The 54,789-nt window shown below is 41.8% G+C and carries 49 protein-coding genes, 1 tRNA gene and 1 pseudogene; 30 read left to right on the plus strand and 21 right to left on the minus strand.

Annotation, left to right across the window (positions count from 1 at the left end; translation table 11 throughout):
• Positions 1–275: 275 nt before the first annotated feature.
• Positions 276–437, minus strand: a complete 162-nt coding sequence (locus tag ACEW80_RS28580) for a hypothetical protein (RefSeq protein WP_373529844.1) — start codon at positions 435–437, stop codon at positions 276–278.
• Between the two features lie 63 nt (positions 438–500).
• Positions 501–1,343, minus strand: coding sequence for a D-alanyl-D-alanine carboxypeptidase family protein (locus tag ACEW80_RS28585; RefSeq protein WP_373529845.1), 843 nt, complete (start codon positions 1,341–1,343; stop codon positions 501–503).
• 498 nt (positions 1,344–1,841) lie between these two features.
• Here ACEW80_RS28585 and mnmG point away from each other — a divergent pair, with 498 nt between their 5' ends.
• From mnmG to ACEW80_RS28600, 3 genes are read left to right on the plus strand one after another with little or no spacing between them, the layout of a single operon-like run.
• A complete protein-coding gene (mnmG, locus tag ACEW80_RS28590; RefSeq protein WP_373529846.1) occupies positions 1,842–3,764 on the plus strand; it encodes a tRNA uridine-5-carboxymethylaminomethyl(34) synthesis enzyme MnmG in 1,923 nt (640 codons plus the stop codon).
• A 54-nt stretch (positions 3,765–3,818) separates the two neighbouring features.
• The gene (locus ACEW80_RS28595) at positions 3,819–4,007 is read left to right on the plus strand and encodes a hypothetical protein (protein WP_373529847.1); all 189 of its coding nucleotides are present in this window, start codon (positions 3,819–3,821) and stop codon (positions 4,005–4,007) included.
• A complete protein-coding gene (locus tag ACEW80_RS28600; protein ID WP_373529848.1) occupies positions 4,001–5,371 on the plus strand; it encodes a hypothetical protein in 1,371 nt (456 codons plus the stop codon). The genes ACEW80_RS28595 and ACEW80_RS28600 overlap by 7 nt, the downstream gene beginning before the upstream one ends.
• A gap of 386 nt (positions 5,372–5,757) precedes the next feature.
• Here ACEW80_RS28600 and ACEW80_RS28605 read toward each other — a convergent pair.
• Positions 5,758–5,901, minus strand: a pseudogene (locus ACEW80_RS28605) (transposase); the annotation flags it as partial.
• A 604-nt stretch (positions 5,902–6,505) separates the two neighbouring features.
• Between ACEW80_RS28605 and ACEW80_RS28610 the strand changes: the two are divergent.
• The 9 genes from ACEW80_RS28610 to ACEW80_RS28650 all read left to right on the plus strand — a co-directional run bounded on the left by ACEW80_RS28610 (position 6,506) and on the right by ACEW80_RS28650 (position 16,335).
• The gene (locus ACEW80_RS28610) at positions 6,506–7,072 is read left to right on the plus strand and encodes a ferric reductase-like transmembrane domain-containing protein (protein WP_373529849.1); all 567 of its coding nucleotides are present in this window, start codon (positions 6,506–6,508) and stop codon (positions 7,070–7,072) included.
• A 44-nt stretch (positions 7,073–7,116) separates the two neighbouring features.
• Positions 7,117–8,220 carry a WD40 repeat domain-containing protein gene (locus ACEW80_RS28615; protein WP_373529850.1) on the plus strand — a complete coding sequence of 368 codons (1,104 nt, stop codon included), beginning with the start codon at positions 7,117–7,119 and terminating at the stop codon, positions 8,218–8,220.
• Between the two features lie 365 nt (positions 8,221–8,585).
• Positions 8,586–10,553 (plus strand): spondin domain-containing protein, encoded by a 1,968-nt coding sequence (locus tag ACEW80_RS28620; protein ID WP_373529851.1) that lies wholly within the window; start codon positions 8,586–8,588, stop codon positions 10,551–10,553.
• A gap of 427 nt (positions 10,554–10,980) precedes the next feature.
• A complete protein-coding gene (locus ACEW80_RS28625; RefSeq protein WP_373529852.1) occupies positions 10,981–12,006 on the plus strand; it encodes an iron-containing redox enzyme family protein in 1,026 nt (341 codons plus the stop codon).
• A 200-nt stretch (positions 12,007–12,206) separates the two neighbouring features.
• Positions 12,207–12,602, plus strand: a complete 396-nt coding sequence (locus tag ACEW80_RS28630) for a 4-oxalocrotonate tautomerase family protein (RefSeq protein ID WP_373529853.1) — start codon at positions 12,207–12,209, stop codon at positions 12,600–12,602.
• 14 nt (positions 12,603–12,616) lie between these two features.
• Positions 12,617–13,174, plus strand: a complete 558-nt coding sequence (locus ACEW80_RS28635) for a cupin domain-containing protein (protein WP_373529854.1) — start codon at positions 12,617–12,619, stop codon at positions 13,172–13,174.
• 273 nt (positions 13,175–13,447) lie between these two features.
• Positions 13,448–15,073 carry an AMP-binding protein gene (locus ACEW80_RS28640; protein ID WP_373529855.1) on the plus strand — a complete coding sequence of 542 codons (1,626 nt, stop codon included), beginning with the start codon at positions 13,448–13,450 and terminating at the stop codon, positions 15,071–15,073.
• A gap of 54 nt (positions 15,074–15,127) precedes the next feature.
• Positions 15,128–15,703, plus strand: coding sequence for a TetR/AcrR family transcriptional regulator (locus tag ACEW80_RS28645; protein ID WP_373529856.1), 576 nt, complete (start codon positions 15,128–15,130; stop codon positions 15,701–15,703).
• Between the two features lie 71 nt (positions 15,704–15,774).
• Positions 15,775–16,335 carry an HPP family protein gene (locus tag ACEW80_RS28650; protein WP_373529857.1) on the plus strand — a complete coding sequence of 187 codons (561 nt, stop codon included), beginning with the start codon at positions 15,775–15,777 and terminating at the stop codon, positions 16,333–16,335.
• Positions 16,336–16,677: 342 nt separating this feature from the next.
• Here the strand turns inward: ACEW80_RS28650 and ACEW80_RS28655 are convergent, their stop codons facing one another.
• Entirely contained in the window at positions 16,678–18,243 is a 1,566-nt protein-coding gene (locus ACEW80_RS28655; protein ID WP_373529858.1) for a glucosaminidase domain-containing protein, read from the minus strand.
• 112 nt (positions 18,244–18,355) lie between these two features.
• Complete coding sequence (locus ACEW80_RS28660; protein WP_373529859.1) at positions 18,356–19,120, minus strand: N-acetylmuramoyl-L-alanine amidase; 765 nt, start codon at positions 19,118–19,120, stop codon at positions 18,356–18,358.
• Between the two features lie 195 nt (positions 19,121–19,315).
• Here ACEW80_RS28660 and ACEW80_RS28665 point away from each other — a divergent pair, with 195 nt between their 5' ends.
• Positions 19,316–19,606, plus strand: a complete 291-nt coding sequence (locus ACEW80_RS28665) for a hypothetical protein (protein WP_373529860.1) — start codon at positions 19,316–19,318, stop codon at positions 19,604–19,606.
• A gap of 19 nt (positions 19,607–19,625) precedes the next feature.
• Here the strand turns inward: ACEW80_RS28665 and ACEW80_RS28670 are convergent, their stop codons facing one another.
• Positions 19,626–20,567, minus strand: coding sequence for a DNA polymerase III subunit delta' (locus ACEW80_RS28670; RefSeq protein ID WP_373529891.1), 942 nt, complete (start codon positions 20,565–20,567; stop codon positions 19,626–19,628).
• A 310-nt stretch (positions 20,568–20,877) separates the two neighbouring features.
• Between ACEW80_RS28670 and ACEW80_RS28675 the strand changes: the two genes are divergently transcribed.
• Together ACEW80_RS28675 and ACEW80_RS28680 are read left to right on the plus strand one after the other, a co-directional pair.
• Positions 20,878–21,471 (plus strand): DUF411 domain-containing protein, encoded by a 594-nt coding sequence (locus ACEW80_RS28675; protein ID WP_373529861.1) that lies wholly within the window; start codon positions 20,878–20,880, stop codon positions 21,469–21,471.
• A 72-nt stretch (positions 21,472–21,543) separates the two neighbouring features.
• Entirely contained in the window at positions 21,544–22,128 is a 585-nt protein-coding gene (locus ACEW80_RS28680; protein WP_373529862.1) for a Uma2 family endonuclease, read from the plus strand.
• Between the two features lie 712 nt (positions 22,129–22,840).
• Here ACEW80_RS28680 and ACEW80_RS28685 read toward each other — a convergent pair.
• The 3 genes from ACEW80_RS28685 to ACEW80_RS28695 form a co-directional block, all read right to left on the minus strand.
• Positions 22,841–23,236, minus strand: coding sequence for a hypothetical protein (locus ACEW80_RS28685; protein WP_373529863.1), 396 nt, complete (start codon positions 23,234–23,236; stop codon positions 22,841–22,843).
• Positions 23,237–23,484: 248 nt separating this feature from the next.
• Positions 23,485–24,393, minus strand: a complete 909-nt coding sequence (locus ACEW80_RS28690; protein WP_373529864.1) for an alpha/beta fold hydrolase — start codon at positions 24,391–24,393, stop codon at positions 23,485–23,487.
• A gap of 63 nt (positions 24,394–24,456) precedes the next feature.
• Positions 24,457–24,966 (minus strand): HugZ family protein, encoded by a 510-nt coding sequence (locus tag ACEW80_RS28695; RefSeq protein WP_373529865.1) that lies wholly within the window; start codon positions 24,964–24,966, stop codon positions 24,457–24,459.
• Positions 24,967–25,101: 135 nt separating this feature from the next.
• Here ACEW80_RS28695 and ACEW80_RS28700 point away from each other — a divergent pair, with 135 nt between their 5' ends.
• Positions 25,102–26,586, plus strand: coding sequence for a CIA30 family protein (locus ACEW80_RS28700; protein ID WP_373529866.1), 1,485 nt, complete (start codon positions 25,102–25,104; stop codon positions 26,584–26,586).
• Positions 26,587–26,664: 78 nt separating this feature from the next.
• Complete coding sequence (locus ACEW80_RS28705; RefSeq protein WP_373529867.1) at positions 26,665–27,012, plus strand: hypothetical protein; 348 nt, start codon at positions 26,665–26,667, stop codon at positions 27,010–27,012.
• Between the two features lie 274 nt (positions 27,013–27,286).
• Here the strand turns inward: ACEW80_RS28705 and ACEW80_RS28710 are convergent, their stop codons facing one another.
• The 5 genes from ACEW80_RS28710 to ACEW80_RS28730 form a co-directional block, all read right to left on the minus strand.
• Positions 27,287–28,744, minus strand: coding sequence for an alpha-amylase (locus tag ACEW80_RS28710; RefSeq protein WP_373529868.1), 1,458 nt, complete (start codon positions 28,742–28,744; stop codon positions 27,287–27,289).
• Between the two features lie 271 nt (positions 28,745–29,015).
• The gene (locus tag ACEW80_RS28715) at positions 29,016–30,059 is read right to left on the minus strand and encodes a cyanophycinase (RefSeq protein WP_373529869.1); all 1,044 of its coding nucleotides are present in this window, start codon (positions 30,057–30,059) and stop codon (positions 29,016–29,018) included.
• Positions 30,060–30,200: 141 nt separating this feature from the next.
• The gene (locus ACEW80_RS28720; protein WP_373529870.1) at positions 30,201–31,016 is read right to left on the minus strand and encodes a DUF1838 domain-containing protein; all 816 of its coding nucleotides are present in this window, start codon (positions 31,014–31,016) and stop codon (positions 30,201–30,203) included.
• A gap of 451 nt (positions 31,017–31,467) precedes the next feature.
• The gene (locus ACEW80_RS28725; RefSeq protein ID WP_373529871.1) at positions 31,468–32,520 is read right to left on the minus strand and encodes a glycerate kinase; all 1,053 of its coding nucleotides are present in this window, start codon (positions 32,518–32,520) and stop codon (positions 31,468–31,470) included.
• A 15-nt stretch (positions 32,521–32,535) separates the two neighbouring features.
• A complete protein-coding gene (locus ACEW80_RS28730; RefSeq protein ID WP_373529872.1) occupies positions 32,536–32,868 on the minus strand; it encodes a DUF565 domain-containing protein in 333 nt (110 codons plus the stop codon).
• Positions 32,869–33,439: 571 nt separating this feature from the next.
• On the opposite strand from ACEW80_RS28730, the gene ACEW80_RS28735 reads away from it, so the two are divergent.
• Positions 33,440–34,066, plus strand: a complete 627-nt coding sequence (locus tag ACEW80_RS28735; RefSeq protein WP_373529873.1) for a hypothetical protein — start codon at positions 33,440–33,442, stop codon at positions 34,064–34,066.
• A 170-nt stretch (positions 34,067–34,236) separates the two neighbouring features.
• Complete coding sequence (locus ACEW80_RS28740; protein ID WP_373529874.1) at positions 34,237–36,132, plus strand: ArnT family glycosyltransferase; 1,896 nt, start codon at positions 34,237–34,239, stop codon at positions 36,130–36,132.
• A gap of 60 nt (positions 36,133–36,192) precedes the next feature.
• Here the strand turns inward: ACEW80_RS28740 and ACEW80_RS28745 are convergent, their stop codons facing one another.
• The gene (locus ACEW80_RS28745) at positions 36,193–39,450 is read right to left on the minus strand and encodes an ATP-binding protein (protein WP_373529892.1); all 3,258 of its coding nucleotides are present in this window, start codon (positions 39,448–39,450) and stop codon (positions 36,193–36,195) included.
• An 836-nt stretch (positions 39,451–40,286) separates the two neighbouring features.
• Here ACEW80_RS28745 and ACEW80_RS28750 point away from each other — a divergent pair.
• The 5 genes from ACEW80_RS28750 to ACEW80_RS28770 all read left to right on the plus strand — a co-directional run bounded on the left by ACEW80_RS28750 (position 40,287) and on the right by ACEW80_RS28770 (position 45,529).
• Positions 40,287–40,868 (plus strand): KaiA family protein, encoded by a 582-nt coding sequence (locus tag ACEW80_RS28750; protein WP_373529875.1) that lies wholly within the window; start codon positions 40,287–40,289, stop codon positions 40,866–40,868.
• A 107-nt stretch (positions 40,869–40,975) separates the two neighbouring features.
• Positions 40,976–41,290, plus strand: a complete 315-nt coding sequence (gene kaiB, locus ACEW80_RS28755; protein ID WP_373529876.1) for a circadian clock protein KaiB — start codon at positions 40,976–40,978, stop codon at positions 41,288–41,290.
• 65 nt (positions 41,291–41,355) lie between these two features.
• Positions 41,356–42,918 carry a circadian clock protein KaiC gene (kaiC, locus tag ACEW80_RS28760; protein ID WP_373529877.1) on the plus strand — a complete coding sequence of 521 codons (1,563 nt, stop codon included), beginning with the start codon at positions 41,356–41,358 and terminating at the stop codon, positions 42,916–42,918.
• A gap of 103 nt (positions 42,919–43,021) precedes the next feature.
• Positions 43,022–45,211, plus strand: coding sequence for a TolC family protein (locus ACEW80_RS28765; RefSeq protein ID WP_373529878.1), 2,190 nt, complete (start codon positions 43,022–43,024; stop codon positions 45,209–45,211).
• Positions 45,212–45,394: 183 nt separating this feature from the next.
• Entirely contained in the window at positions 45,395–45,529 is a 135-nt protein-coding gene (locus ACEW80_RS28770) for a hypothetical protein (protein WP_373529879.1), read from the plus strand.
• Here ACEW80_RS28770 and ACEW80_RS28775 read toward each other — a convergent pair.
• On the minus strand, positions 45,518–45,721 hold the full coding sequence (locus ACEW80_RS28775) for a DNA-binding protein (protein ID WP_373529880.1): 204 nt from the start codon (positions 45,719–45,721) through the stop codon (positions 45,518–45,520). The two genes, ACEW80_RS28770 and ACEW80_RS28775, sit on opposite strands and share 12 nt — an antisense overlap.
• Positions 45,722–45,900: 179 nt before the next feature.
• On the opposite strand from ACEW80_RS28775, the gene ACEW80_RS28780 reads away from it, so the two are divergent.
• The 3 genes from ACEW80_RS28780 (at position 45,901) to ACEW80_RS28790 (ending at position 48,070) form a co-directional block, all read left to right on the plus strand.
• Positions 45,901–46,278, plus strand: coding sequence for a hypothetical protein (locus ACEW80_RS28780; RefSeq protein ID WP_373529881.1), 378 nt, complete (start codon positions 45,901–45,903; stop codon positions 46,276–46,278).
• Positions 46,279–46,480: 202 nt separating this feature from the next.
• Positions 46,481–46,987 carry a hypothetical protein gene (locus tag ACEW80_RS28785; protein ID WP_373529882.1) on the plus strand — a complete coding sequence of 169 codons (507 nt, stop codon included), beginning with the start codon at positions 46,481–46,483 and terminating at the stop codon, positions 46,985–46,987.
• A 303-nt stretch (positions 46,988–47,290) separates the two neighbouring features.
• Entirely contained in the window at positions 47,291–48,070 is a 780-nt protein-coding gene (locus ACEW80_RS28790) for a photosystem II S4 domain protein (protein ID WP_373529883.1), read from the plus strand.
• 289 nt (positions 48,071–48,359) lie between these two features.
• Here ACEW80_RS28790 and ACEW80_RS28795 read toward each other — a convergent pair whose 3' ends face one another.
• The 5 genes from ACEW80_RS28795 to ACEW80_RS28815 form a co-directional block, all read right to left on the minus strand.
• Positions 48,360–49,136: an SDR family NAD(P)-dependent oxidoreductase gene (locus tag ACEW80_RS28795; RefSeq protein ID WP_373529884.1), complete on the minus strand. Its 777-nt coding sequence runs from the start codon at positions 49,134–49,136 to the stop codon at positions 48,360–48,362.
• A gap of 218 nt (positions 49,137–49,354) precedes the next feature.
• A complete protein-coding gene (locus ACEW80_RS28800; RefSeq protein ID WP_373529885.1) occupies positions 49,355–49,912 on the minus strand; it encodes a hypothetical protein in 558 nt (185 codons plus the stop codon).
• Between the two features lie 491 nt (positions 49,913–50,403).
• Positions 50,404–51,009, minus strand: coding sequence for an exopolysaccharide biosynthesis protein (locus ACEW80_RS28805; protein WP_373529886.1), 606 nt, complete (start codon positions 51,007–51,009; stop codon positions 50,404–50,406).
• Between the two features lie 55 nt (positions 51,010–51,064).
• Positions 51,065–51,949 (minus strand): lipid kinase, encoded by an 885-nt coding sequence (locus tag ACEW80_RS28810; protein WP_373529887.1) that lies wholly within the window; start codon positions 51,947–51,949, stop codon positions 51,065–51,067.
• Positions 51,950–52,256: 307 nt separating this feature from the next.
• Entirely contained in the window at positions 52,257–52,547 is a 291-nt protein-coding gene (locus ACEW80_RS28815; RefSeq protein ID WP_373529888.1) for a hypothetical protein, read from the minus strand.
• A 143-nt stretch (positions 52,548–52,690) separates the two neighbouring features.
• Between ACEW80_RS28815 and ACEW80_RS28820 the strand changes: the two genes are divergently transcribed.
• From ACEW80_RS28820 to ACEW80_RS28830, 3 genes are all read left to right on the plus strand, one after another.
• Positions 52,691–53,896 (plus strand): murein hydrolase activator EnvC, encoded by a 1,206-nt coding sequence (locus ACEW80_RS28820; protein ID WP_373529889.1) that lies wholly within the window; start codon positions 52,691–52,693, stop codon positions 53,894–53,896.
• Between the two features lie 67 nt (positions 53,897–53,963).
• Positions 53,964–54,036: transfer RNA gene (locus tag ACEW80_RS28825), tRNA-Arg, on the plus strand.
• Positions 54,037–54,333: 297 nt separating this feature from the next.
• Positions 54,334–54,633, plus strand: a complete 300-nt coding sequence (locus ACEW80_RS28830; RefSeq protein ID WP_373529890.1) for a hypothetical protein — start codon at positions 54,334–54,336, stop codon at positions 54,631–54,633.
• Positions 54,634–54,789 lie beyond the last annotated feature (156 nt).

Raw genomic sequence — 54,789 nt, forward strand, 5'->3', positions numbered from 1 at the left:
GGAGATCATCGTCAATCACCCTAATCTCAAACAACTCAATCCTACCCGCGATGCTACACGCGCTGAGGTAGCAGTGATGGTATATCAAGCTTTGGTAGATGCTGGCCGTGTAGCGGCGATTAACTCGCCTTATATTGTAAGCGTTATTCCGTGACTCGTGCGTAAGTGTAAGTCCTGATTGATTTGGAATGGGTGGTTTATTTACGCCGTGCTGTACTAGCTATATTAATAGTATTACCAGGTTCTTTAGCAAAGCGATGTCTGACGACAAGCCGCTACGCATCTACGCTTACCCATTTTCGCAAGATTAAAGCTAAGTTCTCATTGAGTTTGCTTAAGTTATGTTGCAGAATTGGATATACTTCCTGATTTTGATAAGTTGCTTTTAATAAATAAATCAGGAAGGTTTGCTCCTGGTTATCAGCTTCATTTGGCATAGCTAAATCCCTGACAATGCACCTTTTAGCTTAGTGTTCCCACTTTTGCATGACATCTAACATTTAAAGTGGTGTAATCCAATAAGTAATGCCGCGAACGACTTTATTTTTAAAACCAAATAGAGGTAAATTCTCTTCAGATAAACCGACATAAGTCCAATGTGGGACATCGTTTTCTACAGTTTGAAACCAACCATTTTGATTGAGAGCTTGTCTTTGTTTTTGGTTTGATATGCGTAAATCAATTGCTAATCCCCAGAGATGTTGTGAAGTTCCAGGAGGTGCAACTACACCGAGAATTTTTGTTTCTTTACCCTGTTTAACTTTTGCCAAAATTTGATTGTTAGCATATTTTTGCCAAAATTTTAAACTCGTGCTAAAAGTGCGAGTACAATCACCAAAACCATAACCAGATTTGAGCGGAATATGTTGCTGGGTTCGCGCTTTATTTAAAGCATCAGCCGCCGATTTTTGTAAATAACAGTCGTTAGTATTATCAACACGACCCATTATTAGAGTAGCTTGAAAAGCTTGGGTTTCTTGTTCATTAGCAAAGATATCTTTTTGCGGTAGTTTAATCCCTACATCTTGATTTACAAACACTGCACCGTATGTCCGCAGCAAAATATATTCATAAGTACCAAGCTGGGGAACTGTGGTTAAATTTCTAGCGATCGCAGACAAAAAACGTTGTTGATCATTTAATTCTGGATTGGGAGTAAATGGTTGTGATGTTGCCTTTTTAGAGGTATCTATACAGGGCAATGAATCATTAATCAAGCATACGTTTAATGGTTGGGCAGTTCTAGCTATTTTATTGTGGGTAATCTCATTACTAGCTACTAATGTAAAAATCATCAAGATAATAATAGTAATAAATTTCGTCTTTTTCAAAACTTGTTTCATTAATCAATTGAATTAAATAGATAATTTAGGTCTAATTGTATTGCAAAAATTTATAAAATGTTGAAAACTAGGTAAGTGATAGTTTTTGTCTCGAATTCTTGTCAATAATTCTTCTAGGTAATATGGCTTCAGTACCTCACCAGGATTTTTTTTAGAATACTTAATATTTTTGGCTCTAAATAATTCTTTATAGATTTAAGTATTTGCGTTTTCCCAACACCGGATATACCAACTAAAAGATTTAGTTCAGAAAAATATATCGGCTCAAACTGCCACTCGAATTCATGGTCATAATACGTTATTTTGTTGATTTTCATATTTTCACCTAAAGAAAAGAAATGAGAACCAATAAGAAAGCGACAAATTTAATTATAACTGACCTTAATTAGTCTTTTATTTATAGTAATTTTGATAGTTTTCTTATCAGAAAGTTACATCCAGTTAACCACTAGAACAGTTAAAATTGAAAAGAACTCTAAGCTTGTCGATCCTGTAAGTATGACCATGCACAATTCCGTTGAATTCCAAGACGCTTTTGATGTCATAGTCGTCGGTGCAGGTCACTCCGGTTGCGAAGCAGCTCTCGCCTCTGCACGCCTCGGTTGTCGCACCCTGTTATTGACGCTCAACTTGGATAGAATCGCTTGGCAACCTTGTAACCCAGCAGTGGGTGGCCCGGCCAAATCTCAGTTGACTAATGAAGTAGATGCACTAGGCGGAGAAATTGGTAAAGTAGCAGACCGCACATACCTGCAAAAACGTATCCTCAACTCTTCACGAGGTCCTGCTGTTTGGGCATTACGCGCCCAGACAGATAAGCGCGAATATGCAGCGGTGATGAAGAATATTGTCGAGAATCAAGAAAACTTGACAATCCGCGAAAGTATGGTGGTAGATTTGGTGCTGGGTGCTAATGATGAAGTTATTGGCGTTGAAACTTATTTTGGTGTAGGGTTTCAATGTAAAGCAGTTATCTTGACAACTGGCACCTTTTTGGGTGGCAAAATTTGGGTAGGTAACAAATCAATGCCAGCCGGACGTGCTGGAGAATTTGCGGCTGAAGGATTGACACAAACCCTAAATCGGCTGGGATTTGAAACCGGAAGGCTCAAAACTGGAACCCCAGCACGGGTAGACAAGCGATCGGTGGATTATAGTAAAATGCTAATCCAGCCAGGGGATGAAGATGTGCGCTGGTTTAGCTTTGACCCGGATGTGTGGGTAGAACGGGAACAGATGCCTTGTTACATTACGCGCACAACCGCCGAAACCCATCGCTTGATTCAGGATAATTTGCACCTTTCGCCAGTTTATGGCGGTTGGGTGGAAGCCAAAGGGCCGCGTTATTGTCCCAGTATTGAAGATAAAATCGTGCGCTTTGCCGATAAGGAAAGCCACCAAATCTTTATTGAACCTGAAGGACGGGATATACCTGAACTTTATATCCAAGGGTTTTCCACAGGATTGCCAGAAAATTTGCAACTGCAAATGTTGCGGACTCTCCCCGGTTTGGAAAAATGTGTGATGCTCCGTCCGGCGTATGCTGTGGAATATGACTATTTACCTGCAACTCATTGTTACCCTACACTGATGACCAAAAAAATTGCAGGGCTGTTTTGTGCTGGACAGATTAACGGCACAACAGGTTATGAAGAAGCCGCAGCGCAAGGGCTTGTGGCGGGAATTAATGCAGCTCGATTTGTTCGCTCTCAAGAGATGATTGTCTTCGCCCGCGAGCAAAGTTACATTGGGACGTTACTTGATGACTTGTGTACAAAAGACCTACGGGAACCTTACCGAATGCTTACCAGTAGGTCTGAGTATCGGTTAATATTGCGTTCTGACAATGCTGACCAACGCCTGACACCCTTGGGACGAGAAATTGGTTTAATTGACGATCGCCGCTGGAATTTATTTACCCAAAAGCAAGAAAATATTACCACAGAAAAACAAAGATTGCAAGCTACACGAGTCAAAGAACATGATGAAATTGGCATAGCGATCGCATCTGATACCCAGCAAATAATTAAAGGCTCAATTACTCTCAACAACTTACTGCGGCGTCCAGGATTTCATTATGTTGACCTCGACAGGTTCGGATTGGGAAACCCCAACCTCAACCGCGCCGAGAAAGAAGGCGCAGAAATTGACATCAAGTATTCTGGCTATCTCGCTAGGCAACAAAATCAGATTGAGCAAATCGCCCGCCAAGCGCACCGTCAATTACCTACGGATTTGGATTACACAAGAATTGATACTCTATCCATTGAGGCACGGGAAAAGCTGACTCACGTCAAACCACTCACTCTTGGTCAAGCTGCACGTATTGGTGGTGTAAACCCAGCAGATATTAACGCTTTATTATTATATCTAGAATTGCGTAGAGCCAAGAGCCAGTCACAGTTTCCAGCGTTAGCTTAACACCAACTTCATAAAGATTGAGTATAGTAGTAGGCAGGGAAATTGGTATGATAGATGACATTAGTATTATTACTGACATCATCAACAATTCCTAGATTAAAGTTGAGTTTAATACCAACGCTCAAGCAACTCGTCTCAATCAGACGGGGGATTGGATGTTTTATTAGTAATCCTGATTTACAGGTAGTAGGGGCGGCGTTTCCCCGTCGTCTTAGCAGCAACAACCTAGAACGTCTATGTTAAAAAAAGCTAGCACCCGTCTCATAATACCGGAACTATCAGAAGACTTGATCGCCAACGAGCCTTGGTCGATAGAAAGCTATGCTGATGGACTAATGGATGAACTCTTTGCCGATATCGACTACATTCTGAATGTTAGCGGTAATCTGGCTTTTCAAACCATTAGGCACAGTAGTCAGAACAAATCGAGCCAGCCTGTTGCCAAGGTTTCTTCCAAAGTTCAGAGCAGCCCAACCACGCCAATTGCTCCAAAACACGTGCCTCTGCAAACAGCTATGGTACCGGAAATTATCTTACCAAACGCGCCCAACCGCCCAGCAGAGTCAGTTGTTCCAGATAACCACAAACGATTGAGTACGGTTGTGTTTGACACCGCCACCGTTAAACCAGTTAGTAGAAAGCGCCAGAAAACCAATAGTGCTTTGGGTAAACTGCTGCTTGTGGGAACAACTTTAGGCGTTGCGATCGCTGGTATCATCTACCTATTACAGTCTGGAGTCATACATCTTTTAAATACCAGATTAACCGAGTCATCTCTTCTAGTGCCCCAGTCACAGTTACCGACAAAACCAAAAATTGAGGCAGAGTTGGTTGACTATATGCTGGCAGCACTGGTAGTTATAGATAAGCAAGCAGCAAAAAGCAATCAAAAGTCTTTCAGAACTGGATTATCCAGTCAGGCAAATACTAACCAAACAGCTATTGCTAACGAGCAACTAATTGGTAAATTACCACCACTTCCAGTTTTAGCTGCTAGCAATACACCACCAGCCCCTAGCCGTTCTGGAAGCTTTGTCGAGCGCATATACGTCCCTGTTTATCAAGCGCCGTCGCCAATGCGCTACGCGCTCCCGGCCATTCCCGGTACTCCCACACTTCTACCACAAGTTGCTAGGGCGTTTCAGGGATATCAACCTAATATTGTGAAAACTGCCCTGAATAAAGTGCAACAAGCCGCCAAGCCTGTAACTGTTAATATGTTGGCTGCGGCTGTACGAGCAGAACTCAAACCTGTGGCTGCGAGAACTGCACCGATTACCGTGCGGCGAAGACCTAACCCTCTGCCTGCATTACCAGTAGTTCCATTACGTGCAGCCCTCGCACCAGACTCAGAACCAACTATTACTCAGCATCAAGTATATTTGCCAACTGCGATCGCAGATACTCCTGCTAGCACCTTAGAGGGGTTACTAGAGTTGGGCAACAAATCTGCCGCTTTGTTTAAAATTGAGGGCGTAACTCGCCGCATCAATATAGGTGAAAATATTGGCTCAAGCGGTTGGACATTAGTAGATGTTAGTAATGGCGAAGCTGTTATCCGGCGTAACGGCGAAGTGCGATCGATTTACGCAGGACAGAAGTTGTAAAAGTTCTGATGATTATGATCCAAAATCTTCTTTTACCTCCTTCCCAGTCTCCGGCTGGGAATGCCTCTCATTAAGGCTCCGCCTCCCTGACTCGCAGCAGAGCCGCAGTGAGCAGCATTTCCAACCTCTGGCTGGAAACGAGGTTTGAGAAGTAACCGTACAGAATTAATTACACAAATTAATTAATATAATACTCTCCACTTTCAACTAAATTAATAGAGCGAATTTATCACCAAAGCCGACATCATCAGGTACGTCAACGATTGCATTGCCTGTAGACCCTGTAATCGACAGCCTATAACGATTTGACACCTGATAAGCATAACTGTTTGACCAAAATTAATTAGTATTAACTTTCATCCTTGTAAACCTTGCTACGATGTCCGTAAAGGATTGTCAGTCACAATATCACGGGCTAACCACAACTCCCAAGTCATCAGAGGCATTAAGTCACTCCACCTTTCACATTGCTTGGGGGTACTGAGTTTTGAAACAGTCCAGTGCAGCCGTTGGTTTAAAAAACGATACCAGTAGACATCTCCGAAAAATAATGCATGACCCCTCTCCAAACCTCTCCCCGAAACGGAGAGAGGCTTTAATTCCCCCTTCCCTACAAGGGAATGGGGGTAGGGGGGTTAGGTGTGCGCGTAAATTTAAGGTTTCTAAATCTTTTCCGGAGATGTCTAGTGGTCAAGTGTAAAGCGACGCTAGTATTGTCGCCAGACTTGTTCTACGGGTGGCATCTCTTCTCCTACCCAAGCCAACCACAAAGGTTTTAACTCTTTCAACTTACCTTGTGCATCGAGACGCTTTTAGTAGCAGTAATTCTAAACTTTGAGCGCCTTTTTCAAATCATGCCCTGATTAGGATCTATCAGCAAACTGAACTTTTTTAAGTTTGATTGTGAAAATCAAACTCATGCATAAACTAAGTTTATTTTGCTGACAATTACTAAGGCACAGGAGATAAAAATTAAACTTACTTGCAAAAAATCAATTTTTGACACACTAAGTTTCAAAAAAATTGCATAAAAACTAAATTAGTGACTGATAGGTTAATAAGATTATGTTCGGAAGTGGTGACAGACTTACATAATTACAAAGTAAATCTTTAGACAATTAACATAAATTAATCATGCTCACAATAGATGAACCATCTTTAGCTAATGTTCTCGGGTTGATGGCATTAGTTAGCTATTCTATAACATTAATTCCCACAATTATGAGAATTGTTTTTCCCAAAACTAAAGGGACTGGTATTCCTAAATTGCTGCTGAAACACCGCCGCATTATCGGTATTATCTCTTTCTTTTTAGCTTTAGCTCACGGATTACTGATGATCCAAAAGAGAAACTTTGATTTTTTTGATCTGAAGACATTTGAGATTTATATCCAAGGAATAACCACTTTGATAATTTTTACACTTCTCGCTATAACTTCTAACAATTGGAGTGTAAAAAAGCTGAAGAAGAACTGGAAACAATTACATAAACTTACTTACTTAGCTATGTTTGTTTTGACCTGGCATATCTGGGATAAAATGTCTGGACATTGGACGTATTTAACTCCTATTAGTATTTTAATTCTTATGGTAATCATCGCTTTATTTGCGAAGAGACTTAGGATTGAACACCAGGGTAAGCAACAAATATCTGAACCGAAGCTAACTCCAGCAAAGTTACCAACTAAAATCACTAAATAACGTCACTATTTGTCAAATATATTGCGTAATTGGAAAGACTATTAATGCTGTCAAAACCAATTTATCGGAAACTTACAACAGCCTTGTTAATTAGTACTACAGCCGCTGTGGGGATCAGCTTGTCTAGATTACAATCGCCATTCAAGATGTTTACACCTGCTGTTAAATCTTTATCTCTCCCAATTATTCAACCCGATCGGACTCTCAAAGACAATTCAGCCTGGATTTATGCGATCGCCATTAGTCCAGATGGCAAGACTCTAGTCAATGGCAGCTATGATGGCACGATTAAGATTTGGAATCTGCATACTGGCAAATTACTCCACACCCTCAAAGGTCATACTGATGCGGTGACATCCCTCGCCATCAGTGTTGATGGCCGTATCCTTGCTAGTGGGAGCTGGGATAACCGGATTAAGCTGTGGAATCTGGAGACGAATACTCTAATAAGTACTCTTGATGGACATAAGGACGATGTAGGGGCTATTGCTATAAGTGCCAACGGTAAATTACTTGCCAGTGGTAGTGCCGACAACACGATTAAGCTCTGGAATCTGAACACTGGCAAACAACTCTTTACGCTCCAGGATGCAGACTGGGTGAGGTCTATTGCTTTTAGTCCCGATAATCAGACCTTAGCCAGTGGTAGTACAGATGGCTCCATAAGGATTTGGCAGTTAGATACTCGCAGTCCTACGCTCCTGCACACCATAATCGGGCATTCTCAAGCCGTGTGGTCTGTTGCTTTCAGTCCAGATGGACAGACCCTGGCTAGTGGTAGTGTCGATAAAACAATCAAACTGTGGCATCTGAGCGATCGCAAAGTGTTACAGACACTAACGGGGCATTCTGGAGCCGTGTGGTCTGTTGCTTTCAATCCGAACGGTCAAACTTTAGCCAGTGGTAGTAATGACAGAACAATCAAGCTGTGGCATTTAGCTACTGGTCAACTCATCGGTAACTTTGTGGGGCACACCAACCCTGTGTGGTCTGTTGCTTTCAGTCCAGATGGGCAGACTCTAGCTAGTGGTAGTGGTGACCAAACTATCAAACTATGGACTGTAAAGAGTGACACAACTTCTCAAACTCAAAAATTAAAGAATAGGCTTTCAAAGACCGAATACAGACATCTGGAGAAAATACAATGATGAAATATAGCCAACAATATTTAACTTCAAATCTTACATCCAGTCTTGGCAAATGGACTTTGCAGTTAAACGGACGAAGCCCGCCACTGTAAATTAAAAAGGAAAATAATCGACTTTCTGACTTATTTATAGAGGCAGATTTAGTCGAGAGCATCTCAGCTTCGCAAAAATATTTCAGAAAAAATACGAAAAGCATCAATCTCAGTTTGTAGATCAGTATATATCCACAAAAGTGAGATACACCCGATTTAGTCTGTACGACTGTGATTCTAACCGCCTAAGTAGATAAGGTTCAAACTTTCAATTTAATTGAAGTTAACTTTACCGACAATAGGGCAAAAACAAACAAAATCCAAAGGAGTTTTATGTCAGATCAAGTCATCAATTGGAACAATGTATATTTACAAGCAATCCGTCTAAACGGCGGTGCCCCCGGACCGATCGCCCGTACAGGTGCCATGTTACATGCTGCAATATATGATGCAGTCAATTCCATTGAGAAGACACACAAACCATATTTAGAAATCATTCCGGCAAATCCAGGAGCTGACAAAGAAGCGGCAGCAGTTTATGCTGCATATACTGTCTTAACCAGCGACATTGTTTATCCTAATGCTAATTTTCCCAAGTCCAAGGATAAAAACAATAGCTTCTTCGATGCAGAACGCAAAAAAGCCATTGAAGAACTTGAAGCAAGTGGTGTATCGCTACAGAGCATCGGAGATGGTAAAGAACTTGGAATAGCAGCAGCTCAAGCAATCATTCAAAATCGACAAGCAGACGGGTATAACGACAACACGCCTTATACTCCTGGAAATCAGCCTGGAGATTGGCGTCCAACCGGTTCTGGCGCTCCAGTTACTCCGAATTGGGGCAAAGTGAAACCTTTCTCAAAGACGGAAATAGAGCGCTTCCGTCCGACTCGACCAGCCGGCTTCAAGACCAAGCAGGCTCTGCTCGCCAGCGTCGAATATGCTGCTCAAGTCAATGAAGTAAAACGGCTTGGTTTTGCTAACTCTAGCGATCGCACCCAAGAACAAACCGATATTGCTCTTTTCTGGGCAAACGATCTTGATGGAACATATAAGCCACCCGGACAACTGTACGCCATAACCCAGATTGTCTCTAAATTGAGGGGTCTGAGCTTTTCCCAGAATGCACGACTGTTTGCTCTGGTGGGTTTAGCTTTAGGTGATGCAGGAATTTTGGCGTGGGATGCGAAATACGACACCGATTTAGACTTGTGGAGACCTGAAAGTGCAATTCAATTAGCAGATACAGACGGAAACCCTGGAACGATCGCCGACCCCACCTGGAGACCTCTGTCGCCCAATCTTGATGGCACTCGTTTTTCGCCTCCGTTCCCAGCCTATGTCTCTGGTCACGCAACTTTCGGAGCCATCCATGCCGGCATCCTACGCAACTTCTTTGGCACGGACAATGTTACCTTCACTGCAACATCAGAAGATCCAGCTGCCAGGGGTAATAATGGCATTCGGATCACACGTACATTCAATAGCTTCTCCTCAGCAGCTTTGGAAAATGGCCGCAGCCGTATTTATCTTGGTGTTCATTATCAATGGGATGCAGATGCCGCTTATGTCTCTGGCACAAAATTGGCAGATTTCGTGTCTGAAAACTTCCTAACGCCAACATCATCTGCGGTATCTGTGACGTTGAAAGTCAGTATTCAAAACCTAGCACCAGACAAGGGTACGTTCCTGACTCCCCTTTGGGTTGGCTTACACAATGGCAAATTTGAGATTTACGATAAAGGCAAATCCCTGGCGAACCCAAAATTGGAGTCTTTAGTGGAGGATGGCTTAACTGAACCCTTTTCTAAGTTTTTCTCTGAGAGTGGATCTGGTGTTGTCCAAGGGACAATATTCGGTGGTCCCGCTCGTCCCATTGCTCCAATTGCCCCTGGTCAAACTGCCTCAGTAACGTTGACGGTTGATAAGAGCAGTATTTCCACTAGCCAGTATTTCAGCTACGCTACTATGGTTATCCCTAGTAATGATGCCTTCATTGCCAACGATAACCCGCTTCAGTACAAAATCTTTGACGAATGTGGTAATTTTATCCCTACTAGCTTTGTAGTTACTGGCGCTGAGGTAAACGATGCTGGTACTGAAGTCAACGATGAAAATCCCACAAATACTGCTTTCTTCGGTCAGATGACTCCTAACACTGGCGTCCCTGAAAAAGGTGTGGTTCTTAAACACCCAGGCTTTATACCAAAAGGGCCGATTCTGAGCGATCCTAGATTCGTGAATGCTGATTTTACGGCTACAGGCTATAAAATAGCACGCATTACGATTGAGAAAGCCTAAGAGTCATCTGAATACAAGATAAAAGACTAGGAAAGGTTGACACAAAAGGGTTTTATAAGATTTAGTTCAACTCTTATAAAACCCTAGTGAAACTTTGAAATGCTCTTGTGCCTAAACATATAAAGAAAGTAGCGAGCCTGACATTAACCACCACATAACGTCTGAAGAGCTTGCTACGAAAGGCTTATAAAAATTAAATTGCTATTTAATCCGATATTGGCATTGAGCCGAGATGTCTGCACATTCGGAAATTAAAGCTTTAATAATTTGCTAATTGTTGATACGTAACACCGTTATCGGCAAGGAAAAATTCAGCCTTTTCAGCCCCTATTTCTGTTTTAGTTTTGATGTCGGCTCACTAACAGTTTGATAACCATAGTTCCTAAAAAATAGGAATTCACATAGATTTTACCAAGGAAGAAAGAGAATGTTGAAATTGAATTACTCTGAAAGATTATCAGTCAAATCAGACTTAGTACAGACCAATTCCTGGGAAGTGCTTAAGCAATATTTTAAGCAGTATGTATACCCCATCGAGCAAGTCGAAAATTTGGCACATGAAGCTTTTCAAAAGAAAGGAGGTCTGGCTTGGCGAAAAATTCAGTTCCTTTTATTTGACATGAACTTGCGCTTGATGCGAGAGGGGTTTGGGTTAGCAACTCCCCGCTTCCTCAGAGAATGGGAACTTCGCCACCTGATTGAGCAAGTTGAGCAGCAATACTTACCCCAGGAACAACTCCCTCGTGAACTCGATCGCTTTGAAGTTTTTATGCCGTGGCTAAAAGAGCGAATTAGCGAGCATCGAGTCAACCACCATCCACTATTTGACCTGTTCGATCGCGATGATTTGAGCCATGAAGAAGTTCGCTATTTCCTTGCCAATTACCGAGTCAATATGCAACGTTTTCACCTGCACGTTGCCGCTTTTAGCCTGATTGTGCCCTTTGAAATGCGCGAAGAACTCTATCACAATCTCCATGATGAGTTTGGCCAGGGAGATTTCGCCCAGGCTCACCCCAATTTATTTGAACCCCTAATGGATTACTTCGGCGGAGCGCGGGAAGAGGATATTAACCCAGAGACTTGCAACCTGCTCAATACCAAGATTAACCTCTGCTGGTTTGCCGATGGACTTCATTACGGCATTGGCGGAATGGGAGCTTTGGAATTGGCAATTCCCCTCCAACAGCGCCGAGTTTTAGCACATCTGCGCCGTCGCGGTTTGAGTGAAGATATGGTGAAATTCTTTGTCGTTCACTGCGAACTTGATGAAGATCACGGGGAGGGGTGGTTTGCTGCGGGAAGACCCTACATACACACTTCTGAAGACTTGCAAAAGGTGTTCTCTAGTGCGATGCGGATGCTCGAAGCCAGAGCCGGAGTTTATGACGGCGTTCTCAAGGGCATTTTAGAAGGCCGCAACCAAGCCAACAAAGGACTTTCCGTCGCTTGAACGTATGGCACGCTTGAAAAGCAGGGGAAGTAAAGATAAATTTTCAGTATTTTTTACTACTGTAATATTTCTTTCTCTCCTCCTGCTTACTTCAACAAATAACTAAACTTTGTGCCATCCCGATCAAAGCCGAAGTCTATGTCTGCCATTACGATTTAAGCATTAGTGGCAGTAACAACTAACAACAAGGAATAGAAGCTATGCCGCTCATAACACTCAGAGCTAATAAGATATCTTCTGAGAAGGTTAGAAACACCCTTGCTGAAAGTTTATCTCTGATAACCGAGAACATTCTCAGGAAAAATAAACAAGTAATTGTTGTTCGTTTTGAAGCCGTCGAGCAGCAAGTGCAATGGTATGTAGGCGGTGCTGTTAAAAGTGATGATGAAGCAATTTTTGAGTTGAGCATTATTGTCACAAAAGGAACAAATACCGACGAAGAAAAGGCCGAGTGGATAGCACAAGCCTGGAAAATCGTTACAGAGGCTCTTGGCAGTGCGCCCCACCCCAACTATATTTCGATCCAAGAAATAGATGGAAAAAGCTGGGGTTACAACGGTCTTAGCCAAGAACAAAGAAAGATTCAATCAACGTAAATATTGAGAAGCAAATGTCAAACAAAGATCAAATGTCAAAAACACTTCTAGCGGGATACAACGGCAAAAACAAAAGTGACGATCCAATTAAGAGAAATGGCCAATTGATGAGCAATGGACAAGTAAAGTTCGAGCCATTCCCATACAATTCCATCAACGACAGGGTAATTAAGTTCCAGGGTATGGAAAATGTTTCCTTGCCAGATGATCTTGAGTTTATACCTTATCAACCAGAGGTGAGAAAAGGTGTTGGGATTCACACAATCTTTAGTCTGGTAGAGCAAGACCCGCAAGGCCCTGATGCCGCAATTCTTAAATATGAGCCAGGCGCATTTATTGCCTTGCATGAACATATAGGGTATGAAATGGTCGTGGTGTTAACCGGGGATTATATAGAGAATGGTGTTACGTTCTTGCCCGGATCATTAATACTTCGTTCACCAGGCACCTTTCATACAATGGCTTCCATCAATGGCTGCACCATTTTGGCTACGCGTTATATCAAGGTCAAGCAGCGGCCTGATTTGTGGAACGAGTTTGCCTCAGGTAACGGAGATATTAATCCTGTTTAAGGATAACTCTGATTTTGTGGTCAATGAAGAGGCAGAGGAGTATGTAGAGACATTGCAATGCAACGTCTCTACATACCATAACATCCTATTAGCTTAACCGAACCGTATTGGGAGAAAGGCGAGGTTTCACATGAGTCTTCGTACCATTCACCCATAAATAAATGTCACCTTTTCTTCATTACATTCGGCTTGAAACCATTTTTCTTTCTTTTGCATTTTAACTTTTTACTTTTACGTTGTTTGGCTATATCAGTTCGTATTAAAAGAGAACCTATGCATTCCTACGTACCCTTGAGTCCAACCACTTTCTTAGAGCGCAGTGGTCAGGCATTTCCTAACCGAAGCGCGATCGTCTACCCTGATGGAATAATGACTTACGCCGAGCTATTGCACCGCTCTCGCTGTTTGGCACAAGTGCTGAAGCGACTCCAGGTGGGGTATGGAGATCGGGTTGCTCTCCTAACAGAGAACAACCGACAGACAATCGAAGCCCACTTCAGCATTCCAGCTATCGGTGCCGCGATCGTCATGCTTAATCCTTGGCTGGCGGCGCAAGATATCGTATCCCTGCTGGACTATTGCGAGGCTAAAGTCTTGATTGTGGATGCTTCCTTCAGCGAGAAAATTCTCCTTAACCCTCTCTTTGCCTTATCCCACTTGCAACAAGTAATCGTTATCGATGGTGCAGCCAACCCAATCTATTCTGGATTTCTCGACTACGAAACTTGTCTAGCGGGTGAAAATGGGGATTTTAGGCTGGATCAAACTGTTATCAGCGAACTTGATACCCTCGCTATCAACTTTACGAGCGGTACTACTGGTCATCCAAAAGGGGTAATTTGCAATCACCGGGGTGCTTACCTGAATGCACTGGGGCAGGCGCTGATGATTGGACTCAACCGAGCCTCTAAATATCTGTGGCTGCTCCCCATGTTTCATGTTAATGGGTGGGGGCATATGTGGGTAAATGTTGCCGTGGGAGCCACTCAAGTTATCCTGCCAAGTCACCAAATCCGAGATAGCTCTGCGGTGTGTCAGGCAGTCTCCCAATATCAAATTACCCATCTCTCTGGTGCGCCTCGCCTTGTGCGATCGCTCGCATCAGCCCCTGGCGACAAAGAAGCATTTCGGGGGCTGACGATTACCACAGGGGGAGCTGCTCCTGCTCCCACTTTGATCCAGCAATTAGATGAGATGGGGGTCAAGCTTATCCACCAATATGGGTTAAATGAAACCTTCGGACCTTACACCGTCTGTGAGGAGCAAGAAGACTGGCAGGCATTGCCCCCTTCAAACCGTGCCCTCAAGCGCGCCCGTCAAGGAGTGGCAACTATACATGCTGGAACGGGATTGCGAGTGGTGGATGTCTCAAAGCAAGATGTTCCTTGGGACGGTTCTACTTTGGGGGAAGTGATTGTGGCGGGTAATACAGTAGCACCAGGTTACTACAAAAATCCAGAAGCTACCGAAAAAGCCTTTCGAGATGGATGGTTCCATACCGGCGACGTGGCAATTATCCATCCAGATGGCTATCTGGAGATTCGAGACCGCCTGAAGGATTTAATTTACGTAGAAACAGACTATGGTTGGGAGAATATTTCTTCCATTGAGATTGAAAATGTACTATGTCGGCACGAACAGGTAAAAGAGGCCGCGGTCATCGGTATCTCACCCGAAGAGCTAGGAAAAAACCGTACTCTGTTGGTAGCTTTCGTCGAAGCAGTGGACTCCCAAGCCCTCACCAAAGAAGATTTGCAGCATTTTTGTGAGTCTCAACTTGCTTCTTACAAGCAGCCCCAAGTATTTTTCTTCACCGACTTGCCCAAGACGGCGACGGGCAAGGTTCGCAAGGACTTGTTAGTAAAGGAGGCGCTTGGGCGCTGCGAACTGAAAATTTAAAAATATTCAGATCAGTACTAGACAGACTTGTCTGTCTAAAGTATTCTTAATCTTATGACCTCACAAAATTTATCTGGTGACTCTAGTACAAAAATCTTACAAACAGCATCTAGGCTGTTTTACGAGCAAGGCTACCATGTTACTGGTATCAATCAAGTGATTGCCGAAGCAGGGGTAGCCAAAGCAAGTTTCTATCACCATTTTTCCTCCAAAGAAGAGTTGTGTATAGCATACTTGCACAAGCGTCATGAAGATTGGTTTTCTTGGTTGCAGCTTCTTGTTGAACAGAATGAAAATGACCAAGAACGTTTGTTGAGTCTGTTTACTTTTCTAGAACGGTGGTTGCCTAATAGCAACTTTAGAGGCTGTGCTTTCTTAAACATCGCCTCTGAATTTCCTTCACCCGACAGTAAAATTCGGCTCTTAGTTGTAGACCACAAAAATGCTTTGCAAGATTATATTAGGCAACTTGTTGACAGATTGAATATTTCACCCAAGAAAAAGAACACAGCAATGCTTGCCGATTTAATCTATCTTCTATTTGAAGGAGCAATTATTAAGAGTCAAATTTATCGGTCAACAGGATCTATTGAAGCTGCACGAGAAGCAGTGAGGCAGTTAATTAATTAACCATTTATTTTTTTGACTGTGTTAGACAGAGCAGTCTGTACAAAGTAGCTAATAATTTGAGGTAAATCTGTATGGTAAGGCAATCAAATAGCGATATTGGTAGCAGCAGAAAAGCAGCGTCTTGGATAAATTTCTTTGAGAAGCTAAAAGGAGATAATACTAAACTGCCTCCTAAGCATTCGGCTAGAGCAATAATACTTGCTTGGTTAGGAGGATTTGTGGCAATCAGTGCAGTTGCACTTCTCTCCAATACATTTTCTGTAGCACTTGTACTAGGCTCTTTTGGAGCATCCTGTGTTTTGATTTTTGGGTTTCCAGACGCGCCCTTTTCACAACCGCGAAACATTCTTGGAGGTCATTTTTTGAGTTCCTTGATTGGTTTGATATGTCTGACGCTTTTTGGCGCAACCTGGTGGTCAGTTGGTATAGCTGTTGGTACTGCCATTTCTGTGATGATGCTTACCCGAACAACTCACCCACCAGCAGGCTCCAATCCAGTTATTATTTACCTGACAAAACCAGTATGGAGTTTTCTGCTGTTTCCCACTCTTTTTGGGGCAATAATTTTAATCTTAGTTGCGCTTCTCTATAATAATTTTACCCGCGAAAGTAGATACCCGAAATATTGGTGAAGCAAATTGGGCATCCTGTCAATAACCGTGTAATTCCCTACAAGATGCTCTGAAAGCCCTTATGCTGTATGGGTGTGATCATCTTCGGTTGTTCATTTCAGCCCTACTATTACTCTTTCAGCAAAGCCACTAGTTTTGATCACAACCCCTTTCTGCCAATAGTGACTAGTTGCAAAGGTGCGGAATACACGAACAACCTCTGATTCCTGTCGCATTCTCCAAATCAGCCCAACTGTGCGAACGAGATTTAAGTATAATTCGCTAAACGTACACTTCGCATAATTACTTATCAACCTACATTCCGCGTCAATCTAAATGATCAGTATTCAACCGGACTCGATATTAGCTTCTTATCGGTGGGTTAATTTCAAAGTGAATATGATTATCGTGACCACTCAGAGAAACACAAAGTTTCTCTCTAATTAGCTGTTGATCGTTGAAAAAGACTGCCCTTACCAGCTTTTGCTTACGAATGGACTTGAGAATAGCTCGTGTAGCATCTTGATCATATTCAGAACTCGACCAAAGGATGCCACCAAAATTTCCATTTTTTTTGGTTAAGTAAACATCGCACATCATGCCAGTTTCATGTCCATGATGGTCGGGAGTATCGCCTCCATGAGGAAGGCTAACATCGTTAATTGCGAACGGAGCAGCTGTAGGGTGAGTATTACGATAACTGTTTTGATAATCTTGGGCAATTTCTTTAATAACATCAGCTAACCAGTGTGTTCCAAAATCATGATTATCTTGGGTGTCTTCCAGTTCACCGTTAACGAAACCATTATTAGGATCGCTTTTTGGCATCAACTCCCACCGTGGTGCGTTAGCTGCTTGCAACCATCGATGAGTTATTCCACTAATATCAACTCGCCCATCACCATTAAGAGTACTGCGACCAGCAATAATTGATTGAAATAATTTGATCGCGTCAGATAGTCCTCTGTCTCTTTCTGCACTATTAGGATCACCTACCCATTTATAGCCTAGTTCATGCAATCGAGCTTTAATTGCCTTAACATCATTAGCTTTATTTACTCCGCCAATTCCCACACTACCACTGAGTTTAATGACTTTTGCTCCTGGTAAACTTGATGCTGTAGGTTGTGGAGTGTTTTCATTGTCCTTGTTATCGAAAGGAACAACGACTTTAATGTTGATCTCTAAAGTTTGATCATTGACAGCAATTGTCATTTTGCGATCGCCTTTTTGTTTAAAGACGAAATCAAATTGCCACCTGCCATCCTCTTTGATTGGTACACTTGGGGCTGGGAATTTGTCATCAATCATCACCGACAAAATTTTTCCACTATCAGCTAAAGGTGCTACGCCTTCAACTCTGAAACTTTGCCCTACTTCTACTTCTTGAGGCGCACGAATTAGTTGAAGTTGTTCTACTAATGTGGGAATGACAACTCCTTCTGCATTAGCTAACAAGTTCTGAGCATCTGGAAGCAAGTTTACAACTTTACTAACATAGTTAGGATCAGTTGAATAACCTTTAGCTTTGAGAAAGCCAAGGAAGTTTTCTGGCGTATTGGTATGTTCTTCTAAGCCTTTATAGGGAGAGCGAGTTAAAAACTTCCAATAACCAATAATAAAAGCATCAATATCTAAGAATTTACAAAATTCAACTTCTTCTGGTTCAGAAGGAACTTTTATTTTCAAAGGCTCGGCAAACCCCTTCATATCAGGATCTCGCCATTTTAAGCCAGCAAAATTATTAGCACTGACAGCAAGAACACTTTTGCCTCTAGCAGATTCTAGTAACCATTGAGCGAGGTTAACTTCTTTTAAAACTTGCCGATTTATATCAGAAATTTTGTCAGATTCAATGCCAACTTGCGTAAAAATTACTGTTAAATCTTTACGAAGATAATTGTTGACTAAATCATCTAGTAATGGCATAGCTTTATCCTATTAAAAAGTCTTTGAATAGTAATTTGAAAATTGATTGAGATTACCGATTCTCTAAGAAATCGGTAATCTGGTTATTCAGAAATGATTTATATAGAATTAGTTAAGGTTTTTCTATAACTTTGCTGTGTCCAGCATAAACAAAATGTTCATTTCTGTTTCCTTTACTTTTATCAGGCCACTTAACCCAATAATGGTTTTCCTCAAAACGGACATCTAAAACTGGGTACTTTCCTGGTTCAATATCAAATAGAGAATTTTTTGGTAACTCTGATGCCTGTTCTGTAGAAGGTTTTAAAAGAGTTTTTGTTGTAATTTCCAAAATGTAACTTTTATCAGGTTTAGTTTCATCTTCGTCTGACTCACCAATTAATCCATCTTTAATCGCTTCGGCCATTTTTTCGGCATCAAAGCGATCCATATCTACTTTGGCATCACAAAAGCAGCACTCAATTAAAATAGCTGGCATTTGTGTATTCTTCAGAACAAAGAAACCTGTGTTTTTAACTCCTCTATCTTTGAACCCAAGTTTAATAATCTCTTTCAGAACTGATTTAGCTATACCTTTTGATGTATTACTAATGGCAAAAATTTCTGTGCCACTAGCTATAGCATTGAATTTATTAAAGTGAATCGAGACAAAGACATTAACGTTATTAGCATTCGCTTTATTGGTTCGCTGTCTCAGAGAATCGTTTACATTGCTAGCACTTGTAGGAGTGCAATCAACAACAGTATGACCTGCTGCTTTGAGTTTTTGTATTAACTTTGTACCAACTGCTTTCGTTAAAGTATCTTCTTGTTGAATGCCTGTTGCTCCTACATCGTGAGGTGGGCAATTGTGTCCGATATCAATACCAAACTTCATAGGTTGATGTCCTTTTTATAGTTTGAGAGGTATGCATTAACTTACTACACTGTATTCATTATTAACCCAAATGCGATCGCTCCGTAGGTGAGAAAAAGTGAGTATTTACTGTAAAAAATTGTAACGTTTTACATAAAAATCTTGTTAGAAGGAGAAATATCGTAAGTTCAATGTATAAATGAAGCAGGCTGACCCATGACGGCACAAGAGGCGCTGAATCTAGTCGATACTCTTTTAGACTCTACCTTTGGGCAAAGGCTTAATGACGTTCAATCTGTGGTATTGCTAGAAAGTTGGCTGGGACGCACCTATGCAGAAATTGCGGTGCAGATAAGTTATGAACACGACTACATTAAACAAGTCGGTTGCCAGTTGTGGCGATCGCTTTCTCAGGTAGTTGGTGAAGAGGTCTGTAAAAAAAATATCCAATCTGTTTTGCGTCGCTACCAGCAGTCTCAAAGCATTAGAGAATCAAGCCCTTTTTAAATGTTAGACAACCACAGTTTTATTTTTGGCATAGAGATAAAAGTAGGCATTCCCAAACTAGCCGTGGTTGAGCGTAAGCAAGTAAGTATTTACGAGTTTGTTCTAGCTGATTAATGATACTAGATTGATGCCACTGCTGCCAGTAGAACTGCTGAAGATAATCAACTAACCATAGTTGTGCTTCTGTATCTAAATCCTGATCAATTTTTTTGGCTAACTCCAAAGCTTTGCGGTAAGAAGCAGGGGCTTTTTTCAAGTCTTCGAGTAACTCAGGGGGAATAGTTTGTAATTGCTCGTAAGATGCGATCGCACTTCCGGCACTGCCAGATGCTATATTCAATACTGCCTGATTTTGCAAAATTTCTTGATGACCCGTTTGTGTGAGTACAACAGCCAAAGATTCTGCATCTAAACGATAAAAAGGAATACGTTGACAGCGTGACACCAAAGTTGGCAATACAGACTCAGGCATAGGTGCAATTAAAATTAACGTCGCCTGTCCCGGTTCTTCCAAAGTTTTAAGTAAAGCATTGGCTGCGGCTTCTGCCATTGTTTGAGCTTCCTCCAGCACTACCACATTCCTCGGCGCTTCCAAAGGCGGACGACTCAAAAACTCGGTAATTTCCCGAATTTGCTCTAGCCGAATTACAGGTGGTGCTTTCCGCTTAACTCCTTTCTCGGCTGCTTCTGCTGCTGTTAATCGTTGTCCTTGATGTTGGTACGTTGGTTGCACCCACAACAAAGCTGGGTGGTTTCCTTGGCGTAAACGGTTTTGTAAAGACGCATTGACTCCTATTTCACTAGAAAATAGCAATTCTACAAAGCACCTTGCTGCTAAACTCCTTCCTACACCATCTGGCCCGACAAATAGATACGCTGGAGCCACCCGGTTTTGTCTGACAGCCTGAGTGAGTAATTCTATGGCTTGCTGTTGTCCTACAAGTGGTGCAAATAAGTTAATAGTCTAATACCTTCGCCAACAAAAGAGTTATAAATATCCGTATATTATAGATACTAGCACCGTTACAATGCCTAACTACCGCAAATCAGCGCTACGACGATAAAGCCAAATGAACTCAAGTTCATATTTATTGTAATTGGGCGATCGCACATAACAAAGTTGCGATTTTTGCATTTCTCACGACCCCAAATTAACAGTAGAGTTAATAGTAGCTTTAATGAGCGATGCCTACGGCGGGCTGCGCCTGCGCTTGTAGTTATGAAAACTGGTCAGGAATCGATTTTGCTTTATAGGAATTAGGAAGTCTCAGATGTCGCACAAACAATTTATTTATTGCTGGCAAAAATGGTTATCTCCCATATTGGTACCTGCTGCTGTGAAAGTAGTAGTAACGATTTGTCTAACAGCAGGAATGTTGGGCATCTTAGGAAGCGTTGCTCCTGTGAGTAATGCTCAAGCTCTTTTTCCGACTTTTGTTGCAGCCAATGCTCAACTGAGCAGTATCACTAGATTTAAACCAACAGCGCTAAATGCCACTGTATATCACAGTCCCGAATGTAATTGTTGTGGCGGGTGGATTGACCATTTAAAGGCACAGGGTTTTCAAATTACAGATTTTTCTACGCCTGACATTGAAACAATCAAACAAAAGTTCAACGTGCCAGATAACTTGTCATCTTGCCATACAGCAATTGTTAATGGATACGTCATCGAAGGACACGTCCCAGCAAACGACATCAAACGTCTGCTTCAAGAAAAGCCAAATGTTATTGGTTTATCTGTTCCTAATATGCCTGTAGGCACTCCTGGCATGGAGATGGGGAATCAAAAAGACCCGTTTACTGTGTTTTCCTTTAATCGCAAGGACTCAGTTATGGTATTCAATAAGTACCCGTCTTCTTAATCCTGAAATCATTTATCTGATACAATTATCAGATGTCCAAAGTGACGAGTAGCAGAGGGATTTGTCAAGACGATGACTACTACCACAACCGTCAAGAAACTCTCCCCTGAAGAGTACCTTGCTTATGATGATGGCACAGATACTAAGTACGAACTTGTAGATGGAGAGTTAGTTGAAATGCCACCGGAAACGGATAGAAATAACTTAATTTCTCTCTATCTACTGTCGGAATTTATCAAGTTTATCCCAATTCAACTCATTCGCCACAAAGATACAGAATTGGTAGTGATGGGCAACCGGACTCGTGTGCGACTGCCAGATTTAATGATATTGACGCAGGAGTTATTAACGGTTCTAGCGGGTAAACGAGCTACGATCGCCCCAGATATGCCTTCTCCAATAATGGTGGTTGAAGTTGTCTCTCCTGGAAAGGTAAACCAGGATAGAGACTACCGCTATAAGCGTTCTGAATATGCCGCACGGGGTATTCCTGAATATTGGATTGTTGATGCTGATCAAGCCAAAGTAACCTTGCTAACTCTGGTGGATGGGCTGTATGAAGAAGCTATATTTCAGGGAACAGACTTGATTACATCAATGACTTTTCCAACGCTGAATTTGACCGCAGTTCAAATATTGGCAGCCGGACAGGTTTAATGTCTGCCTTTGCCTGCTTTTAGAAACGTTGAATAGTGGTAAATATCGCAGTTCTACCTTTTCTTAAGGCGAATTTTTCTTCAAAATTAAACCTTCTTTTATCCGCAGCGATCGCCTCGAACTAAAAGTTTTTACTTATTATTTGGTAACAAGCACACGAAGATAGTATAATGATAAACTGTAGCACGTTATCCAAATATTGAAAGAGTTCGTTGGTTAACTATAGCGTTTCCTAAGCAACTGAGGTACACCAAAATCTTGTTTACCAAGCTTAGTAGCGTTGACAACGTACCTCACTAGATCGGGAACCGCTATACCAGGGCTATTTCATTCTCATCTAGCCCGCCTCAGAATGAATTCTGAGTCTAATAGCGAAAGTCGTCTAAAGACGACTGAAAAAAGATTATAGTCCGTTTTAACGGACTTTAGCTATTAGCCTGGAACTTTAGTTCTAGGCGGTTTATGCCTAGAATGAAATAGCCCTGGGTTAACTACCAGCATCACTATTATTAATCATTGGTTGACAAAAGTCTTCATACCGTTTGTGTATGAAGCTACATATAAGTAGCCTGCGTGGTGTGTCGAACGCAACGAAAGCACACCATGCAGGGCTTTATTCAGGTAGCCCCACGATTTAGTCAGAGGGCATTAATGTCCAACTTCACCTAGAATTGGTATCAGTATTCGTTACCAATGAAGTATTACAAAGGATTTAGCGTTTAACTTTGTTAGAGATGTCTTCGCCTGCCTGTACCGCACTGTCGCCTACATCGTTAGCAGTTTTCTTAGCACCCTCTACGTACCCAGATCCAAATTCTTTAAAGGCTTCTGCCGACTCTTCCCCAATTTTCTGAAGTCGTTTACCAGGCGCACCTTCCGTTTCACGAGCTTCTTTATTCCACTCCCCTATTGTTCTAGGTCTTTGAGAATCATCTTGCTCTATCTGATCACGAACTCTTTCCTTTAGGGCTTTGTTATTCTGCCCAGGAGCAACATTTGTCGTAAGCACGACAAAACCAACTAGGACAACAGCTAAAAAAGATTTTACCTGAAGTCCTTTAAGCAGGGAGCTGATATAACTAACAGTTCTAGAAATTAAATTTGTCATGCCAATTAGCTTGCTTTTTTGAGTACAAATAAAGATTAACTATAAAAAAATAATTATCCTTCTAACAAAAGGCATATCTCAGTTATGAAAAAGTAAGGCTTTTTAAATCCTGGGGAAGAGGTGACTTGTTAGATGAATAAATATTTGTAATTCGTCTATAGGTACAAGCAACGAGCAATAAGTCCAAAAGTTTTAACCTAAGGAGAAGCAAAATCCATATCTAGCATCCACCGTTCATTGCACTACTTCTAAAGATACCGCCGTAATAAACCAATGATAACTTCTGGTATTTCCAAATGAGGTAATGTTCCTGCATCTGCGAGCGCATAAAAATTTTGAATTGCGCCTAGATTTAAATTTCCCAAGCGTCGCCCTAGTTTGATACTAGTAAATTGTGCCTTCTCTCCCCAAAATATGACAGTGGGAATTGTCAGTTGCCGAATATATAAACTCAGATCAAAATACAGATCGCCCCGCAAAAATGCCAAAGCGGCAAACTTGGCATTAGGCTGTTGTGCAGAAGTTAAATAAGCCTCCACCATCTCTGGGGATACTCGCTCAGACTTGGCAAACAGAAAACTTTGTAAAAAGTTTCGGACTGCAATTTCATTTTCAGCACCAAGGATATAAATTAAATGGTCTAACAGAGGTATATTGATCACCGAAAGCGGAAGTCTGCGTCCAACACCCTGCCCAAAATCATCAAATCCAGAGGGACACACCAAAAACAGCGCTTTGAATAAATTCGGTTGAACAATAGCTAGACGGATAGCAAAAGCAGCTGTTAGGGATGAGGCTACCACCGTAACAGGCTGGCGACAAGTTTTGATGATAAACTCAGCGATCGTGCTGAGATAATCCCTAATTTTATAATCCCGGACTGGATGAGCCGATTCTCCCCAACCGATTAAATCGGGGGCTAAAATCTGGTAATTAGAGGCAAAAGCCGGGTAAACTTTAGACCATTCATATGCAGACGCTCCACCACCAAAGTTGTGAAGAAACAGTAATGGGGGTAAATCTTCAGTATCAGCGATGGCTCCGCCAACGCCAGGGGCGAACGCCCAAGGTGCACTAGTTTGGGTATAGTAAACCATTGCCCCCAAGGATGTGTGGATAACTTTATGTCCAAAGCCAGGAGGTTGAAACTTAAGCATAAAATTAATAAAGTTTAGTTTAAGTTGAAATAAAAATCTGAAACTCTTTTGAATTTTGAAGTGTTAAACTTGCTTTTGTTCACTATCTCCTGTGATCTGAACAAGTTGATGGAGGTTATCGCCACTAATTTGATAAGCTGCGCCAAAACCAACTACAAAACGACCTTCACTAGGAGTTAGCTGGAAAATCCGAAAATCAGACAAGCCGCGCAAAACCTCTATAATTTGACCAAACTGCTGTTGAAATTGTTCAACAATTTGATTCCACTTGTCTGTTTCACGCTCTATCAAAGTTGCCGTACAATCAAAACTCAAACGGCGACGGGCAAAAATTAAGTTACTCTTGCCCTCATCCTCGATAAACAACACACTAACATGAGGATTGGCATAGAGATTTTTGGTATGAGTCGAAAGACCACTCACGTAAATATAGATATTTTTGGAATCATCCATCACAATGGGAGCATAACTAGCATTAGGTATTGCCAATGCGCTCACGGTGCTAATGATTACACTCTGAAATCCTTCAGGAAACTTTTCGTACTCAGCTTGAATGTTTTCAAGTTGGCTCATAAGTAAATTACCGTTTAGTTAGGAACACATAATTAAGTATCCTAACGTGATTGAGCATTATTCAAGTTATGAGTACCGGAGGATTTTGAGAAACAAACATTAGGCTAGACTTAAGAAAGTTATGAGGACGCAAGTATGACTGACAAAAATCGTTCTCAATGGGACTTAGGCAGGTTTATCGAAACCCTGACTTACTTTGAAGTGATTCCTTTCCTTAACTGGGTACAGCAGTTAATTCAAGGTCGTCCTAAGGATAATCAAGATAGACCCAATGGAGGAAGAAACGTGGGCGTAATACTAGTAGCAGGCGCAACAGGTGGTGTAGGTAAACGAGTGGTGCAGCGATCGCTAAAACATGGTTATAATGTTCGGGCGCTAGTACGTGATATTGATAAAGCCCGGTCAATTCTTGGTAACGATGTTGACTTAGTAGTTGCAGATATTACTCAACCAGAAACTTTAACTCCTCTAGTGATGGCTGATATCCAAGCTCTAATTTGTTGTACAGCAGTGCGCGTGCAACCAGTAGAGGGAGACACAGCAGATAGAGCCAAATACTATCAAGGTGTTAAATTTTACCAACCCGAAATTGTCGGCGATACCCCAGAAAATGTCGAATATCAAGGTGTCAAAAACTTAGTCCAAGCGGCAGCAAAATATCTACCCCAAGCAAACGAAAAACTGATATTTGATTTCACAAAGCCATCAGCAGAATTAAAGACTATCTGGGGTGCGGTGGATGATGTTGTCATGGGTGGCGTGAGTGCAAGTAATATGCAATTAGTGGAAGATACAGCTTTGTTTGCTGGTAATGTCTCCACCGCTAATTCTGGCGGATTTGCTTCTGTTAGAACTAAGAATTTTGATCCACCCTTCAACTTATCAGGTTATGAAGGTGTAAAATTGCGGATTAAAGGCGACGGTCAACGTTATAAAATCTTTCTGCGGACAGAGGATAAATGGGATGGCGTTGGTTATGGTCATTCTTTCGACACTGTTGCTAACACTTGGATAGATATTCATGTACCTTTTGCAGATTTGATTCCCGTATTTCGGGCAAAAACTGTCAAAGATGCACCGCCAATTGAGCAGAGTAAAATTTGTTCATTCCAATTAATGTTGAGCAAATTTGAATATGATAACGCTTTAAATCCTAAATTTTTACCTGGTAATTTTACTTTACAAGTGGAATCAATTAAGGCTTATGGCGGTACACCTTTACCACAATTCATCCTCATTAGTTCAGCAGGCGTGACTCGTCCCGGACGCCCCGGCATTAATTTAGATGAAGAACCCCCTGCGGTGAGATTAAATGACCAATTGGGAGGAATTTTGACTTGGAAGTTGAAGGGAGAAGATAGTTTAAGAGAAAGCGGAATTCCTTATATAATCATTAGACCTTGTGCTTTAACTGAAGAACCAGGGGGTAAGGAATTAATATTCGAGCAAGGCGATAATATTAAGGGCAAAATTAGCCGTGATGATGTGGCAGAACTTTGTGTACAAGGGTTAGAAATAGAAAAAATGTGTAACATGACGTTTGAGGTTAAACAGGGAGAAAATATTGTCAATTCTATAAATTTGCAGAGTTTGTTTTCTAATTTACAACCAGATAAATGAAATCTCCCGGACTTTTATTCTGTAAATATACCAGCAAAACCTACTTACATAAGCTGTTGTCAGAGTTTATCTATTGACATGAAAAAAATCAAGGTGCTAGTAATCGCTGGGGTTTTAGTAACAATTATATGGGGCGGCTTATTTTCCAAAACTGCCTCATCGCAGCAAGCGGAGTCTCGCATCAACAACCTAGAAGCGGACTTTAATCGTGTTGAATTGCGGTTAAATCAGATAGAGTCTCAACTAGGTAAAAACCGTCAATCTCCATCCTCAAGAACAACACTTACCCCACGACAGTCAAATAATTCTAGGCAAAACTTATCACAACCAGATCGGATGTTTGATCGTCTTGCAACTTTGGTAGTTGAATTGAAGCAACAAGTTAACAAATTAGAGGAGCGAGTTTCCAAAATAGAATCGCGTTGAATATTTCAATTGCGTCTATCAGCCATTAATATTATAACAGCGATCGCTATGATAATATTGTGATATCAACTAATATTTACTTAACAATATAATCAATATTTTAACTCTTACCTAATAAGTAAATTAATCCTGGAAGCTTTAGGAGTTGGTTTAGAAACATTGGTAGGTATTTCATATCCTCCAGAGCCTCGACAATGCTTGCTAGATACTAGATAAAGGTTAAACGTTATGTAAAATATACATAACGTTAAAAATTATTGGTTTCCTATTCAAACTATTTTTGTAGCCAGACGGATATTGAACCACCTGGACAGGGGAAATTTCCCCATCCGTCGTTATTTGTGTGAATAATATCGTTTATATGTCCCGTGGCATCGTAAAATGCCTGATTGGGTCGGAACACATTCATCCACTTGCTCCCTGGTGCACTATTGGTCAACACTACAGCCATTGCACCCGGATGTTCCCGATTACCCAAGCGCGTCCAACCGATAGTGTTAGCATGATCAAAGTAATCATGCTGGTCGCCAAAACCGTATTCTCTACGCGCCTTCAAGAACTTGTCAATCAAGAAACGGTGAGAGTAAAGGGTAGCATCACGTCCTTTATCGTGATATTCTGCCCCGTAATAATCTGCATAGAAAACGCAAGGATAGCCTTCTCGGCGCAGTAAAATTAGTGCATAGGCTATGGGCTTGAACCAAGGTTCAACGGGCGACTCTAGGGATTGGCAAGGTTGGGTATCATGGTTTTCGACAAAGGTAACAGCTAGGGCAGGTTGTTCTTTAACTAAGGTTTTATCAAAAATCGATCGCAGATCGAAACTACTGCCCTGGCGACTAGCTTGGTGAAACTTGAAATGTAAAGGCACATCAAATAACGACAAACGCCCATCACTAGAGGCAATATAACCGTGTAAGGCATTGATATCTTGAGACCAGTACTCCCCAACGCTAAACAGTTCCCGCCCACCAAAATGAACTTGTAGGTGGTTTAACCAATCGCGGAAAAAAGTGGAGCGGATATGTTTAACAGCGTCAATGCGAAAGCCATCTACCCCTGTGGTGTCAATAAACCAACGCCCCCAATACCTCAACTCACCTTGCACCAGGTCATTACCCGTATCCAGATCGTTGGCCATTAAATAATCGTAGTTGCCGTGTTCGTGGCTAACTTCCGTCTCAAAATTTTTATCCTTAAGGCGGTAGAGCTTGTCTGCCCTTTGGGTATCGGCGTTGTATGACAATGAATCAAAGCACCACCAATACCATTTCATACTGGAGTATTTATCTCCACGACCAGAAAAATTGAACTTTGTATAAGCTCCAATTTCGTACCAATCGCTGACTGCACGGTTACGGTCATTCCAATCCATTTCCTGAGCCGAGATGCGTTCTATTTCATCCCCACCATCTTTGTGGTTGAAAACTACATCGGCATAGATTTGAATACCTGCACGCTGTGCCGTTTTAATCGCTGTCAGATATTGTTCGCGTGTTCCATATTTTGTCCGAACAGTATTTTTTTGATCGAACTCACCCAAATCAAACAAATCGTAGACTGCGTATCCAACATCCCATGCTCCACCACTGGCTTTATAAGCTGGCGGCAGCCATAATGCAGTGAAGCCTGCATTAGCTAGCTCATTGGCTGTTTTATCCAGCTTGTCCCATAATGTACCATCATTGGAGATGTACCAATGGTAATACTGCATTATTACGCCGTTTGTCATGCGATCGCCTTTGTAGAATCTTTAGTTTTACAGATTTCTATCAAAAATCTCTGATGTTAGGATATGTGCTTTGATCACACTTCCTAACTTCAATCTAGTCAAGGTGATATTAATACACTGCGACACACTTACGAAACAAATGTCTTTGGAGTGTTTGCAGTTACAAAAGCGATGTTACCACTTTTAAAGAAGTCAACAGCAGCACGAAGAGAAAGTTAAAACTTGACCTTTTAAGCCTCGGAAGGTCAAGTTTTAACTTTTTATTCCCCACTCAATAGGGATTTGAATCAATCCGTCCCCTTTTGACACTCCTGAGATAGTATCCAGAAGTTGGTCTGTTTTTCAGGTTGAAGGTGTCACCACTGCGAACTTTCCAAATTTTGTAATTGGAAAAGGTCAAAGGCGATCGCGGTTCGCATACTTCCGGCAGATGATTGCCAAGTACAAAGTATACTGCACCCCTACCCAAAACTTTCACCAAACCGTTTTTATCTATAAGAACTGATGTACTTTCACTAACTGCTATGCCTAAAACACTGCTAGATACACCATCCTTAATTTGACGGGCAATGAAAGTCATAATCCGACCCATTCTTTCTCGCCTGTCGAAGTGCGTATCTACGATGGTGCCCTTCAAATTGCTCCAGTTAAAAAAGTTGTAAGTAAAAGTAATGTCTCGGTAGGGATCTTCAAGTGCATCTCTAGTTTCGATGCCTTTTTCGGAAGAAGCGCAAGCATCGTAGACATAATCACTTTGGATCATTGCACCCGCACTGGTGCCACCAATACCACCTCCTTTAGCGTAAACTGACTTGACAGCAGTCTCCAACTTAGTATTTTTCCAGTTGCGAATGTATTGACATTGATCACCGCCAGCAAAGAAAATCACATCAGCATTTTGGACTTTTTCCACAATCTCGGCTTTGTTTGCGTCTTGCCGATTGCTAACAACAAGAGTCTCTACAAAGTTTACGCCCTTCATCGCATAAATTAGCCGATTGTAATCGTGATTACCATAAGTGCGGATAACTACAACATTAACTTTGATGGCGGAGTTAGTACCCCCCCTAACTTGGTTAATCAACCACTGGATAGCATCATCGACATCGGGGCCACCCCCACCCAAGCTAAGGACTGGGCCTGCTAAGGAAGGACGGACATCAAAGGAGGGGGAAGGGTGGACATCAACAGGAGCGCCCAGGAAGTAGCGTTTCCAGTTGGCGATAAAACCGTTTATGAGGAAGGTTCCCATGTTCGACAACTTGATTCCTGCACTCTTCAAGCGCTCTGCTATATTTGGGAATGCCTTTGTCATATTAAAAATGTGCAATTTAGAGGCGCATTAGTTTAACTCTCGCACTAGAGAGGGGAGAATTTCCAGCGTACAGGGCTTGTACTGTTTTTTAACGTAGAATAGCCCAGAGTAATCATTAATTCTCTGCGCTACTCCACTAATTTAAACCTCTTCTGCTTGGGGAAGTGGGAAGATTTCACCAGCCAAGTAAGCCTGAAAGTGCTTTTGGAAGTATAACCATGAGGTCACATCTTCTCCATCTATAAGGGCTTTTGGAGCTTGTTTATATAAAGGAATTCGGTTATTAATTTCCTCTTGCAGCAGTGGGGGCAGTTCTGCTAAACCATTGACTTTGCTGCCAATCGCACTGTAGATCAGATTACCAGGGCGATCGCTCATTTTCATCCAGGGAAGCCATTGACCAATCCGATCCCAACTCAATTTAAGTTGAGAAACTGAGGAAAGTGCTGTATTAAATAAATCTGCGGTTGGCACGGTTAATTTAAACAATTCCGCTGCCTGATAAATTGGATTTTGGCTGTACTCGGCAAATTTTGGATCGTCTGCTAGGGGATTGGGGTAATAGGGAAATATATCAAAAACGAAGGTTGTGCTATCACCATCTACTTGTGCGGGAAAATTTCCCTTAAAGTTCCCCTGCACGGGATTATTGGCAACGTGAATCACCGGAACTGTCTCACCTGTCCAAGGATTCTCCCATTTATGCAAAACCTCATCTGTCTCTGGATGAAGGTAGTAAGTCAGTTCTCTGGAAGTAAAATCCCAGCTACCTTCTGCCGTGGGAATACATCGGCTAACGCTCAATCCCAGTATCTTAAACAGGAGTTGTCTTTTCTCGCCGGGGATAAAAGCGTAAATTTTACCTTTCCAAATCAGAAAGGTGGATTCGTTAGGGTCGAGGGAAGAACGAGTTTTAACCCAGTGCTGGGCTTCAAGTTCTTGGGTTTGGGCAACCATCTAAAACATCCTTAGTATTTGGATAACAAAAGAATAAGCTAATTAGCATTCAAGTTGCATCTTTAGGAGTGCTGAACGTATTTAAGCCAATAGTCTAGCGAGGTAACTTATACCGCAATACGCTTGGGTTGAGATCCCCCCGCCTGCGGCTACCCCCTTAAAAAGGGGGTAAAAATATTAGCCCACACAAGTCTTTTCTTTTGACTTGCACCTTTGTTGTATCGACCTGCACTTTTGTTGCATCGACACTACACTATACACACAAGTCAGTCTTGTTTTACCCCAATAGGGTTGGGACAAGCCAGAAAGCCCTCATGTAGAGACGGCGATAAATCGCCGTCTCTACAGAGAATCTACTCGTTAATTATTTCTTGACAGACTACTATTTCCGACTTGCGTGTACACCGTAGCTTTAAAAGGGGGTTGGGGGATCTCCAAACACTAAATATCACTAACCCAAGCGTATTGTGCTATACACTGCACCAAAGCTATGATCGGCATGAATCTCAATAATCATATCAACCGCTCTTGCATCTTTTACCAAGGGCTTGATGAATAATTCTGGGTGAAGCGATCGCCAAAAATAATTGACAAATTGCTCTATCTCTGCATTGCTCATCCCCGACTTACCCGCAGCAATCATCTGCTGTTCCGCCTGTTTACGCCACTCCAAAGAATAACGGTAATCGGTGGGATAGAGCAAAATTAAGCTGTCTAATCGCTCCCATAGTGGTAGATAATCGTGGAGGCGACGATTAATATCACGGGCAAATGCTCGATCTTCATTTGTGAGAATTGGCGGCGGTGCAATATCAAATAGATCTGCGTCGATTGGGCGCACGCCCACAAACCAACCTTCAAAGAGTACAATATCTACACCTGTGATTATTTCTGAAGTAGTGCGATCGCCAGCACCTTCATAGACAGATTTATCAAAGCGGGGTACTATAACTGGACTTTGCAACTGGCGGATTTGGTCTAGTAGATTTAAACCTAAATCTATATCGTGGGTTCCTGGTGGGCCTCGCCAAATCAAGCGGGGATCTTGCCGTGTTAAAAGCAAGCGATCGCTGTAAGTTTTATATAAGTCATCCAATGATAAACTCAGAGTCCGATATCCCAATTGATCGAGAATCAAGCTGAGAACCTTGGACATTGTGGTTTTACCAGTGCCTTGTCCTCCCAATATTCCCTGAATCAGAGGGCGTTCCAACTTTTGGCGCTGTGATGCTAGTTTGATCCCCAAAGGAAGCCACAAGTCCCACAATACCTGTAACATTTCTTTGGGCTCGATTTGGAGGGTAGTTTGGCAGAATTGATTAAAAGCTGGGAGGACAGATTTTAGTAAATGCGATCGCTCTTCTATAACTTTACCGACATTTTCGGGCGTAATCCCAAAAGCGATCGCCCTTAACTCATCTGCTAGCGCCGCAACTCTAGCTTGCTGCTGCCAAGTTTTCCCCATCGCATCCGTTGCCAAAATTTCACCCAGCCATAAATTCATAAATTCCCCATCTCCCTATGATCCCAGCTTAAAGGCTTCGAGAAACAGGCTGTAGATAAAACCAACCTTGAGGAGATTTAGTGAGTCTACCCAGAGCGATCGCTTTGACAAAAAGCTGCGACTATAAAATATCCTACTGGTAATTTCCGTCAACAGTACTAAAAAAGCCGCTACCACAATGTCCAATACACCCTCTTGACCGGCTGTAGTGGATACTGCGTTTCCCAGAAAAAAACCGAACAGAAAACTAATTATCAGCAACGATAGTCGCCGCCAAGGATTTAAAAACCATTGCCCCAAGCGTGTAGCAATGGTATCGAACAAGTTATTGAGACGAGTGTTTTGCATTAAATGGACTTCTGAGATAAAGTCAAGATATCTTTAAATATTTCTATCCTAAGGAAAATATTAGTTTTAACATAAGCTTGTTTGTTACTATTGTAGATATGTACTGGGCTTCCAGTGTTGATTGAAATTTGCAATATATTATCATCTTTAGCGGAGTACAAGCCCTTAAAAAGCTGCCTATCCTGGCACAAGATGAAATATATAATATATCTCTGAGATTTATCTAAGGGTTTTCCAAAGGACGACTTGTTGAGGCCGCTGATGGTTTCACGAAGTTTCAATTTTTTTATACAAATGAATTGGCTGGCTCGGTATCTAAATTTTATTTTTTATCCAAGCCTACGGTCAATATACAAAATACAAAGCAATGAGTATCTATAGTCCTTGTTGGTCAAACATCGAGGAGATTATTTACTTTAAATGCTTTCTAATCAAAATGATATTCATAATACATTCGTTCTCCTATTTCAGGAAAGCGTATATTAGGCTACTTTGTGTGATTGCCTTTTGTGATAATAGGCTAATATTTGGTCAAGTATAGACAAAATATTTATTTCTAAAAACTATCAATATGAAATCTTCAGTGTATGGTAACGTCGGCATTACAGCTTGTTGCTTGGGACTGCTTGTTGTTATGGTGGGATGCTTTGGAGTGAGCGTATCCTTTGAATCCACAAACCCAGAGACATCTTCACAACAGCCAAATGAACCTCAAAAGTGGGAAAAAACTTTGTCTATACCCGTTTCACCTGAAAAAGTTATCTCGGCTAGTAGCCTATCCACTCCAAGCAATCAAGTAGAACATAGCAGTAGAGAAAAAACTTATCCTGTCTTGGCAAATCGTGATAAATCGGCTGACAAACCCAAAGATCAAGGAACTTTGCGGATGAGCAATCAAACAAATCAGCCTGTACGGTTGGCTCTACTGGCACGACAGTCGGTAGCAAAAAGCTCTGCTACTAAACAGGCTAACTATGATGTACCGGCACATTGGGATTTTGCTCCCCAAGAAGGTAGTGACAAGGGACTGATTCTATCCTTACCTCAAAATAATTTAAAGCTGGAGAAGGGAGATATTTTAGTTGTCTTCGCACAAGATGGTTCCCGTCGCTACTGGGGTCCCTATGTTGTCGGAGAAACTCAATTACCTAAGTGGAATTCTCAAAACAGAGAATGGCAATTAGTGTTGAGTCAATAAATAGTGCTGTTAGCGGATACTTGGGTTTAGCCCGTCCTGAGTATTGAGTACTGAAGTAAAAAATGTTAAATTTTAAATTTGTTACTCAATATTTGACACTTGTTTCGTTGAAGAAGAACAAAAGATAGATAACCAACGACTATTGAATAGTGATTGTTGACTATTGACTAATGAGAATGAAATTGAGTGTTAAGCACACGGTTGATCAGTGGTTCAACAAAATAGGAAAGAATCCAGCCCTTGCTGTAACTGTGTCAATTTTGTGGTTGATGGCAGTTGGCTGGATAGCCTTTGGGTGGAATTTAGGAAACACTGGCTTAATTGATGAGACAGAGCCACTGTTTGCAGAAGCTTCCCGCCAAATGTTCGTCACAGGTGATTGGATTACCCCATTTTTCAATGGTGAGACTCGTTTCGATAAACCTGCTTTAATTTATTGGTGTCAGGCGATCGCTTATGCAATTATAGGAGTGAATGAGTGGGCAGTACGCTTACCTTCTGCGATCGCTGCATTTGGCTTAATTTGTTTGGCTTTTTACACCATACAGTGGTATTTGGCTAAACAAGACGAATTAGAAGAAGTTTCACGTCCGACTCGCCGCTACTTAACAGCTTTTGTCGCAGCAGCACTCATGGCGCTCAATGCCGAAACGATTATTTGGGCGAGAACTGGCGTATCAGATATGCTGCTGACTGGATGCATGGCAGCAGCTTTGTTATGTTTCTTTCTAGGGTACGCAGGGGAGCAGGCAGCAGGGAGCAGGCAGCAGGGAGCAGGTGAAGAAGAACTATTGCCCAATGCCCAATGCCCAATGCCCAATGCCCAATTCCTTAATAAGTGGTATTTAGCTTTTTACGTGCTGATTGCTGGCGCAATTTTGACTAAAGGCCCAGTGGGAATCGTTTTGCCAGGGCTAATTGTTGCCGCCTTTTTGCTGTACGTAGGTAAACTACGAGAGGTGTTGCCAGAAATGCGTCTCCTCGTGGGTATACTGATAATTATCGGTCTATCAGTGCCTTGGTATGCTTTAGTCATTTGGCGCAATGGCTGGGATTACATTAACGCTTTTTTTGGTTATCACAACCTGGAACGCTTCACAGAAGTAGTTAATGGCCACTCAGCACCTTGGTATTTTTACTTTTTAATCGTTCTGGTGGGCTTTGCACCATACTCAGTATATCTACCAGTGGCAATAGTCAGGTTAAAGTTTTGGCAGCGATCGCACTGGCGATCCCTTGAACGTTTTCAGCAATTTGGTTTATTTGCCTGGTTCTGGTTTGCTAGTATCTTTGGCTTTTTTAGCATTGCTGTCACCAAACTCCCTAGCTATGTATTGCCTCTAATGCCAGCAGCAGCCATCCTAGTGGCACTGTTATGGAGCGACCTTTTTCAAGATACAGAAGCAAAGCGAACAATTCCTCTCTCCTCCCCTTTTCTCCGAGTAAGTGGTTGGATAAATGTAGCTTTTCTATCCCTTCTGGCAGCAGCACTGTTTAATATAACTCAAATATTAGGTACTGATCCAGCTATACCTAACTTGCACGAACTAATTCAACAATCTGGTTTACCAGTCATAGCAGGTACAATTTGGCTGGTTTGTGCCGTCTTAGTTGGAGCTTTAATACTGAGTCGTCGCTGGGACTATAGTATCAGTATTAATTTGCTGGGGTTTGTGGCGTTTTTAATTTTTGTCTTGAGTCCTGCTTCGTTTTTGATTGATCGAGAACGTCAATTACCCTTAAGGGAGTTGTCTGCGGTTATCCTCGAAGCAAAACAACCAAATGAAGAATTGATCATGCTTGGCTTCAAAAAGCCTAGTGTAGTATTTTATAGCCACATTCACGTAAATTATTTAAGATTTCCCCAAGAGGCTGTAGAACATATTCAAAACCAGGCTGCTAAGGCACTACAACCTCCTTCACTGCTGCTGTTGGCTGAACAGAAAAAGTTTTTACAAATGGACTTACAGCCAGATGATTACAAGAGTTTATCGACCAAGGGTGCTTATAATTTGATTCGAGTTCCTTTTAAGAAAAGGAAAAATGAAAAAATAGATATATCATAAATTTGTCATTTGTCCAAAGTCCAATTGAAAATAACTAATGACCAATGACCAATGACCACATTAACATTTACCATTTTTACCGTTGATGGCTAAAGCTTGATTAATCTGGTTTAAGAGGTCTTCCATTGATATCGATCGCGGTAATATTTGAGTTGCGATCGCACCGACAACAGTTTCTATCGATTCCAAAGCATTCTTCCTCTGCTTGTCAATTTTCTCCGAAGCTACCCCAGGCTGGGAAGTAGTTTCTGGGCGATTTAATCGCTGGTTGAGTACTAAAATTGGTGGTAACTTGAAAGGCGAATCTCCCAATATTTTCAGTGCTTTTAGCACGTCTTTGTGAATAGCGGATTCTCCTAAGCAAATTAGCAGCAAGTCAACGCTTTGGTGACGAATTTGTTGTAACACTTCTGCCCAACAGCGACTCATCGCCGCTTTTAACCCTGCTGTTTGTAGATACTGAATTAAAGCTTGGAACCATTCAGCGCCGCGTTCAGCAGTTTCACCACTGATTGAGCCATTTTTTTCGGAAGTGTAACCTTTTACCTGCTTGCGTCTTACCTGTGGTAAATCACGCAACATTGTCAAATCCACTACTAAGATGTTGGGAGGGCAGCAGACACCAGAGGCAATTTGTAATACTGATAATAAAGCATCTGTTTTCTCAGTACGAGTATTATTGTCTGTACCCAATGGCGTTAAGTAAGGAAATACAGATAGCTCTGGTATCTGAGAAGCTATTAAAGTGGTTGCGACATCGCAAGTAACCAGTGGTATAGCCGCCAAACGTGGGTGTTGAATTAGTTGTTGCAGGTAAGTTTGAGCAGTAGTACTTTCTACATCTAGCAAAATGACATCAAACTGCCATACTCGTGCCAACAGTTCTGCTTGATCTAAGTCATCTACTTCAATCACCCGATGTTCTCGAAGTGAGGGATGGGGATTAACTGATTCCAACTGGGGATTCACCAACCGGAGAATTCGCAGTGGTGTTTTAGTTGGGATAATTGGGCTGTTGTCTAACCCTAGTTGCGGAACTCCTTGTGCAGTACACAATTTTTCGAGGAGTGGTGCCAAGACTTGATGCTCTACTGGCAAGCTTAAGAAACCATCAGCTCGGTTAGCAAATGCTTGCTCCTTTTCAGCGCCCGTCGCTGTCACAACTACAGATATATGACGAGTTGCGGTGTCAGATTTCAGTAAGGTTAGCACATCCCAGCCTGAGAGCAGAGGTAGCAACGGATTCAAAAATATGACTATTGGTTGCAAACGCCGAGCTTTTTCGACTGCTTCTGTCCCTGATCGCGCAATCATTACCCGATATCCTAGACCTTTGAGTTTTTCGGTCAAATCTTCAATATATCGGCCTACTGCCTCGACTACCAAGACCAATCTTTGCGAACTAGCGTGATAATGCTGTGTGGGCGTATTGATCTGCTGACGAGCCGCTGCGAGGATTTCCCGTGTTTGTTGATCTCGTGTCTTTTCGTCTTCTTTAGTTTCTATATCTGGCTCAGAAAAGCCTATTTTGGGGGGACTGGGCGGCAGCAGCAGTGTAAACTGGCTACCTTTATCTTCACGAGATAAAAAGCTGACATCTCCTCCGTGAAGGCGAGCTAAAGCCCGTGTTAATACCAGCCCTAAACCAGTGCCTTCAAACTGGCGGGTGAGGGGATTTTCTAGTTGTTGGAATTTTTGAAAGATTAAATGTTGCTGGTGTTCGGGAATGCCAATACCTGTATCCCAAACTGTAAAGGCAATCCATCCTTCCCAACGACTCACCCGCAGCCCAATTTCACCAGATATTTCAGTGAATTTAAAGGCGTTGGAAAGTAGGTGTACTAACATCTGGCGCAAGCGCAATTCATCTGCCACCATTTGATCTAAGCCTAGTTCAATGGAGAGGTTGAATTGGGAAGCAGATAAACGGGTATTTTGAGTTGAGGGAGTGTCTGTGGATTTGCTGGTTTGAGTGTGGATGGCTTTGGCCTCCGTTAGGGCGCGATCGCACACAGTCTGAATTTTCACCGAAGTCAGCGTCAAATCCATTTGTCCCGTCTCCATGCGGGTCAAATCCAAAATATCATTAACCACACTCATCAGGTGGCGTCCGCTTTGATGGATCAGTCCGGCATAACGGGATTGGCGCTCGTTAAGTTCTCCCAACTGCTGATCTACGAGCAACCGCGATAATCCTAAAACGGCAGTTAGGGGAGTTTTGAGTTCATGACTAATACAAGCCAAAAACTCGTCTTTTAACCGATTTAGTTGAATTAAATCAGCATTCTTCGCTGCTAGTTCTTTGCAAAGCTGCTGCTGCTCAGTTACGTCAGTAGCTAAGACTAACCACAGATCAGTACTGAGTTGAACTTCCGACTCAGCACTCATGACTTTAAACTCAGGACTATCTAACGGGATTTTGGCAAACTGCCAGATTTGTTCCTGACCATTTTGCACTTCGACAACGCAAGTACAAGTATCCACCTGACCATCTAAATAGCACCGACTGTATACAGGATCTACGGCTGTTTGCTGCTGAGTTGGTTCTTGTTTACCACTATGCTGATGAACCTTGATTACTCGTTGGGTGACGTATTCTAATTTTTTGGAGCGGGTAGGGGCAAGTGTTGCCTCCACCTGTTGCCTAACTCCTTCTGGATCTTTCAACATTCCTAATTGTTGCCACCAAGCGGGATTTTGTGCTATGACTTCGCCAGTACCTGTTTGCAACATTAAAGGCCAAGGCAATCTTTCCAGCAGTTGGATCAGTGGCTGGTGTCCCAATGGCTTGGGTTCATTTGGCATCTGTCGTGAGTAAGCTTGCACACCAGGATCATACTCATGGCGATGCTCGTCAGACGATCTCTGGGTGTCTGAGCTTAACCCAGCCATGCGTTCTTTAGCTAGCGATCGCAACAGGCGTGAGTTGTCTAGCAGCCCCAAATATTGACCATTAGAGTCAATCAGCGCCCAATCTAAGCTCTGGTTTTTGGGGATTTCTTGCTCACCCAAGCGCCAGATCAATTGCTCTACACGATCACAAGCTGCTATGGTCTGTATTGGCTCAATCAGAGCTTGACCCCAGGTAGAGAGTGATTGCTGTAAATTTAGATTTTTATCGTCACTATATACCAATAATTTTTTGATTAAACGGGCAGAATACAGCAATCCTATAGGGCATTGCTGTTGATTCACTACTACCAAGCGATCGCACTGCTCTTGCTCAAAAATCTCTAGCACCACTGCCAGAGTAATTGTTTGGAGGCAGCTAGGTACGGTTGCCTGAAAGTCATAAAGCGGGTAATCTAGCATTGACATAAGGCTTTGGGGGTCATTCTTCCTGTGGAAACCTCCGGCATTGCCATCTGTTAACTGCCGATGGTCTTTTCGCCTGAAGCCATATCCTCTAAGAAGACTCATATAAGCATCTCTGGTTACGATTCCAACACCATTCAAACAATGAGATTTGCACTCGCGGACACTTACTTGCGTCCCTGGCATTTTTTTCAGAAGTGGCCTTTAGTTTTGCCCCTCCTCATTTCTGGCAACTAGCCTGACCAGTGTCTTACTGGTGTTTAAACTCCTCATCGATAGCAACGGCTAAAACAATTATGGCTCCAAAGATTCGCTTTAGAACCTTGAGGAATTATAATGATTTAGAATGCGACAACTCTTTAAGTTCGTTTAAGTATCTTATTAAGGAGCAAAATAAAAAAATCTATCTATTTATGATATGCAAATAATAAATTAGTTACTTTGTCTTGCTATGCCGACACATAGACCATTATCAAAGACCTACTTATTTACGACATTAGGCTATTCACTGGCTAGGAGTATTTCATTCTCATCTAGCCTGCCTCAGAATGAATTCTGAGTCTAATAGCACTCATTTGTCTAAAGACGACTGAGACTCATGTTATAGTCCGTTTTAACGGACTTTAGCTATAAGAAAAGGAACTTTAGTTTTGGGCGGTTTATGCCTAGAATGAAATAGCCCTGCTATTCAGTGGCTAGGAGTATCTGCTAACACAGAGCGTTATTTTGGGGTGGAATCACAACTTTACTGCACACCCAATATTACTTTAGAAGCGCTTGCCACACTTATGACCCCAAGTTTCTTGGTCAAGGCGGTCAAGGAGATATATAAATAATAAATGTTATTACCGATATTGATTCTGCGACTTGATGTTAATAAGTACTTAGCTAATCTAGCTGATCTAGCCAAGCAGAAAGGTTTGAGCGCGTGGGTGTGTAAGTTTATGGACGCGATTATAGTCCAATTGTGCTACCTACCTATTGCTGCAACTCCTTCTGGAAAAATCAATTATTTGCCCAATTGGCTGCAACGAAATCCAAGTAAGTCATACACTGAAAAGTACCTCTATGTATTTGCCAGTCACACGCAAAAAAGCCAGCAGCATTTCCAGGAGATGACTCCAGCAGAACGACAAGGATTATTAAAACAGCTTAAATTAGATTACAGCATGATTCTTATACATTACTTTACCACAGACAAAACACTCAAAGGAAAAATTGATAAATTTATAAATACTATATTTTATGCTAATATTCCTGTGCCCCGAATTATCGAAATTCACATGGAAATAATTGAAGAATTTTCCCACCAGCTAAAATTAGAAGGAAGGAGCAATGAAACGTTACTTGATTACCGCCTGACATTGATAGATATTCTGGCTAACTTGTGCGAACTATATAGATGTTCGATTTCTAAATAAATTAAATTATCGATGTTCAATTTGGCAGAATCTTCCGACTAATCGCACCATCAACGCCAAAGGCGATCGCATTTTGTATTATATTCTCCTGACTAGCCTGAAAATATATGAATAAAGCTAGAAAGACCTACGTTCTCAAGCTTTACGTAGCAGGGAACACCCCTAATTCAGTCCGGGCATTAAAAACCCTTAAAGACATTTTAGAACAGGAGTTTGAAGGTGTTTATGCTTTGAAAGTGATCGATGTGCTGAAAAGCCCACAACTAGCAGAAGAAGATAAAATATTGGCTACACCAACATTAGCTAAAATTTTACCTCCACCCGTTCGCAAAATTATCGGGGATCTTTCAGATAGAGAAAGAGTATTGATTGGATTAGATTTGCTCTATGAAGAACTGAGTGAAACAGATTTTGAAGAATAAATAAAAATTTAATCATAAAAAATTTGTAATTACGAATTATTGTAATACCCATTTGTTATCAAGCAATGAGTGAAAAAGAACCAATAGAACAAAAGGAACCACCGCTAATTGGGGGGATAGAGAAAATTCGCACGATGATCGAGGGGTTTGACGATATTAGTCACGGTGGTTTACCTGTTGGTAGAACTACTTTGGTAAGTGGCACATCAGGTACAGGAAAAACTTTATTATCTCTTCAGTTTCTCTATAACGGTATTACCTACTTTGATGAAGCCGGAGTATTCGTCACCTTTGAAGAATCACCCAGTGATATTATTAAAAACGCTCATATTTTTGGGTGGAACCTGCCACGCCTCATTGAAGAAGGTAAGTTGTTTATTCTCGATGCCTCTCCCGATCCTGAAGGTCAAGATATCATTGGTAATTTTGACCTTTCTGCACTCATTGAACGCTTGCAATATGCCATTCGTAAATACAAAGCTAGACGAGTTTCAATCGACTCAATAACAGCAGTATTTCAGCAGTATGAAGCAATGGGAGTAGTGCGGCGCGAGATTTTTCGTTTGGTAGCACGTCTCAAATTACTGAATGTCACCACCATTATTACTACTGAACGGAACGAAGAATATGGGCCTGTTGCATCTTTCGGAGTAGAAGAATTTGTTTCCGATAATGTCGTAATTGTTCGCAATGTTTTAGAAGGAGAACGTCGCCGTCGCACAATTGAAATTCTCAAATTACGCGGCACAACTCACATGAAAGGAGAGTATCCCTTTACTATCACCAATAAAGGAGTTAACATTTTCCCACTGGCAGCAATGCGTTTAACTCAACGTTCTTCTAATACCAGGGTATCTTCTGGTGTCAAAACCTTAGATGAAATGTGCGGTGGTGGCTTATTTAAAGATTCAATTATTTTAGCAACAGGAGCCACCGGTACTGGCAAAACCCTATTAGTAAGTAAGTTTATTCAAGATAGCTGCCTCAATGGTGAACAGGCGATATTATTTGCTTATGAAGAATCACGCGCTCAACTATCTCGCAATGCTTCCTCTTGGGGAATTGATTTTGAAGAATTAGAACATCAAGGTTTACTCAAAATAATTTGTACCTATCCCGAATCGACTGGTTTAGAAGACCATTTACAAATTATTAAGTCAGAAATTGCTGTCTTCAAACCAGCTCGCATCGCCATTGATTCCTTATCAGCATTAGCTAGAGGGGTAAGCAATAATGCATTTCGGCAGTTTGTAATTGGTGTGACGGGTTATGCTAAACAAGAAGAAATTACTGGTTTCTTTACCAACACAACTGACCAATTTCTAGGAGCACACTCGATTAGTGACTCTCATATCTCCACGATTACCGATACAATCATCATGTTACAATACGTAGAAATTCGCGGAGAAATGTCGCGGGCAATTAACGTATTTAAAATGAGAGGCTCTTGGCATGATAAGGGGATTCGTGAGTATAATATCACTGCTGATGGTCCCGATATTAAAGATTCTTTCCGAAACTACGAACGGATTATCAGCGGTGCTCCTACTCGCGTTAGTATCGATGAAAAGGCGGAACTTTCTCGCATTGTTAGACGTTTTGAAGACAAACAGAGTTCCGAACCCTAAATTTAGTATCGTAGTATAATCTTTCCTAAGTTTAGTATCGTGCTATATTCTGTGGTGAAGAAAGGTTTCTGCCGCTAGATTGATTTTCGTGTGAGGGGATGCGGTGAAAGGACAGCAATTATTTTATAGCTTCTTACCTGGTGTGACGGCAGCGGTCTTAACAACTCAGCCTGCTTGGGCTGGTACTGTGAAAGTAACTGGGGTACAGATGGCATCTTCTCCTACTGTTTTGACTTCTACTTCTGGTCAAAACTTGGTTGTGGATATCATGAATACGCAATTACCTAATAGTGCAGATGTTAGTGTTCTAACCCTAGCGCCTACTTTTGGTTTCACTAAACTTGGTGTGAAGCTTTTAAGTAATAAGAGTATTCCAGTATTTATGGCTGGAAATACTGATGTGCCAATAAAACAACTACTTAAGAAAGATCAAGGTAGATTTTTCAGTTTGACAACTACCTCTAATCCTTCCCAACAGTTAGATATCAGCCGTTTTGCTCGAAGTAACCAAAAACAGAGTAATTCCAGCGCTTATAGGGAGAAATTAAAGAGGTTAGTAGTTCCCAACTACACTTCAAAACCCCCTTCTGTCCAGAAACAAATTTTGTCCCTGTCTTCTTCACAGCAGCCAGTGGTGCAAAAGATAAATACTGTTACTCAGTTACAGACATTTTTACAAACTTCAGCCACAGGTGTAGGAGCAGCCAAACTGTTATCAGCGCAGAGGTGTCCCCAGGAGTTGGGGAAAAACAAGACTGACTCCTCGGCTTCTTTGCTACTGGCCTCAAGCAGCTGTTTCCCACAAAATGGTGTTGGCCGTCTGGCTCAGAGTAATACTCCGATTCCAACAGATTCAACACCAACTCCCACTCTACCAGGAACCGTAATTCCTGCACCAGGAGGTTCGGTGCAATCTCCCACTCTACCGGGAATCGTAACTCCTGCAACCTCAGGGCCGGTGCAAATTCCTGAAAACCTGATTCCTAACTCCAATCCTCTGCAATTTCCCACCAAACCGGCAGAAGTGACACTCCAGGAAAATCAGCCAATTACTTTGGCACAAGCTCTGGAACTCGCACGGCGTAACAATCGGGATTTACAGGTATCACTATTAGAACTAGAACGCAGTCGATATGCCCTACGCGAGGCGGAAGCTAGTTTATTACCCACTCTGGGAATTAGTACAGATATCACTCGAAGTCAGTCTGCTAATGGTCAGCTATCGTCGGAACTACAAGAACGACAGACGGGTATATCATCTCCAGATGACGCTGGTACATCTTTTAACGGTCAGGCACAACTGAACTATGAGCTATATACCTCTGGGTTAAGTCAAGCCCGGAGAAATGCAGCTAGAGAACAGGTACGTGTCAATGAGTTGGCTGTAGAAACTCAGTCTGAGGAAATCCGCCTGAATGTTGCCACTGAGTACTACAACTTGCAACAATCGGATGAACAAGTACGCATTGCCCAGTCGGCTGTGCAGAACTCCGAGGCTAGTTTGCGTGATGCAGAAGCTCTTGAGCGAGCTGGGGTTGGTACGCGGTTCGATGTGCTGCGATCGCAGGTGAATTTAGCAAATGCCCAACAAGACCTGACTAATGCCAGATCCCAGCAGCAAATTGCCCGTCGTCGTTTAGCAACTCGGTTGAGTTTGGCGCAGGCGGTAAATATCAGTGCGGCTGACCCTGTGCAATTGGCTGGTCTTTGGAACCCAACGTTAGAACAAAGTATTGTGCTGGCTTTTCAAAACCGCCCGGAACTGCAACAGCAGTTAGCACAACGCAATATTAGTGAGCAACAGCGTCGGCAAGCTCTTGCAGAGCTAGGCCCTCAAGTGAATTTTGTCGCCAGCTACAACCTACTAGACCAATTCGATGATGAAATCAGCATTACTGATGGTTATTCAATCGGAGTCAGGGCAACCCTAAATTTGTATGATGGGGGAGCATCAAGAGCAAGGGCAAATCAGTCAAGAGTTAATATTGCGATCGCCGAAACTCAATTTGGTGAACAGCGCAACCAAATTCGCTTTCAGGTAGAACAAGCTTTTTCTACCCAGCAAGCTAGTTTAGAGAATGTTCAAACCGCTAATACCGCTTTAGAACAAGCTAGAGAAGCTTTACGTTTAGCTCGTTTGCGATTCCAAGCTGGTGTAGGCACTCAAACTGATGTCATTAATTCTGAAAACGATCTGACACGAGCTGAAGGTAATCGAGTCACAGCAATTTTGGATTACAACCGCGCTTTAGCTCAGTTACAAAGGTCTGTTACCGCCAGAGCGCTACGCTAGTTAGTCGAAACTCGAAACTTTTGACTGCTGTTGGGTTTTGCCATGCACTTTGCACCTGTCCTCAGAGCATCACACAGTCCAGTCGTGTTCCTGATGAACAGCTGCCACAAGCCTCGATTTTCAGTAGTTACACTGGAAATCGAGGCTTTTCAAACATTCTCTGAACAATTTGATAACATTTAAATGTTAACTTTCTGGCAACGTCTGAATCGGTTGCACACTCAGGCGATAGCCGAGATTGTACAAGATAAGGCTGATGGTTCGCAGTTCCGGGTTGCCTTCGGGCGACAAGACCTGATCAAGATTTTAGCGATTTAAACCCGTTTTTCCCGCAAGACGGGTTATACCCTCCCGTACTTCAGCCACGTTTCGCAGCGCTTCTAGAAAAAACGCCAGCTCACCATCCTGCTCGTACTCTTCAAGAGCAGTGTTCAGGTAAGCTTTTGCCATTTCAGGATTTCGCAGCTGTTCGATTACGACCTCTTCATGGTTTCTTAGTTTCTTACTCATCCTCTTCCTCCTGATAAGGCTGCCAATATCCCTAAATATTTTTAGTTGATTTTCTATCACAGTCTCAAGCCAAAACTTTCATTTTGTAGAGCCGGTGAATCCGAGCGTCAAAAGTGGACTAACATAACTGAGTGTCCGTAGTTTACCGCCGTAGGCATCGCTCGCCTTGTCAAAGACTCATGACTAAAGTAACATCGCAAGAAATTGCCCAGTTTCGCTCTCAATTGGCAGATGATCCCAGCGATATGGAAGCGCTGGATTTGATTGAAGACTGTGATGGAGATTTAGAAGATGCAGCGATGACGCTAGCTATCCGCGCAGGACAACAACCAGAAAGAGCCAATTCCGAGTGGTTAGATGCTTTGGCTAGAAAATGGCGTGCGGTCATTTGCGAACAAGAATATCGAGAAGATTTGCTTAATGGTTCTCTTCAAAAGATGATGGAACATCTAAAAACAGTGCCGACGTTTCCGAAGATTTTGGCAACGCCAGTTTTGATATATGTCCTCAAGCAAGGCGTGAACAATTTTTGTGAGCCACTGGATTCTCTAAAGTGATCAAATTATGTACATTTGTGGGGCTATTTTCAACTAAAGAAGTTAATAGCCAAAACAAATAAGCCTCACGAATTCTGTACAGATGCGATAAATCGCATCTCTCCTGACTCGTATCCAATGCAAGATTGATTCGACCAGGACTGATACGCTGTTAATTAAGGCAAAACTTCCATTACACAATTATTGTTAAATCGTTAAATCAATGAATTACCTTGTTGCCGTATTACCAGACCGTATTCAAGCCGAAGCTGCTTACTTAGCTTTAGAAAAAGAAGGTATAAAGAGTACTATCCTGGGGAAAGGGTATAAAACCGCTGACGAGTTTGGCTTAATTGACCCCAAAGACCAAGCTAAAAACCAAGCACAGCTTATGGCAACCTGGCTGATTCCATTCGGCTTTTTTGCAGGTTTTACTTTCAGCCTCATTACTAATTTGGATACTTTTGCCTGGGCGGGTGAAGTTGGCAATCATATCGTTGGGGGATTGCTAGGTGCTGCTAGTGGTGCTATGGGTGGTGTATTTGTTGGTGGCGGAGTCGGTTTACTCGTAGGTAGTGGTGATGCTTTACCGTATCGTAACCGCTTAGATGCGGGTAAATACTTAATTGCAGTTCAAGGGACTGAAACTCTCACTCGCCAAGCAACCAAAATATTACGTAAGTTTGATCCAGAAAATATCCAAGGTTATGCTGACACAGGTAGCGTGTAATGAATGAATAATAGTTTACATATCACGACACAGCGACTTGAGTTGCTTCCCTGTTGTTTGGAAGTGGCGCAAGCAGTGATTACAAGAAATAAATCACAAGTCGAGAGGCTCTTGGGGGTAAGGGTTCCTGATAATTGGTATGCTTCTGAGGTGTTAGATATTTTCCCAATGTATGCTCATTCTGGAAAAACTGGGAATGCAACAAATTGCTAGAGATGAAAATCTGCTGAAATGGGAATTAAAGTTAGAATCAAGACAGTTTTAGCGGCTTAATTCTCAACTCATAACTCATAATTTTTAAGAATGTTGCCACGAGAAGAACTTTTAAAAGGTGTTGAAAATCGAGATAGTATAGTTCGTGCAATCGACCAAGCGGAGCAAGCCATTAAAACTTGGGAAGTGGTTTTGACAGATTTTCTATCTCCTCCAGAATTGGCGGAAATTCAGCGAGTATTTGGCCGATTAACAGAGGTGCAATTGGTGGCGTGGGGTGGATATCCGCAAGCTGAACGCCAAAGAATAGCGATCGCTCGTTCAGAAATTCCTCTAGATCAATCTCAAGTCAGCCTCGTCGCCGTGGAAATTGCTGGTAATTTCTTATTTGATACCGCCTCTCACCGCGACTTTTTAGGCGCAATGCTGGGGACGGGAATTGTTCGGGAAAAGACGGGAGATGTTATTGTCTTGGGTGAACGAGGGGCACAGGCAATTGTCGCGCCAGAGTTGGTGGATTTTTTGGAAATGAGTCTTAAACAGGTGCGATCGGTTCCTGTGAAAACTCAGCCGATCGCAGTAACTGAGTTAAGGGTTCGGGAACCAAAGAAAAAAGAATTAACTACTGTGGAGGCTTCTTTGCGGTTAGATGCGATCGCCTCTGCTGGTTTTGGGATGTCCCGCAGCAAGATGGTTGATTTAATCGATGCTGGTGATGTCCGCGTCAATTGGAAGGAAGTTACCCAAGCTAGTTCTCAACTAAAGTCAGGCGACTTAATTGCTATTCGCTCTAAAGGGCGTTTAGAAGTTGGAGAAGTCGCCGTTACTAAAAAAGACCGTTACCGAGTTCAATTAACAAGATATATGTAATAAGTGAGGAGTAAGAGTTAAGAGTTTAGGACTTACGCACTGTACAAATTCATCGTGTGGTCACCGAGCTTTGTTGAAGTGATGTGCGTTAACGAAAATAGAATGTTTCAGGCTTTTCTTGATTATACTTTAATCGTAAATAGACCATACTGTAGGGGTTTAGCAATGCTAAACCCCTACGAAAGATGTGGTTTTTAAACTTATCTATATGTGGTATTTCTTGTCAATGCGTAAGTCCTAGAGCTTTAAATTTACTAGTTTCATTAACTCCTAACTCCTAAATACATACTTAGGCTTTAAAATGTTTTGCTAACATATTCAGCAGAAGTTTGCGCGGTACGAGCCGAGATAATTTGCTTCTAATTTGAGTGTTAGTGTCAGAACTAATAACAGTTGGATATCCTTTTTCCAAAGCCTCTAAGGATTCCCAAACTACTTTTTCGGAAGAATACACTTTATCTGTAGTGTTTGCCAGCGCTGGAGGAAAATTAGCTTCTGCAAAAAAGTTTGTTTCTATTGGTCCTGGACAAGTTACTAAGATACGGACACCATATTGACGATTTTCTGCCCATAGTGCTTCACTAAAGCTGAGAATAAAAGCTTTACTGGCAGCATAAACAGAAAGATATGGTATCGGTTGAAATGCAGTAATTGAGGATACGTTAATAATACTTCCAGAACGACGTTGCCGCATCAAAGGTAGAAATTTATGAGTTAAATCGACCAAAGCCAAAATATTTAGTTGGACGATTTTGACTTGCTTTTCTCCATCTCCTTCGGCAAAATCGCCATAGTAACCAAAACCAGCATTGTTGATTAATAAGTCAATGGTTAATCCTTTTGTTTTCGTAACATCAAATACAGCAGCAGCTGCATTAGGTTCTGTGAGGTCTTTAACTATAACGTCTACTTGAATTTGGTGTTGCTCTTCTAGTTGTTTAGCTAATTGGCTTAATTTTTCTTCCGAACGAGCAACAAGTACAAGATTTGTCTTACGTGCAGCTAGTTCCTGGGCAAAAGCTTTTCCAATACCACTAGAAGCACCAGTAATTAGAGCAGTTGGCATTCTACATATTAAGATAGTTTTTTTTAAGCACCTTATAAATCTTAGCTATATTGGCTATAAGTTTTAACTACCTAAAGTGATATACCCAAAGGGTAAAAGCAGTACCCATTATTACCTTTGTATAGCCACGATTTTCAATCGCTAAGTAATTTTTCTCAAGTAGATGCCTCCAATAATAATTTTTCTCATGGTGATTCAAATTTATTTTAAATTGCCAACTACCATTTTTCAACCCAATAGATAATTTCTGAGGTTGAACTATTAATTGCTACCCCATAGCTATCTCCATGATTCCATTTGAAGCCGGATCTGCCTTTATCCTCTGCATTTAATACCAATATTTCATAGGTAGCTGGAAAAGATTCCGCCGGAGAGTCACTAGTGTAGAAGAAAGTTGTTGGTACACCGTTAGGCTGGTTTATGTGGTTATTTGTGTCACCACCTATATATTTGTGTTTAGCGCTATTTCTGTATTGTGAAAGTAATTTTTCTATCTTTTTCGGCGGCTGTTTCAGCTTAATTTGAAAAAAACTACCTCCTTGTGAAAATTCAGGAGAGTAAGCAATACGAACGCCTTTAGCATCAGTGGGAATCTCATTAGGAAAATGTTTTATTTGGTCATTATTAGACCATAGGTGATTACGAATTTCTTTGTAGCGTGATGTATCAGTTATTATTTTAGGTTTGCTAGTATTGCTAAAAGTTGTTTTTAGAAAAAAGCTTCCCCCGAAACTACCAAGACTAGCAAGGACTAATAGAAATTGCGATCGCTTCATTGAGTTGGGTGTGTCTAAATTTCATAGCCATATACCCAACTAATAAACTAAATTGGTAGTATTGCGGTTGTGATATCAGAGATATTAACAAAAACTTTGTATATTTAAGAAAAATACCACGTAATTGTAAAATTACTGTGAAGATGGGCAATGCGTACCTAGTCAAATACCACAGGTGATCTTTGTCGAGGTTAGTACTACTGTTGTAAATAACGAAATCAATTCTACACCCATCCATTCTTTTTTTCAATTCTTCCTGATCCAGTCAGAACTAAAGCGGATATATAAATAGTAGATGCACCTTAATTAAATCATAGCCTTCAGCTTTTAGTTGGGGGCTTTTTTTTATTGTTGATATTGTTAAATTTGCGAAAAAATAAATTTGGTCAGAAGTTTAATTTGCCCGGATATGGCAATCAATAAAGCGGATTAATAAATGGTAGATGCACCCTAATAAATTACAGCCTTCAGCCTAAAGCTGGAGGCTTTTATTATCTAAATATAGATGGCAATAAACTGGGAGCTAACCACAGTGCATAACCAATAAATCCAAATAACAAGGTAATTAGAGCAGTCATGACGTAGCTGATGCAAATTAATAAACCATCGGATTCGATGGTGGCAACAGTCAAAAGTAAGATACCTATAGTAGGGATAGGATTTGTAAATGGAATTGGTGATATTAGTAATAATGTTAACCAAGAGATACAAAGCCCATTGATTCGCCAAATCAAAGGATTATCGGCTATTTTTGCAAACCGGGGACGGGCAATTTTCTGCAATACTTTGGTAATACGTCCCAAGTTTTGTAAAAGCAACTGAGTAAAGGGACGAGGAAATTTGTAGTTAGCAATTCTTTTCGGTAGCCAAGGCGATCGCTTACCCAAAAGCATCTGTACTGATAATATTAAACAAGCACCACCAAAAGGGCCAGTTAATCCCGGTGGCATCGGAAATAAAAAAGGCAAGACTAATAACGCAATCACCAGGCTAAACCCCCGTTCCGAGGTTTCCGCCAGAATGTCACCTAGAGTTAGCGGCTGTTCAGCTAGGCGTTCCAATAAAGACTTTATATCTTGAGAAAATCTCAGATGCATTTGGCGTGAGTTGATGCGAGTTCCCACAGCAGAGGGAGATGAGGAAGAATAACTCCTAACTCCTGATTTCTGGAGGCACTAAAACAGCTATAGCTTTAGGTATAACCCGAAAATGGGCAGGTGTGTAGGTAGTGATTTCACCATCTGTATTTATAGGGCGTGGTTTGCGAGTATACACTTCTATTTCCTCACCTTGAAGGGAGCGTACACTCTGCCAATATATATGTCGTCCTTGTCGCATCGTGGGTAGTAATAGTAAAATTTGCCACCAATGTTTAATTTCTAAGCTATAAAGATCGAGCCTTTGGTCATCTATTGTGGCATCGTCAGCCACTGCCATCCCACCGCCATAATAGCGGCCATTACCCACAGCAATTTGCATCGTTTTCACGCTAACCGATTTACTGTTGATGACAATCTCCGCACTAAAAGGTCGAGCTTCCCAAATTACTTGTAATGCGGTGGCGGCGTAAGCGAATATTCCCCAACGGCGTTTAACTTCTTTGGTAAGTCGCTGGGTAATTTTTACACTCAATCCCAGACTAGCAACATTAAAAAAATGCTTGCCGTTCACCCAACCCAAGTCAATGCGTCGCAAATCTCCATAGGCAATTATTTTGCAAGCTTCGCTGAGAGAATTCGGAATGTCCAAAGTCCTCGCTAGGTCATTGGCAGTTCCTAAAGGCAAGATTCCTAAAGGCAACTGAGTATCAACTAAAGCATCTACTGCGGCGTTGAGAGTACCATCTCCTCCACCAATGATTACCAAGTCAACTTGATGTTGGTAGCGAAGTATAACTTCAGAAAGATGTTTGGGATCTTCTGTAGACTCCTCAATTAAATCAAAGCCGAGTGTCTTTAGATAATGAATCGCTTCCGACAAACTCTTTTGCCCTTGGCGAGCATGAGGATTAACTAATAGGAGTGCGCGGGAACTCATCGTTAGTACCTTCTATAGTTGATATGTCCAATTATCTGCATCCATGTACTCTGCTTGAAGTTAACTATCAAAAAGTGTTTAAAATGACTGTAATTTAAGTATTTTTATTTTTAACAGTTGAATTTGTTCCAATATTATACTGCCAATAAAAAGGAAGATTTTTAATTAGTATAGATACACATTTGTAAATTAAATTTGTATTAATACTATTAATAGTTAAAAATTTTTACTCTCTGACTGAAAACACATTTAATGTTATGTGTAAATTCTTGCTGTGACAGTGGGAAGCGATGAGTTTTATCTCAGACTACTTCTCTTTAATAGTGACTAATCCATGTATGCCCAGCGCTGCGATCGCGCCTCCCAGCAATCCCCAAGTGCCATCGGCAAATACATTGATGCGATGAATGTAGGTGCGATGATAGGCATACTCTAACTGTCTGTCATTAACTTTTCCTACCTCTACCAAGTTCTCCACATTTTTTTCAGCTTTGATCAGTGCTGCATAATCTAGATTAAACCAATATGACGATACTCCCACCACAGCCAACCCTGGAAAAACCAAGGTAATTAAGAGAAGTGCTATACGTGCGTTCATACATTTCACCTGCTGATATAGCTAGAATTTTTGTGTTAAAACTTGGCAGACTAATTTGATTATGCGTTGGAATGGATAAATCAATCAGATTTTGGGAATAATCCTCATAGTGGTTGAAAACTCGTTTTAATTAGGCTCACACTATGAGAGCGCGATTTTTAGAAAAAAAGCAGATTGTTTGCTGTTTATGTATTGTATTTTGCTGTATTTTGTGGAACTGTTTGACATTAACAGCAGTACACGCAACATCCCCAGAGTCTATTGATACTCTCAGGCAACAGCAGCAACAAACGAACCAGCAGCGTCAGGGTGTGCTTAACGATCGCGATCGCTTAACTAATCTCCAACAAGATGCCCAAAAACATCTCACTGGTTTAGAGCAAAATCTGCAAACCACAGATAGCGATATTCAACAAAGCGAATCACGATTACAACTCGCTACCCAACGCCAGAAGCAATTAGAAACTGATTTAGTTGTGGCGGAACGTTTATATGAAGATCGGCAGATAGCAACAGTAGCACGATTGCGGTATCTCCAGCAATCGCCAACTTCTGTTGGATGGGCGGTTTTACTCCAAAGTCAAAATATCAGCGAGTTTATCAGCCGCCGTCATCAGTTGAAGTTAATATATCAAGCAGACCAAAAAATTTTGGTAAAACTCAACGAACAAGCCAGCCTGATAAATAAACAAAAAACGGAAGTAGAACACCAAAAAAACGAAATCGCCTTGATTCGTGAGCAACTGCTGGCACAAAAAGCTGATTATCAAGCGCAGGCGCAGTCACAATCAGAATTGATTCAACGCCTCAATAGCGATCGCCTCGCCTTAGAAGCAGCGCAAAACCAACTAGATATAGATTCTAAAAATCTAGAAGTCTTGATTCAGCAAAAGGTAGCAGAAGCCAGAGCAAGATTTGAGGCGCAAGCAAAAACCAATAGCCGGACAAATGTAATTATTCGGGGAACTGGTGTAATGGCATATCCTAGCGATGCTCCTACTAGCAGTCCCTTCGGCTGGCGGATGCATCCAGTTCTCGGTTATCGTCGCTTTCACGCAGGGTTGGATTTTGGCGCTAGCTATGGTAGTACAATTCGGGCAGCCGATTCGGGAATAGTGATTTTTGCTGGGTGGTATGGTGGTTATGGCAGAGCGGTAATTATCGACCACGGTCAAGGCATTACCACACTGTACGGACATACTAGCGAGTTGTATGTTGCCGATGGACAAGCAGTTGAACGAGGACAAGCGATCGCTGCTGTCGGTTCTACAGGTTTATCGACTGGCCCCCACCTCCACTTTGAGGTGCGTCGAGATGGTGCACCTGTCAACCCTGGCGATTATCTTTAACTCAAAAACCAAGTTTCTTTAGGCTGCAAATTTGATCACAGGCGTGCTATAATATGGGAGAGATTAAGGGCGCGTGGCTCAGTGGATAGAGCAACAGATTCCGGTTCTGTGGGTCGGGGGTTCAAATCCCTCCGCGCTCGTTTTTGGACATTAACTAATTATTTGCGAATGTTAAGAGGTTAATGTCGTATTTAACTAATTAAAGTTTATAACCATTTGGCAGCAGTTAAATCCCGAACTCTGGGAATTCGTGTTTTTAGCTGTTTTTTAAGGCGTTCAACCTGAATTTCAAGTTTACGATGGCGTTGAGCCAATAACTAATGGCGCAACGAGTCAGTATTTCTTTTGCGTAGTTGTAAGGTTCAAATAAATTCTTTGATAAACTATGATCTCGTAGCGTACGTTCCGCGCAATCGCTATCTGAATTTTGAGGTTTTTTGCGCTATTGGCTATCTGTAGGGTTAAGTTTTGACATAGCCAGCACCACGTTGAAAAAGCTGAAATACCAGGAGCCGGAATTATTTACTTCAGGTAAAGGTAAGCGATCGCCGTTAGGCGTGCCGTTGGCGGAGCCTCTCGTTCGCGTTAACGTCTCTGAAAGAGAAGAGAAGGTATCGCTTGAGCTTGTGGAGTTTGACAGAAAAAAGGCGATCGCATCTCTAGAACAAGGTCAACCTGTGATTCCTGTGTGGTTAGATATCATTTATCAACAATTAGCCGAGAAACTGGGAAAATAGGGATTCTCTTTCATAAGATAGGGCTTGCTGAATAAGTCTCCAGAGCGAATCTAGAAGCCACACAGCTTACAAAATAGTAGTTTCGTCGCTTAGTTTCCCAATTTGCCCGGCGCTCGCCGACGAAAGTGCAAGGTTTTTGAACCTCTGGATGCTATA

This window comes from Nostoc sp., assembly GCF_041747015.1.
In the GTDB taxonomy this organism is placed as follows: Bacteria; Cyanobacteriota; Cyanobacteriia; order Cyanobacteriales; family Nostocaceae; genus Nostoc.

What these genes read in the sequence shown, in the direction of transcription:
- ACEW80_RS28665 (WP_373529860.1), top strand. Translation starts at nt 19,316, where the DNA reads ATGACGGCACAAGAGGCGCTGAATCTAGTCGATACTCTTTTAGACTCT.
- ACEW80_RS28675 (WP_373529861.1), top strand. Translation starts at nt 20,878, where the DNA reads ATGTCGCACAAACAATTTATTTATTGCTGGCAAAAATGGTTATCTCCC.
- ACEW80_RS28580 (WP_373529844.1), bottom strand. Translation starts at nt 437, where the DNA reads ATGCCAAATGAAGCTGATAACCAGGAGCAAACCTTCCTGATTTATTTA.
- ACEW80_RS28700 (WP_373529866.1), top strand. Translation starts at nt 25,102, where the DNA reads ATGACTGACAAAAATCGTTCTCAATGGGACTTAGGCAGGTTTATCGAA.
- ACEW80_RS28660 (WP_373529859.1), bottom strand. Translation starts at nt 19,120, where the DNA reads ATGAAGTTTGGTATTGATATCGGACACAATTGCCCACCTCACGATGTA.
- ACEW80_RS28735 (WP_373529873.1), top strand. Translation starts at nt 33,440, where the DNA reads ATGAAATCTTCAGTGTATGGTAACGTCGGCATTACAGCTTGTTGCTTG.
- ACEW80_RS28805 (WP_373529886.1), bottom strand. Translation starts at nt 51,009, where the DNA reads ATGCATCTGAGATTTTCTCAAGATATAAAGTCTTTATTGGAACGCCTA.
- ACEW80_RS28730 (WP_373529872.1), bottom strand. Translation starts at nt 32,868, where the DNA reads ATGCAAAACACTCGTCTCAATAACTTGTTCGATACCATTGCTACACGC.
- ACEW80_RS28790 (WP_373529883.1), top strand. Translation starts at nt 47,291, where the DNA reads ATGTTGCCACGAGAAGAACTTTTAAAAGGTGTTGAAAATCGAGATAGT.
- ACEW80_RS28810 (WP_373529887.1), bottom strand. Translation starts at nt 51,949, where the DNA reads ATGAGTTCCCGCGCACTCCTATTAGTTAATCCTCATGCTCGCCAAGGG.
- ACEW80_RS28725 (WP_373529871.1), bottom strand. Translation starts at nt 32,520, where the DNA reads ATGAATTTATGGCTGGGTGAAATTTTGGCAACGGATGCGATGGGGAAA.
- ACEW80_RS28745 (WP_373529892.1), bottom strand. Translation starts at nt 39,450, where the DNA reads ATGTCAATGCTAGATTACCCGCTTTATGACTTTCAGGCAACCGTACCT.
- ACEW80_RS28695 (WP_373529865.1), bottom strand. Translation starts at nt 24,966, where the DNA reads ATGAGCCAACTTGAAAACATTCAAGCTGAGTACGAAAAGTTTCCTGAA.
- ACEW80_RS28705 (WP_373529867.1), top strand. Translation starts at nt 26,665, where the DNA reads ATGAAAAAAATCAAGGTGCTAGTAATCGCTGGGGTTTTAGTAACAATT.
- ACEW80_RS28750 (WP_373529875.1), top strand. Translation starts at nt 40,287, where the DNA reads ATGTTATTACCGATATTGATTCTGCGACTTGATGTTAATAAGTACTTA.
- ACEW80_RS28655 (WP_373529858.1), bottom strand. Translation starts at nt 18,243, where the DNA reads ATGCCATTACTAGATGATTTAGTCAACAATTATCTTCGTAAAGATTTA.
- ACEW80_RS28770 (WP_373529879.1), top strand. Translation starts at nt 45,395, where the DNA reads ATGTTAACTTTCTGGCAACGTCTGAATCGGTTGCACACTCAGGCGATA.
- ACEW80_RS28595 (WP_373529847.1), top strand. Translation starts at nt 3,819, where the DNA reads ATGACATTAGTATTATTACTGACATCATCAACAATTCCTAGATTAAAG.
- ACEW80_RS28795 (WP_373529884.1), bottom strand. Translation starts at nt 49,136, where the DNA reads ATGCCAACTGCTCTAATTACTGGTGCTTCTAGTGGTATTGGAAAAGCT.
- ACEW80_RS28690 (WP_373529864.1), bottom strand. Translation starts at nt 24,393, where the DNA reads ATGCTTAAGTTTCAACCTCCTGGCTTTGGACATAAAGTTATCCACACA.
- ACEW80_RS28620 (WP_373529851.1), top strand. Translation starts at nt 8,586, where the DNA reads ATGTCAGATCAAGTCATCAATTGGAACAATGTATATTTACAAGCAATC.
- ACEW80_RS28645 (WP_373529856.1), top strand. Translation starts at nt 15,128, where the DNA reads ATGACCTCACAAAATTTATCTGGTGACTCTAGTACAAAAATCTTACAA.
- ACEW80_RS28635 (WP_373529854.1), top strand. Translation starts at nt 12,617, where the DNA reads ATGTCAAACAAAGATCAAATGTCAAAAACACTTCTAGCGGGATACAAC.
- ACEW80_RS28720 (WP_373529870.1), bottom strand. Translation starts at nt 31,016, where the DNA reads ATGGTTGCCCAAACCCAAGAACTTGAAGCCCAGCACTGGGTTAAAACT.
- ACEW80_RS28715 (WP_373529869.1), bottom strand. Translation starts at nt 30,059, where the DNA reads ATGACAAAGGCATTCCCAAATATAGCAGAGCGCTTGAAGAGTGCAGGA.
- ACEW80_RS28685 (WP_373529863.1), bottom strand. Translation starts at nt 23,236, where the DNA reads ATGACAAATTTAATTTCTAGAACTGTTAGTTATATCAGCTCCCTGCTT.
- ACEW80_RS28820 (WP_373529889.1), top strand. Translation starts at nt 52,691, where the DNA reads ATGAGAGCGCGATTTTTAGAAAAAAAGCAGATTGTTTGCTGTTTATGT.
- ACEW80_RS28740 (WP_373529874.1), top strand. Translation starts at nt 34,237, where the DNA reads ATGAGAATGAAATTGAGTGTTAAGCACACGGTTGATCAGTGGTTCAAC.
- ACEW80_RS28680 (WP_373529862.1), top strand. Translation starts at nt 21,544, where the DNA reads ATGACTACTACCACAACCGTCAAGAAACTCTCCCCTGAAGAGTACCTT.
- ACEW80_RS28780 (WP_373529881.1), top strand. Translation starts at nt 45,901, where the DNA reads ATGACTAAAGTAACATCGCAAGAAATTGCCCAGTTTCGCTCTCAATTG.
- kaiC (WP_373529877.1), top strand. Translation starts at nt 41,356, where the DNA reads ATGAGTGAAAAAGAACCAATAGAACAAAAGGAACCACCGCTAATTGGG.
- ACEW80_RS28630 (WP_373529853.1), top strand. Translation starts at nt 12,207, where the DNA reads ATGCCGCTCATAACACTCAGAGCTAATAAGATATCTTCTGAGAAGGTT.
- ACEW80_RS28600 (WP_373529848.1), top strand. Translation starts at nt 4,001, where the DNA reads ATGTTAAAAAAAGCTAGCACCCGTCTCATAATACCGGAACTATCAGAA.
- ACEW80_RS28650 (WP_373529857.1), top strand. Translation starts at nt 15,775, where the DNA reads ATGGTAAGGCAATCAAATAGCGATATTGGTAGCAGCAGAAAAGCAGCG.
- ACEW80_RS28640 (WP_373529855.1), top strand. Translation starts at nt 13,448, where the DNA reads ATGCATTCCTACGTACCCTTGAGTCCAACCACTTTCTTAGAGCGCAGT.
- ACEW80_RS28625 (WP_373529852.1), top strand. Translation starts at nt 10,981, where the DNA reads ATGTTGAAATTGAATTACTCTGAAAGATTATCAGTCAAATCAGACTTA.
- ACEW80_RS28615 (WP_373529850.1), top strand. Translation starts at nt 7,117, where the DNA reads ATGCTGTCAAAACCAATTTATCGGAAACTTACAACAGCCTTGTTAATT.
- kaiB (WP_373529876.1), top strand. Translation starts at nt 40,976, where the DNA reads ATGAATAAAGCTAGAAAGACCTACGTTCTCAAGCTTTACGTAGCAGGG.
- ACEW80_RS28585 (WP_373529845.1), bottom strand. Translation starts at nt 1,343, where the DNA reads ATGAAACAAGTTTTGAAAAAGACGAAATTTATTACTATTATTATCTTG.
- ACEW80_RS28775 (WP_373529880.1), bottom strand. Translation starts at nt 45,721, where the DNA reads ATGAGTAAGAAACTAAGAAACCATGAAGAGGTCGTAATCGAACAGCTG.
- ACEW80_RS28610 (WP_373529849.1), top strand. Translation starts at nt 6,506, where the DNA reads ATGCTCACAATAGATGAACCATCTTTAGCTAATGTTCTCGGGTTGATG.
- ACEW80_RS28785 (WP_373529882.1), top strand. Translation starts at nt 46,481, where the DNA reads ATGAATTACCTTGTTGCCGTATTACCAGACCGTATTCAAGCCGAAGCT.
- mnmG (WP_373529846.1), top strand. Translation starts at nt 1,842, where the DNA reads ATGACCATGCACAATTCCGTTGAATTCCAAGACGCTTTTGATGTCATA.
- ACEW80_RS28815 (WP_373529888.1), bottom strand. Translation starts at nt 52,547, where the DNA reads ATGAACGCACGTATAGCACTTCTCTTAATTACCTTGGTTTTTCCAGGG.
- ACEW80_RS28800 (WP_373529885.1), bottom strand. Translation starts at nt 49,912, where the DNA reads ATGAAGCGATCGCAATTTCTATTAGTCCTTGCTAGTCTTGGTAGTTTC.
- ACEW80_RS28710 (WP_373529868.1), bottom strand. Translation starts at nt 28,744, where the DNA reads ATGACAAACGGCGTAATAATGCAGTATTACCATTGGTACATCTCCAAT.